This is a genomic window from Alloprevotella rava, from assembly GCF_014195585.1.
Classification (GTDB): domain Bacteria; phylum Bacteroidota; class Bacteroidia; order Bacteroidales; family Bacteroidaceae; genus Alloprevotella; species Alloprevotella rava.
Genome location: NZ_JACICA010000008.1, coordinates 57,672 through 110,415 on the forward strand (window position 1 = coordinate 57,672; position 52,744 = coordinate 110,415).

The 52,744-nt window shown below is 39.3% G+C and carries 37 protein-coding genes and 2 tRNA genes (1 of these 39 running past the window's edge); 14 read left to right on the forward strand and 25 right to left on the reverse strand.

All coding sequences use genetic code 11. From position 1 onward, the window contains the following. From FHS60_RS07605 to FHS60_RS07630, 6 genes are all read right to left on the reverse strand, one after another. Positions 1 to 1,692, reverse strand: the 5' portion of a protein-coding gene (locus FHS60_RS07605) for a TonB-dependent receptor (protein WP_183697230.1). The gene continues 723 nt to the left of window position 1, outside the view; only the first 1,692 of its 2,415 coding nucleotides appear in the window; it begins with the start codon at positions 1,690 to 1,692; its stop codon lies beyond the left edge, outside the window. A gap of 70 nt (positions 1,693 to 1,762) precedes the next feature. After that, complete coding sequence (locus tag FHS60_RS07610) at positions 1,763 to 3,205, reverse strand: RapZ C-terminal domain-containing protein (RefSeq protein ID WP_183697232.1); 1,443 nt, start codon at positions 3,203 to 3,205, stop codon at positions 1,763 to 1,765. A 7-nt stretch (positions 3,206 to 3,212) separates the two neighbouring features. Then, the gene (locus FHS60_RS07615) at positions 3,213 to 4,412 is read right to left on the reverse strand and encodes an ABC transporter permease (protein ID WP_183697236.1); all 1,200 of its coding nucleotides are present in this window, start codon (positions 4,410 to 4,412) and stop codon (positions 3,213 to 3,215) included. A 3-nt stretch (positions 4,413 to 4,415) separates the two neighbouring features. After that, on the reverse strand, positions 4,416 to 5,060 hold the full coding sequence (locus tag FHS60_RS07620) for an ATP-binding cassette domain-containing protein (RefSeq protein ID WP_009348275.1): 645 nt from the start codon (positions 5,058 to 5,060) through the stop codon (positions 4,416 to 4,418). Between the two features lie 11 nt (positions 5,061 to 5,071). Beyond that, complete coding sequence (locus FHS60_RS07625; protein ID WP_183697239.1) at positions 5,072 to 6,448, reverse strand: DUF4836 family protein; 1,377 nt, start codon at positions 6,446 to 6,448, stop codon at positions 5,072 to 5,074. Continuing rightward, positions 6,445 to 7,176: a 16S rRNA (uracil(1498)-N(3))-methyltransferase gene (locus FHS60_RS07630; RefSeq protein WP_183697242.1), complete on the reverse strand. Its 732-nt coding sequence runs from the start codon at positions 7,174 to 7,176 to the stop codon at positions 6,445 to 6,447. The genes FHS60_RS07625 and FHS60_RS07630 overlap by 4 nt, the downstream gene beginning before the upstream one ends. A gap of 157 nt (positions 7,177 to 7,333) precedes the next feature. On the opposite strand from FHS60_RS07630, the gene FHS60_RS07635 reads away from it, so the two are divergent. Both FHS60_RS07635 and FHS60_RS07640 read left to right on the forward strand, forming a co-directional pair. After that, a complete protein-coding gene (locus FHS60_RS07635) occupies positions 7,334 to 7,873 on the forward strand; it encodes a TlpA family protein disulfide reductase (protein WP_183697245.1) in 540 nt (179 codons plus the stop codon). 7 nt (positions 7,874 to 7,880) lie between these two features. After that, entirely contained in the window at positions 7,881 to 9,173 is a 1,293-nt protein-coding gene (locus FHS60_RS07640) for an MFS transporter (RefSeq protein WP_183697247.1), read from the forward strand. 108 nt (positions 9,174 to 9,281) lie between these two features. Here FHS60_RS07640 and FHS60_RS07645 read toward each other — a convergent pair. The 7 genes from FHS60_RS07645 to FHS60_RS07675 all read right to left on the reverse strand — a co-directional run bounded on the left by FHS60_RS07645 (position 9,282) and on the right by FHS60_RS07675 (position 22,669). Continuing rightward, positions 9,282 to 9,354: transfer RNA gene (locus FHS60_RS07645), tRNA-Lys, on the reverse strand. Between the two features lie 138 nt (positions 9,355 to 9,492). Continuing rightward, a tRNA-Lys gene (locus FHS60_RS07650) sits at positions 9,493 to 9,565 on the reverse strand. 156 nt (positions 9,566 to 9,721) lie between these two features. Beyond that, positions 9,722 to 10,660 carry an N-acetylmuramoyl-L-alanine amidase-like domain-containing protein gene (locus FHS60_RS07655; protein WP_244957469.1) on the reverse strand — a complete coding sequence of 313 codons (939 nt, stop codon included), beginning with the start codon at positions 10,658 to 10,660 and terminating at the stop codon, positions 9,722 to 9,724. Between the two features lie 249 nt (positions 10,661 to 10,909). After that, positions 10,910 to 12,964: a molecular chaperone HtpG gene (gene htpG / locus FHS60_RS07660; protein WP_183697250.1), complete on the reverse strand. Its 2,055-nt coding sequence runs from the start codon at positions 12,962 to 12,964 to the stop codon at positions 10,910 to 10,912. Between the two features lie 312 nt (positions 12,965 to 13,276). After that, a complete protein-coding gene (gene sov / locus FHS60_RS07665) occupies positions 13,277 to 20,707 on the reverse strand; it encodes a T9SS outer membrane translocon Sov/SprA (protein ID WP_183697253.1) in 7,431 nt (2,476 codons plus the stop codon). A 19-nt stretch (positions 20,708 to 20,726) separates the two neighbouring features. Continuing rightward, positions 20,727 to 21,314, reverse strand: a complete 588-nt coding sequence (gene ruvA, locus FHS60_RS07670; protein ID WP_183697256.1) for a Holliday junction branch migration protein RuvA — start codon at positions 21,312 to 21,314, stop codon at positions 20,727 to 20,729. A gap of 53 nt (positions 21,315 to 21,367) precedes the next feature. Continuing rightward, positions 21,368 to 22,669 carry an alpha-L-fucosidase gene (locus FHS60_RS07675; RefSeq protein WP_183697259.1) on the reverse strand — a complete coding sequence of 434 codons (1,302 nt, stop codon included), beginning with the start codon at positions 22,667 to 22,669 and terminating at the stop codon, positions 21,368 to 21,370. A 267-nt stretch (positions 22,670 to 22,936) separates the two neighbouring features. Here FHS60_RS07675 and FHS60_RS07680 point away from each other — a divergent pair, with 267 nt between their 5' ends. The 7 genes from FHS60_RS07680 to rplT all read left to right on the forward strand — a co-directional run bounded on the left by FHS60_RS07680 (position 22,937) and on the right by rplT (position 31,460). After that, on the forward strand, positions 22,937 to 24,145 hold the full coding sequence (locus tag FHS60_RS07680; RefSeq protein WP_183697262.1) for a pyridoxal phosphate-dependent aminotransferase: 1,209 nt from the start codon (positions 22,937 to 22,939) through the stop codon (positions 24,143 to 24,145). 2 nt (positions 24,146 to 24,147) lie between these two features. Beyond that, complete coding sequence (locus FHS60_RS07685; RefSeq protein WP_183697265.1) at positions 24,148 to 25,395, forward strand: ABC transporter permease; 1,248 nt, start codon at positions 24,148 to 24,150, stop codon at positions 25,393 to 25,395. A 572-nt stretch (positions 25,396 to 25,967) separates the two neighbouring features. Further along, positions 25,968 to 27,761 (forward strand): M6 family metalloprotease domain-containing protein, encoded by a 1,794-nt coding sequence (locus FHS60_RS07690; protein ID WP_183697268.1) that lies wholly within the window; start codon positions 25,968 to 25,970, stop codon positions 27,759 to 27,761. A 249-nt stretch (positions 27,762 to 28,010) separates the two neighbouring features. Beyond that, positions 28,011 to 29,960 carry a threonine--tRNA ligase gene (thrS, locus tag FHS60_RS07695; protein WP_183697271.1) on the forward strand — a complete coding sequence of 650 codons (1,950 nt, stop codon included), beginning with the start codon at positions 28,011 to 28,013 and terminating at the stop codon, positions 29,958 to 29,960. Positions 29,961 to 30,112: 152 nt separating this feature from the next. Beyond that, complete coding sequence (gene infC, locus FHS60_RS07700) at positions 30,113 to 30,751, forward strand: translation initiation factor IF-3 (RefSeq protein WP_183697275.1); 639 nt, start codon at positions 30,113 to 30,115, stop codon at positions 30,749 to 30,751. Positions 30,752 to 30,825: 74 nt separating this feature from the next. Beyond that, positions 30,826 to 31,023: a 50S ribosomal protein L35 gene (gene rpmI / locus FHS60_RS07705; RefSeq protein ID WP_009346414.1), complete on the forward strand. Its 198-nt coding sequence runs from the start codon at positions 30,826 to 30,828 to the stop codon at positions 31,021 to 31,023. Positions 31,024 to 31,115: 92 nt separating this feature from the next. After that, positions 31,116 to 31,460: a 50S ribosomal protein L20 gene (gene rplT, locus FHS60_RS07710; RefSeq protein WP_183697278.1), complete on the forward strand. Its 345-nt coding sequence runs from the start codon at positions 31,116 to 31,118 to the stop codon at positions 31,458 to 31,460. 84 nt (positions 31,461 to 31,544) lie between these two features. On the opposite strand, the gene FHS60_RS07715 is transcribed toward rplT, so the two are convergent. From FHS60_RS07715 to FHS60_RS07750, 8 genes are all read right to left on the reverse strand, one after another. Next, positions 31,545 to 32,312, reverse strand: a complete 768-nt coding sequence (locus FHS60_RS07715; protein WP_183697281.1) for an ABC transporter ATP-binding protein — start codon at positions 32,310 to 32,312, stop codon at positions 31,545 to 31,547. Then, positions 32,309 to 33,055: an MlaE family ABC transporter permease gene (locus FHS60_RS07720; RefSeq protein ID WP_009346417.1), complete on the reverse strand. Its 747-nt coding sequence runs from the start codon at positions 33,053 to 33,055 to the stop codon at positions 32,309 to 32,311. The genes FHS60_RS07715 and FHS60_RS07720 overlap by 4 nt, the downstream gene beginning before the upstream one ends. A 78-nt stretch (positions 33,056 to 33,133) precedes the next feature. Further along, positions 33,134 to 34,282, reverse strand: coding sequence for a diaminopimelate decarboxylase (gene lysA / locus FHS60_RS07725; RefSeq protein ID WP_183697284.1), 1,149 nt, complete (start codon positions 34,280 to 34,282; stop codon positions 33,134 to 33,136). A gap of 13 nt (positions 34,283 to 34,295) precedes the next feature. Further along, positions 34,296 to 35,606 (reverse strand): aspartate kinase, encoded by a 1,311-nt coding sequence (locus FHS60_RS07730; RefSeq protein ID WP_009346419.1) that lies wholly within the window; start codon positions 35,604 to 35,606, stop codon positions 34,296 to 34,298. Between the two features lie 9 nt (positions 35,607 to 35,615). Further along, positions 35,616 to 36,323 carry a cell division ATP-binding protein FtsE gene (locus FHS60_RS07735; protein ID WP_183697287.1) on the reverse strand — a complete coding sequence of 236 codons (708 nt, stop codon included), beginning with the start codon at positions 36,321 to 36,323 and terminating at the stop codon, positions 35,616 to 35,618. A gap of 101 nt (positions 36,324 to 36,424) precedes the next feature. Beyond that, positions 36,425 to 38,914, reverse strand: coding sequence for an alpha/beta hydrolase family protein (locus FHS60_RS07740; RefSeq protein WP_183697290.1), 2,490 nt, complete (start codon positions 38,912 to 38,914; stop codon positions 36,425 to 36,427). Beyond that, a complete protein-coding gene (gene lptB, locus FHS60_RS07745; protein WP_009346422.1) occupies positions 38,911 to 39,735 on the reverse strand; it encodes an LPS export ABC transporter ATP-binding protein in 825 nt (274 codons plus the stop codon). The genes FHS60_RS07740 and lptB overlap by 4 nt, the downstream gene beginning before the upstream one ends. Before the next feature lie 106 nt (positions 39,736 to 39,841). After that, positions 39,842 to 41,515, reverse strand: a complete 1,674-nt coding sequence (locus FHS60_RS07750; RefSeq protein WP_183697293.1) for an AMP-binding protein — start codon at positions 41,513 to 41,515, stop codon at positions 39,842 to 39,844. A gap of 324 nt (positions 41,516 to 41,839) precedes the next feature. Between FHS60_RS07750 and FHS60_RS07755 the strand changes: the two genes are divergently transcribed. The 3 genes from FHS60_RS07755 to FHS60_RS07765 all read left to right on the forward strand — a co-directional run bounded on the left by FHS60_RS07755 (position 41,840) and on the right by FHS60_RS07765 (position 45,585). Further along, positions 41,840 to 42,763 carry a glucosaminidase domain-containing protein gene (locus FHS60_RS07755; RefSeq protein ID WP_183697296.1) on the forward strand — a complete coding sequence of 308 codons (924 nt, stop codon included), beginning with the start codon at positions 41,840 to 41,842 and terminating at the stop codon, positions 42,761 to 42,763. A gap of 181 nt (positions 42,764 to 42,944) precedes the next feature. After that, on the forward strand, positions 42,945 to 43,898 hold the full coding sequence (locus FHS60_RS07760) for a hypothetical protein (RefSeq protein ID WP_183697299.1): 954 nt from the start codon (positions 42,945 to 42,947) through the stop codon (positions 43,896 to 43,898). A 49-nt stretch (positions 43,899 to 43,947) separates the two neighbouring features. After that, positions 43,948 to 45,585 carry a hypothetical protein gene (locus FHS60_RS07765; protein WP_183697301.1) on the forward strand — a complete coding sequence of 546 codons (1,638 nt, stop codon included), beginning with the start codon at positions 43,948 to 43,950 and terminating at the stop codon, positions 45,583 to 45,585. A 471-nt stretch (positions 45,586 to 46,056) separates the two neighbouring features. Here the strand turns inward: FHS60_RS07765 and dapA are convergent, their stop codons facing one another. Then, a complete protein-coding gene (gene dapA / locus FHS60_RS07770; RefSeq protein ID WP_009346429.1) occupies positions 46,057 to 46,953 on the reverse strand; it encodes a 4-hydroxy-tetrahydrodipicolinate synthase in 897 nt (298 codons plus the stop codon). Between the two features lie 58 nt (positions 46,954 to 47,011). Continuing rightward, positions 47,012 to 49,021 (reverse strand): NAD-dependent DNA ligase LigA, encoded by a 2,010-nt coding sequence (gene ligA / locus FHS60_RS07775; protein WP_183697304.1) that lies wholly within the window; start codon positions 49,019 to 49,021, stop codon positions 47,012 to 47,014. A 71-nt stretch (positions 49,022 to 49,092) separates the two neighbouring features. Between ligA and trmD the strand changes: the two genes are divergently transcribed. Further along, the gene (gene trmD, locus FHS60_RS07780) at positions 49,093 to 49,773 is read left to right on the forward strand and encodes a tRNA (guanosine(37)-N1)-methyltransferase TrmD (RefSeq protein ID WP_183697307.1); all 681 of its coding nucleotides are present in this window, start codon (positions 49,093 to 49,095) and stop codon (positions 49,771 to 49,773) included. Positions 49,774 to 49,865: 92 nt separating this feature from the next. Here trmD and FHS60_RS07785 read toward each other — a convergent pair whose 3' ends face one another. Next, a complete protein-coding gene (locus FHS60_RS07785) occupies positions 49,866 to 50,456 on the reverse strand; it encodes an OmpH/Skp family outer membrane protein (protein ID WP_183697310.1) in 591 nt (196 codons plus the stop codon). A 367-nt stretch (positions 50,457 to 50,823) separates the two neighbouring features. Between FHS60_RS07785 and FHS60_RS07790 the strand changes: the two genes are divergently transcribed. Next, positions 50,824 to 52,344, forward strand: coding sequence for an aminoacyl-histidine dipeptidase (locus tag FHS60_RS07790; protein WP_183697313.1), 1,521 nt, complete (start codon positions 50,824 to 50,826; stop codon positions 52,342 to 52,344). Positions 52,345 to 52,510: 166 nt separating this feature from the next. Here FHS60_RS07790 and FHS60_RS07795 read toward each other — a convergent pair. Further along, positions 52,511 to 52,744, reverse strand: a 234-nt coding sequence (locus FHS60_RS07795; protein WP_183697315.1) for a transposase, incomplete at its 5' end; no start/stop codon positions are given.

The window sequence follows — 52,744 nt, forward strand, 5'->3', positions numbered from 1 at the left end:
AATTCCATTTGTTAGCGTCGTATCGCGAAGTTCTTTGAAGAAGGGTGCTTGGTAGTAAAGGCCCGTGGCAAAGCGCAAGGTCCAATGATCGTTTGAGGCAGGAAGAAAACCAAGACTTGCACGTGGCGAGATGAGGGATTCTTTGTTCCAATCCCAATAGTTGAAGCGCACGCCATAGGTGAAGTTGAAAAGTCCAGCCTTTGTATTGAAGCGCCAGGAATCTTGTGCAAAAGTTTCGACCCTATTTGTATGAATTTTGTTTACAGATTTCAGACTATAGATGAGGCGTAGTGCTTTTTCATCATAGGGTAGGCTGTAGCCCATAGAGTCGCGCATTTCCCATTCGCGGCTGTTTTCTTTGATACGTTCGTTTAACCAGTTTAGCCCTACTTGTAAGGTGTGGCTATTCAAAGTGTTGCTCGCCTTAGTAGCCTTTGTGCGGAAGCGAAGTCCGACATTGTACACATTCGCTTTGAGACGGTTTCGAGCATGTTCCATGTATGTTCCCACACCTAGCTGCTCTTGCGAAGTGGCTTCTTGTAACCAGTATTCTCCTTGTATGTCGTAGTTCTCATGTTCCATGGTCGAGAAAGTAGACATTTGAAGTGCAAGGAAAGTTTCGGGAGAGAGATGGCGCGTAATGGTGGCCGCACCAAAGAACGTACGGAAACGATCCTTTTCTTGGCCATCGAAGTAGACAGTGAAGGTTTTGGGTGCGTTTAGTGTTCCAAAAGACGTCTCACGATTCTTGGGATAGAAATTATAATTGTTATCGGAGATATTTCCCAGTAAGTCAATAGTCCACTTCCTTGAGGGACGCCAAGAAAAAGCGCCTTGATAATCTAAGAAGTTTGGCTTATACTCACCTTGAGTATCCATAGATCCCAAAAGATAGCGGGTGGTTTTGTAGCGAACAGAAGTCATGAAGTCCATGTACTTATTCCCCCAACCAATATATGCTCCAGCTCCTAAAAGTGAAGCGTTGATTTTTGCTTCAAACTTTTCGGGATGCTTGTAGGTAATGTCAAGAACCGAAGACATCTTGTCTCCATAGCGCGCCTCAAAACCTCCACTACTAAAAGCTATGCGCTCCACCATGTCCGGATTAATAATTGATAAACCCTCTTGCTGTCCAGAGCGCACAAGTAAGGGGCGATAGACTTCTAAACCATTCAGGTAAACAACATTTTCGTCGAAAGAACCGCCTCGCACATTGTATTGCGAAGAGAGCTCGCTGTGGGTAGAAACTCCCGCTTGAGATTGTATGAGTTCCTCTACACCATTACCCGTTGTTGAAGGAGTATTGTTTAGTGCTTCTGTCGAAATGCGCTGTTCGGTAGTAGCTTCACGCTTTTGTCCTAGAACGGTTGCGCCTCCGAGTTCATAGTCCATGCTATTGTGAAGGACTATATCCAGACGCACTGAGTCTCCTGGATTACGCAATAGGCGGCGGCGACTACCATAACCTATTTGTGAGTATATAACTTCTACAGAATCAGTACTTTCACAATATATGGTGTAGAATCCCTTTAAGTCTGTCATGGTTAGAATGGGCAAACCTTTAATTCTAACATTGGCCATCTCTACAGGACTCCCGCTTTCATCCTTTACCGTACCGAAAATTTTGGTACGACGGGCAAAGGAGGGGAGAGCTATAAGGCAAAGGAGTAAAGCTATTACGAATCTTCTCATACGTCTAATAAACGCTCTCTTCTTTGTGTATATTGTTTCCTACTCGGAATTTTTGTGTTTTGGGGAATAATTATTTCAGTATTTGCGTGATGCCTTGTTCTCGGTGGCAGAGGCGTACTTCGACCCCAAACTTATTATGTATGTGTTCGGCAACGTGTTGTGCAGAGTAGACACTACGATGCTGTCCGCCCGTGCAACCAAAGCAGACCATAAGATGCGTAAAGTCGCGTTCGATATATCGGTTTACATGAAAGTCAACCAGTGCATACGCGTGTTCTAAGAAAGGTAGAATTTCTCCATCTTCTTCAAGAAATTGTATTACGGGGGCATCCAATCCTGTAAGTTGTTTGTAGCGTTCGTAGCGACCAGGATTGTGTGTGGATCTACAATCGAAGTAATAGCCTCCACCATTGCCACTCTCATCGGCTGGTAGCCCTTTTTTATAGCTAAAGCTCCATACACTTACGATAAGTTTGTTTTTAGAAACTTTTACCCTCTCGTTGGCTTTGTTATATGCTGGTAATTCTGTTAAACGACGTAAGATCTTATTGAGGAATTTATATTTTTTTGTGACATTATTGTCGAGCAATAAACGGAGATTCTTGAGAGCAGGAGGAATACTTTGCAGAAAGTGTTGTTTATGTTCGAAGAGTCCACGTAGCCCGTATGCTCCAAGCACTTGGAGTTGGCGGAAAAGTACAAAGTGTGGTAGTCGTTTTGTATAGTCTTTTGCAATTCCTGAAGAAATGTGCTGTAATTCTTCAAGATATGTTTTAATGGCATCTTGGCGAAGTTCGGCTCCGTATTTTGCAGAAGCTTGCCAAAGAAAGGAAGAAATGTCGTATTGTAAGGGGCCAGCTTTGCCTCCTTGGAAGTCGATAAAATAGGGCTTACCTTCTTTGAGCATTACATTGCGCGCTTGGAAATCACGATAGAGGAAAAAGTGTGGGGTATTGGTGCAGAGATCCGCTGCAAACTGTTCTAAATCGCGCTGTAGTAAAACTTCATCAAAATCTATATCTGTAGTTTTGAGAAAGCAATATTTGAAATAGTTTAAGTCAAACATCACCGACTCTATATTAAAGTGAGTAGGAGCAATGAGTTGAGTATAATCTAATCCTTCATTTCCTTCGATTTGGAAATGAGGAAGTATTTTAATTGTTCTCTTGATGAGTTCTATTTCTTCTTGATTATAATCTCCGTTAGCCTCTCGTCCTCTCCGCAGGGCAGAAAATAGAGACGTATTGCCTAAATCTTCCTGCAAATATCTGCTTTCATCTTCAGAAACCGCATAGATTTCTGGGACAGGAAGATTCTTTTCCTTAAAATGACGTGAGAGATATAAAAAACTGTGGTTCTCTCTTTGTGATGTACCAATAACTCCAATACAAGTAGTTCCATCGTCGGCTGTTAAACGGAAGTATTTGCGATTACTTCCAGCTTGTGCTAATGGTTCACATGAGGCGGGAGTTTTCCCAGAGTATTGTTTATAGAGTTGGATGAGTTGTTGCATATGGTGTTTAGTCTTTACGATACCAAATCTTCAGAATCTTTTTTCTGATGGCCAATGAGTTGATGATGCTTACCAAGGAGAAAATGGAGAGGCCAGAAAGAATGGCAGGAAGTAGTGTTTGAGTATGTACTTGGGGGAAGATGAGTTCTATCATTCCCAGATAATAATTGCGACATACAAGGAGCAAGATAAACGCAAAGATAAGGACCGCTGCGTTCATGCCCAAAGTGAGCATCTGATAAGGCTTGCTAACATGTTGTGGACTATAGCCGATGAGCAGTAGGTTCTCTAGTTTTGTACTATTCTTTTGAACTAGTAGATAAATACTAAGCATAAGGATGTAGAAACTCAAGATACTTACGAGCAGTCCAACGAGCATAACAAGGCTAATAATGACTTTCAAGAAATAGGTAGCTTTGCCTGCATCCAACTTGTTGTCTTCTACATCGTAGCCTTTCTTTTGCATATATTTAGCAATACCTTCGTCCGTCGGGGTATGGACTTCTACTATAACGCGGGAAGGATCTTCTGTTTTTCCTGGTTCAAATTTTTCATTGCTCCAGTCTATAAATGCTTTTGGAACAAGGATAGTGTTGATTCTGTTGGAGAAACCAAGTATCTTACCTTTGAATTGTGCGTGTTGGCCATTAGCGTTGATATATATCTGCATATTGATAAGCCCTACAAGCCCATCGCTCACTTTGGGTAAGCCACGACTCTGCGCGAAGCCAAAGTTGTACAGCGCAATGTAAGTACGCGGCATGATGATGGGGACTTCTGTTTCGCCAGGTTTATATGTCCATGCCTCTTTCGGAGTATCTACGAAACTGTCGGGAACAGCCTCGAAGAACATATCCGTTTGGAAAGGAGTAGCACCACTCATACTCATAGCTGCATTTACTTTGTATTGCGAAGTCGTGAAGGGAGCAGCACGTTTTGCAAAGGGTTGTTTCTCAATATCCTTTATTTCGTACTCGCTAAAGGAGTTCCCATGTCCGCTAAGTGTCCCTACCGTTGTGATATGCTTAGATAAGACAAGATAGTTTGCATTGATAAAGCTATCTTCTTGATTGAATACAGGAATAACGTCTTTATAGAATTGAATGCCAAGCATCACAACCCACATACCAAAGAGATTGGCAAAAAAGAAGCCTACTAATTGGCTGAGGCTAATATGCTGGCGAAGAAGTTTCCACACTAAATCCATAACTTACAGTCTAAATGTCTTGTCGTAGTTGAGTTGCATATGTTTACCTATGCTAGTAATGATGACTCCAGCCCCTTGTTTGTGTGCTTCTTTCATCATAATTTCTCCCATAATACTTGAGTTGTGATCGTCAAGGTGACTAATGGGCTCATCGGCAAAGAGAAAATCAAACGGCTGAACAAGAGCGCGGATTAAAGCTACGCGCTGTTGCTGGCCAAAACTCATTCTTCCAATTTTAGTGTTTGTTTTATCGGCAATATCAAGCATCTCAAACCATTCGTTGATTTGTTTTTCAGTTTTGAAGTCTGTTAGCCTATTTTTTATCTGTACGTTTTCCATTGCTGTCAGTTCGGAGAATAAACGTAGCTCTTGAAACAGATGGCTGATATGTTTTTTGCGAATATCTACCCAGTTGGATACGCTAAATTGCTGAGTGTCCTTATCGTCAAACGTAAGTTGTCCAGAAAAGTCCTGCCGATAACCCAAAATATAAGAGCAAAGTGTAGACTTTCCTGTACCCGACATTGCTTCTACAAGATAGAGCTGCCCTTTTTCAAAAGATAATTCATGTTTCCAAACTTCACTCTTGAGGTCTGTACGTTGAGAGAAAACATGCGGAAGGACATTGTTTAGTTTTATAGTGTTCATTTGTGAGAATCTTATTTAATCTCTAATGTTACTTTCCGGTTTGTCAGCACTTTGTAAGTTAATGTTGTATGGTTCTTAAAGATGGTTGCAAAGAAGTCTTTTGTGGTCCCTGTAACGCAGGGCTGCTGCAATAGCTCCTTAAGATTGACACGAAAATACTGCCGACAACCTATGGCTTCGTTTGCTACATCCTTTCCCTTATCTGTACTAATTGACTGATTGGACTTGAAGAATAATAGATTTTTATCTTGTCCGAAGAACAGTTCTTTTTCCTTTGATTTTAAGCAATAAGTGTTTCTGGCTTTTGTAAGTGTTACATCGCTTTGTTGTTTCGCCTTTTCAATCCAAGAAGCAGCATTAGACATTAAGTCCTTATTGCTGGTTTCCGCTTGTAAAGAGAAGGATGGTGTCATGTCTTTACTAAGATGCGTGATGAGTAAGGATGTATTGCCATTGATGTTTTGTAGCAAAGAATTTGCTTCGATTGTTCGATTTAACCCTTGTAATACTTGGTTGAATGTGGCATCTTGTCGTAAAAGTTCAAATAGCTGATTTCCTTTTGTCCGGGACGCGAGGAAGAAAAGGCTGTTTTCAGAAATATAGCTGGGATGTACTTGGGAAATAGGTGGGTTTTGGCACTCAAAAGCTTTATAGGCTGCTAATGTTTCTTCTGTATCGCTGGTTATCTCTCCAGCTAATTGTGTACTCTTTCCTAAATTTATGCCAGCAAAAAGGCTGAAAGCAGAAGGATCTATGTCCGAAGGAACATCAAGTCGGAATAGAAGGCTAAAAGGTGTGGGAAGCGCGTCAAGAGTTGAGAAGAGTTTGATATCGCCTTCCTGCTTTTCCATCACAGTGCACTTGTCGGTGCGAATAAAACTATCGCTGCGTCGAAAATCAAAGAGTTTCGAAATGGTTTGTGTAAGCATATCTTGTTCCTGAATGGTCCCAGGACCAAGTATCATTAAGGTCTGACTATTCCACGCCATTTGCCAGCCCGCGTTGAGCCATGTCCAGTTTAAGTTATTATTCTTTCTTGACGCCATGCACTTGTGTTCTTTGAATAAGCGCAGAATATTTGCTGCAATCTCCTGCTCATTTGTCACTTGTGCAACGAAGCCTATATATTCATTAGGTGTAATGAAAGCATACAAAGGCTTGGTGAGGTCTATACCACTTGCTTGTATCCCCCAATACTCTGCAAGAGAAGATACCACCTCTTGTGCTTTTTGAGTTTCTATTTGTACAACGGCTTTGGCCTCATCGGGAATACAATCTTTATAGGACTTTGGAGCAAAGAAGTAATAGTAGATTCCAATTACAACAATGGTTAACGCAATGAAAGGTAGAATAATGTGCGTAAAAAGTTCTTTAGATGGCTTTTTCATAATCTTTTTGCTAAATACATAAGGTGTACGGCAACAAGGGCGGCAGTTTCTGTTCGCAACCTACTTTCTCCCAACGAAATAGATTGGAAACCTGCATTAATGGCCTTTCTTACTTCGTCAATGCTAAAGTCGCCTTCAGGACCGATAAGGACTTGTGTGCCCTCCTCTGTTTTAACAATTTGCCCGAGGAAAGATTTTTCTGTCGATTCGCTTATATCTGATTCAAGATAGCAATGAGCAATAAAGCGTTGTCCTTGGAAAGGTTTTGCAATAAACTTATCAAAGTTCATCATTTCTTCGATTGTCGGTTTTGTTGCTTTATGGCTCTGTTTCATTGCAGCAATAACAATTTTTTCAATGCGTTCGGACTTGACGATATGTCGTTCTGAATTGTCGCAGTTTAGGAAAGAAATTTTGTCTACGCCTATTTCTGTTGCCTTTTCTACTAGCCATTCTATGCGGTCAATACTCTTGGTTGGAGCAACAACCAAATGTATGCTTCCTTTCCAGAGTTTTTTTTCTGGATAGGTGTTAATGATTTTGATTTTACAATGTTTTTGAGAAGCCAGCGAAAGCTCTGCATCGTAGAAAGTTCCTTTCCCATCAGTGATGAGTAGCTGTTGTCCTTCTTTTAGGCGAAGAACCCGAATGGCATGTATTGCCTCCTCAGTAGGAAGTTCTTGCGTCTGTTCGATATCTGGAGCATAAAATAAGTGTACTTCTTTCATTGAAATATTATCATTGTTACAAACACAAAAGTACAGTAAAGGCTAGAGATTACAAAGGAAATTCAGGGGTTTTGTTTTGTCCGTTACAGACTTTCCATTACATTTGCTACGAAATAATGCAGATGGATAGTATGAAAGTCCATATGTTTGAAACTTTATGTGTCGATTATTAACAGTATTCTTTATAGTAATTATGTCCTTTTCAGGCATTTCTCCCGCTTTTAGTGACTCTATAGAGCGTGATACTGGTGAAATTCTGAAAGAGGGGGACACGCTCCCTTCGTTTTCTTTATCTATGCTGAAAGACTATGTGATAAATTCTTTCGGAGATAAAGAGATACCTTTTGTTATTGTATTTTTTAACACGAAATGTTCTGACTGTAAGAAAGAATTGCCCGTCATCCAAAAGTTTTACGCTCGCCATTTGCGCGATCTTCAACTCGTGTGTGTCAGTCGTGACTTTAAAGGGGAATATCAGTCTGAAGAAGATATAAGCAACTACTGGAAAGCCAATCATTTTACTATGCCCTTTGTAGTACAAACTGACAGGACTCTTTATGATCAGTTTGCTCGCTTTGGTATTCCTCGTGTATATATAGCAGATTCAGAGCGTATCATACGAAAAACCTTTGTAACTAAAGTTTCGTATAGACAATTATGTAATGCGTTGAAATCTATCAATAGAAAAAATAACTAACATCATCATGAATAATAATTTAGCTTTGAAATCACGCTTTGTCGTGATGAATTTCTTGGAATTTGCCGTTTGGGGAGCTTATCTGACCTCCATGGGCAGTTATTTAGTTAATGTAGGTCTTGCGCGTGATATAGCGTGGTTCTATGCAGTGCAAGGCGTTGTTTCTATATTTATGCCAGGCCTCATGGGAATCATTGCAGACCGTTGGATTCCTGCTCAGCGTCTCCTTGGTTTGTGTCATTTGATTGCTGCTGTTTTTATGGGAGCAGCAGGTTTTTATGGTTTAGGAGCAGCTGAAAACGTGCAAATGCCGATATTATTTAGTCTCTATACTATAAGCGTTGCTTTCTATATGCCAACATTGGCATTGTCGAATAGTGTGGCTTTTACAGGTTTGACCAATGCAGGAATGGATACTATTCGTGATTTCCCGCCCATTCGTGTTTTTGGAACAATTGGTTTCATCTGTACGATGGTCAGTGTGGATTTATTAGGTTTCCAAAATACAAGCAATCAGTTCTTGGTTAGTGCTGGATTAAGTTTGCTTCTTGCTCTCTACGCTCAGTCTCTCCCAGCTTGTCCTACCAGTAAGGGCGAAGAGAAGAAGTCAATTGTTGAGGCTTTAGGCTTGAATGCTTTCTTTCTCTTCAAGCAGAAGCGAATGGCCATATTTTTTATTTTCTCAATGCTTTTAGGTGTTTCATTACAAATAACCAATGGTTTTGCAAATCCTTATATTCAGGCTTATGGTCATTTGCCTGAGTTTGCAGATACATTTGGAGCACAGCACGCAAATATTCTTATCTCTATTTCTCAAATCAGCGAGACGTGTTGCATTCTTCTGATACCATTTTTCATGAAGCGTTTTGGCATCAAAACTGTTATGCTGATAGCGATGGCTGCTTGGGTCTTCCGTTTTGGCCTTTTTGGCATAGGTAATCCAGGTGATGGAGTTTGGATGTTTATGCTTTCTATGCTTGTTTATGGTGTAGCTTTCGACTTCTTTAATATCAGTGGAGCTTTATTTGTTGATAGAAATACTAGTCCTAGTATTCGGAGTTCAGCACAGGGACTATTTATGATTATGACCAACGGACTAGGTGCCACTATTGGTACTCTCAGTGCTCAGCAGGTTATCAATCATTTTGTTTACGATCTTCCTCATACTGCGACTGGGCTAGAGGTCATTGCTGGCTGGAAGATGAGCTGGCTTATATTTGCAGGTTATAGTCTGTGTGTACTTCTTTTGTTTTGGCTTGCTTTTTCAGAGCATAAACAAGTGAAAGTAACGGATAACTAAAGGGTATGGTTTTATACGGCAAAGCCACTTTGCGTTGCAAGGTGGCTTTGTTTTTTTGTAGTGGTAGAAATAAAAAATAAGGAGAACAACTAAAGTTGCTCTCCTCTGTACACCGCCAGGGATTCGAACCCTGGACCCACTGATTAAGAGTCAGTTGCTCTACCAACTGAGCTAGCAGTGCATTTTGCAATCACTCTATTTCTGAATTGCGAATGCAAAGGTATAAGTTTCTTCCGAAGTGACCAAGAAAAGAGTAAAAAACTTATAATCTTATTTTAGAAATAAAAATAAGGAGAACAACTAAAGTTGCTCTCCTCTGTACACCGCCAGGGATTCGAACCCTGGACCCACTGATTAAGAGTCAGTTGCTCTACCAACTGAGCTAGCAGTGCATTTTGCAATCACTCTATTTCTGAATTGCGAATGCAAAGGTATAAGTTTCTGAGAAAACTACCAAGTGTTTTCTTGTCTTTTTGAAAAGATTTTTTGCTCTGTTTTTTCAAGGTGCTGATAATCTGTTGGTAGATGCCTTTACCTTTTTCTTCAAGTTATATCTGTTTATCTTTCTTCAAGCGCAAAACTCGAATGCCAATGCTGGAAGGGTGTTCTTTGAGGTATTGATAGAGTGTCTTAGGCTCTTCCACAACCTTGTGATGAATGCTAGAGGCATTAAGGAGATGAAGTTTGCCATCTTTTCCCCAAACTGCAAAGCCGAGATGAGAATAGTCTATTCCTTTTTTTGTTGTAACGATGGCTATGATGTCACCATCGTGGATAACACTTAGTTCTTTTTTTGACAGACAGGTATTTTTTTCGGGTAGATATAATCCATCTGGTCCATTTCCGGATTTTTCCATGGTGCGGATACTGTCGACCCATTCTGGGTGTGCTTTAAGAAACTTGTATTTTGAAGAGTTTTGGCTCATATAGTAGTTCTGCACATTGACATTTGCTGTGAAATACTTAGTGTCTGTAATATCTTTAATAATGCCTTTATTCATATTGTCGTGCATCCACCATGAAAAGTAATGATTTCTAGAGAGATAACCATCCATCTTACCCTTGTTATATCGGATGAGCTCAAGATTTTGGCAATAGTCTGTAAAATTTTTTTCGCTCTTTCTCTGAGTGATAGCGAGTGCTAATACGGTTTCCACAAGAGTTGTACAATCAAGTTGTGTCAGGTTGACAACTAATTGTTCGGGGTCAGCAATCTCCAGCGTAGAAGCAACGTATGGAATATTGATAAATTTTCTTGCGAACCAAAGAATGTCATTTCCCTTTGCAGGACTAGAGAGGAACTCTACAATTTTTATGGAATCCTGTGGTGAGAAGACGACCTTTGTTAGGTCGTATGTGTTGGAAGAACTTGTGATCTCCTTTATGTTTTTCTCTGTTTCTTCTTTTTTAATGTTGATGCTGTTTTTTGTTGTGCCGTTGCAGTTGATAGCTAAGAACGACAGAAGCATTAAAAGTATAAATTTCATATCTGTTTTTGAATCTAAATTTTCTACCTTGCAAAGGTACATTATTGTTGCCACAAAGTCTTCTTGTAGAATATCCTTATTCTATTTCTTAGCATCCTTATCCTATTTATTTATTTCCTTATTGTATTTATGAATAGAAGTATTCTATTTGAGGTAATTTGCAGCTAATTTTTATGGATAATATGGAGGAAAATAAAAGCAGGGAAGTCTACTAAAAACTTCCCTGCTTATTTGAATAAGTTGAATAGATTATTTTATCAGTTCAAGACTTCTCTTTAAGAACTTGCTTAAGGCTTCGCCTTTCAGTAGACCATTTTGTAAGAGAGCAAGGTCAATGAGTTGGGAGATCACAGGATTCATTTCTGCATAGGTTTTTAGAATATTGACTTTCTTGCCGTGTTGAGTAGAAATCTCTTCATTGCAAGTTTTCTTGTCGTTCTTCTGTTCCTCTGTTTGTTCCTCCGGTTTCACATCCTTAGTTTGTTGTTCAAGGATAGCTTTACGAGCCTCTAAACCTTTCAGTTCATTTGCAATCGGTTCTAACTCGGCTTTTGTCTGCTCTGCCATGTTACTGAGAACATTCTTGATGAGCTCGTGATCAGTATTGAGCACTAAGTTGAGCATATTGGGCATATCCTCTGCGAAGCTCATACCTGGCTGAAAGCGTGCAGATTCTTTCATGCGTCGCATATATTCGCTTTGCGTGATAACAACTGGCGAAGCATCTTCGCCCATAGCTTCTGTTGTAATTTGAATCTCTGTTTTTTCAATTTTAGGGAGTACAGCAGAGAAGGCCTCGCAGATGTTCTCTTTTTCATCTGCTGAAAGTTTTGTTGTTTCGGCATCTTCCTTCTGAATGAGCTTGTTGATGGTGTTTCCATCTACACGTAAGAAGCTGCTCTTCTCAAATTTTTGTTCGAGCATCTGTACGAGCGGAGTGTCCAACTGTCCGTCCATTAAGAGAACGCTGTAGCCTTTATTGCGCGCAGTTTCAATGTAGCTGTATTGTTCTTCTAGATTAGTAGCATACAGATAAATAAGCTGGCCGTTCTTATCGGTCTGATTCTCTGTTATGAGTTGCTTGTATTCCTCGTAGGTGAAATATTTTCCTTCTGTATCTTTTAGCAGCGCAAAATCCTTAGCTCGATCGTAGAAATCGGTTTCCGCTAGCATTCCATAATGAATGAAGAGTTTTAGATTGTCCCATTTTTCTTCAAAATCTTTACGGTCGTGCTTGAATATTTGATTCAAACGATCGGAGACTTTCTTCGTGATATAAGAAGAAATTTTCTTCACATTAGCATCACTCTGCAAATAGCTACGACTAACGTTAAGAGGAATATCTGGTGAATCGATAACACCGTGAAGTAGCGTCAAGAAGTCAGGAACGATATTTTCTACCTGATCTGTAACATACACTTGGTTGCAATAGAGCTGAATCTGATTGCGTCGAACGTCAAGGTTGCTCTTAATCTTTGGGAAATAAAGTACGCCTGTGAGGTGGAAAGGGAAATCTACATTTAAGTGAATCCAAAATAAAGGATCGTCATTAGTGGGGTAGAGGTCATGGTAAAACTTCTTATACTCCTCCTCTTTCAGAGAAGTTGGCTGTTTCATCCATAGAGGGTCTACAACATTAACTATGTTGTCTTCCTCTGTGTCAACTTGCTTGCCATCCTTCCATTCGGTCTTTTTGCCACAAGCTATAGGAATGGGCAAGAATCGACAGTATTTTCCTAACAATCGGAGTATTTCGCCCTTCTCGAGAAATTGTTTACAGTCGTCGTCAATATGCAGAATGATGTCAGTACCTCTTTCTTCTTTCTCAGTCTCTAAGATTTCGTAGCTTGGTGTACCATCGCAAGTCCAACGTACAGCTTGTGCGCCTTCTTTATAGCTTCGTGTAACGATTTCTACCTGCTTACTTACCATGAAAGTAGAGTAGAAGCCCAAGCCGAAATGGCCAATAATGGCATTTGCATCATCTTTATATTTATCCAAGAATTCTGTAGCACCAGAAAAAGCAATTTGATTGATATATTTGTCAATCTCTTCAGCATCCATTCCGATACCTCTATCTGAGATTGTCAGAGTTCCAGCTTCTTTGTCTAATTTAACGCGTACAGTTAAATCGCCTAATTCTCCTTTGAATTCGCCTTTTGCAGAAAGCGTCTTCAACTTTTGTGTAGCATCTACTGCGTTTGCAACGACTTCACGAAGGAAGATCTCATGATCTGAGTAAAGAAACTTTTTGATGACTGGGAAAATGTTCTCAGTAGTAATTCCAATATTTCCTTTTTGCATAATAGTTATAATTTGTTTGGTTCCTTCTTTTGCAAACATTATGCCAAAAGAGAAAGGTTTTAGTTTCGAGGTCATTTCTCTTGTTCTTATTCCCCTTTCGAACTATGTTTATCATGAAAAATACGTATGTACGATTCAATGATAGTTGATGTGTGATTCTTTTGTTTTATATTTGTGTAGTAAGCATTATTGCAAGTACAAAAGATTTTTGTATAGTTGAAAGAAACATTTAGTTTTGCCAGTCTTATTAGAAGAAGTCTCATAGTAAGGGGCTAATGAGACTTCTTTCCTTTGGAGTGTTGTAGCTATTTATCAATGGTTGAGTAAGAATTTAAAACTTAATCCGAAATCTTGAGTCGTTGTTGGGTAGGAACTTGACGTGAGCAATGGATTATTGGTTTGTCGGTTATAATATGCTGTTAGTGTGAGGAACTTCGAAAGGGTATAGTCTGCCGTGAAACTTATTTGCAATGATTTATTCCCACTGGTTGCTTGTGTTAATCCCGTAAGGATATTGCGATTAAGTGCTGCTTGGTTGCGGAATGAGAAATCGAAACGGAGGTTAAGATCGTTACTAAATCCTCCAGTGTTTGCTGTTCTTTGCTGAGTATTTTCCTCGTTTCCTGCAGTTTCGCGGCGTCGTTTACTCTTTACTGTTCGTTTCGGCTGGAAGAGATAAAGATTGTTTACCTTGTATCCCACACCTAAGACAATATCGTTTGAGCGTGATTCATTGATTTGTTGGTTGGTCATCGAGAGTGCCACAACGCGAGTCTTACGCAATTCTAGACGTGTCGAAAGATTGTTTAAGAAAGTCATATCAACACCGATAAGCGGAGAGAAGCTTTCGTTGAGGCTAACAACCGAAATATCGTATTGAGAACTTGGCGTTGGCTGTCCTGTTGTAACATCGTTGACGAAACCGAGTTGTCCCATATATTGCATCCATGATGTGTAGGAATTATAAGCTCCTACGCTAAAGATGCTCTTATAGGAATGGTTCAGATTGAAACTCCTGAAAATTTTCTTCATTGCGTTGAGACGTGATAGACCACCATAACTGATATTCCAATTAGGAAGAATCTTACGTAGCGTGGGGAAAAGTTGTAATCCATCAGATGAGGCTGTATAGGCCTTAAGAAAAGCCGGAATCATTACGTCTGCGGAGTAGGAACTTACTGTACCATTTGCAGAGTTAAAGGTTTGTCCGCTCAGTGAAGTACCATTGGGATATGTAGAACCTATATATTGAGCCTCTACTTGGTTTCTAAATGCTGGTAATGAGGCTATGAATTTGCGGAAAGTCTTACTACTATAGCTATTGCGCGCATTTCCAAAACTTTCAAAGGCGGAACTAATTGATATTGTGGTTTGTGTGAATGAGCCTGTTTGAATTGTTGGCATTCCACTGTACATATATTGTATGCTGCGTGCTCGGTTTGTATTGCGAGTAGCTGTAAGATCTATCTTGAAATCACGGAAAGGTTCAAGTGTTGCACGGAATTGCCAATCTTCAGTAAGGCTGGTAGTGGCTGGAGTAATAATAGAGTCGGACATAACTAGCCAATTTCGATCAGCAGCGCGACGAATATAGTCATCGCCTATTGTGCCAAATGCAAAATCAAGACCTGGATGCAATCTGTTATTAGATGCTTGGCCAAAGAAGTCTCCAATGTTTGGTAAGAATCCGGGTAAACTCATATTATACTTATTGCTATAGCTAGCACTGACGTTTCGAATCATCATTAAGCCACGTGCTACATATTGTCCTACATCGTAGAGAGCTTTGTCTTGAACTTTTTTCTTCGGTGTGACTGTCAACTTTATCTTCGTACTATCGCGTGTGAGGATTAAGATGCGATCGGCGTCGAGTATTCTGTACTGAAGTTTTATGCGTTTGCCGTCTTCCGACAGTGCCGTGAGAGTGAATTTCTTTGTTTTCTGATTGTGCAGAATTGTTACCGTGGTGTCTGTTTTCAATTGAACCTCACGTTCAAAGTTCTTCGGTTTATTTTCGCTTTTCTTTTTAGAAGCCTGGTTGGGACGAGAGTTTCCTGAAGCTGAGAATTTGCGGTTGGCATTCTTTAAGAATGGGATATGATTGTAGAGAGTCTCCATGTTGAATCGGGCATTTGCACTGATGTCGCGGCCCATATTGATAGTGTTGCCTAAAGATGTCCCATCTTCTAATTCTGTACCACGAACCCAAGCATAGCTTGATTTGTACGAAGCATCAACTGTAAGCCAATCAAAAATAGGAAAGAGATTGATGGGTAGACGCCAAGAGGCATCAAAATTCTGAGCATAGTTAAGCGGAGTGCCAAACTCTCTGAGGCTTTGCCATATAGAATCTTTCCAAGCTCGATAGCGATCAGGATATAGATCCTTATTAACTGCGGTATAGGGTTGTACGATTTCTGCATTAGTGCCTGAATTAAAATTCATATGTAAGTTCTTTGTGAGATCCCAACGGAGTTGGAAAGAGCGATTCCACAAGAAATCTGAATTCCAAGTGAGCGGGAGGGAATGATTATCGAGATTCTCTAAATCGCGCTCTTGCAATTCATAATATGCTCGTGTAATATCCGAGTTGAATCCTATATTTTGTGGAAGATAGTTTAGGCCAAATCGCTTTAAGATTTGCCACCACTGGCTTCGGCTTTTGATGAACTTTTTGAAGGGTTCAAAGGTTCGGTAGTTGGGCGAATAGTTATAATTGATATTCCATTTCCAATTTTGATCTTTTTCCCAAGTTGTAGTTTCTCCTGTAGTTTCTCTACTGGAATGTGCATAAGAGAAAGAGAAGTTTGCTGGGTCGTAAGGCATTGGGTGGTGACGTGTGGCGATATTAAACCGAACTCCAGTCAGTGAGAAGTTTCTATTTTTTACCACCTTGTCGGCAATAGCCTCTAATTCTTCTCTCTCCGTCTTAGTTGTTAAGCCTCGCAGAGCTTCGTCCATAGGCATATCCGAATCTAAAGGATTGTAGTGAGGCACAGTCTTTTCCTTTGAATACGAATAATACAAGGGGGCATTTAATTTTGTTTTCTCAGGGAGGAGTTTTCCGAGTTGAACATTGGTGGTTACATTGTATTCGTAGAGATTATTGTCACGGCGTTGGGAGACGCTTTCCTCAATACCTCCAAAGCCTTCTGTTTCTATGTGGCTACTAAGATCAATTGTGGCAAGGTCTGACAATTTAATGTTAAGTGCCGCTTGTGCGGCCCATCCTCCTTTATTGGTAAAGTTTTGCAAGCGTAATTCGTTGGCCCAAACTTCTATGTCTTGAACATCACGAGAATTATTTCGCACGCCTATCATGATTGTGCGAATATCTCCTAATGTTGGATTACCCATAACGCTAATTTTATTAGCAGGTTTATTTGTGTCATATTCTGAATAGAGTTGCCCATAAGACGCTAGGCCCAGAGCTTTCTGTTTGTTCCTGTTGCGTTTTGTTGTGGTGAGCGTTGTGAGGTCAATGTCTAGCATATTTTCAATGGGCCATACCTGAAGCGCACCAGCATTGGAGTTAGGATATTGTTTGGGCTGTGTAATGGTCAAAGGTATTTCGTATTCGTAGAAGTTGGACTTATAATCAGAACCTAACCTAATAAAAATACTAATTTGTCCGTTAGAAACAGGGTTTGAACCGGCAAGAGAATTTGCATGGCTAAACATTTGGATATGCTTATATTTGCGCAAATCCAAACTTGTATTTTTGTAGACTGCTTTGGCTGCCCCTGAGGAGAGAGAACGAACAGTAAGTGCCAAACTTTGTTCGTTATTTTGAAGCAGCTGATCATTTCCTGGATCTACAACGCGGCTTATACCAGGAGGAATGACATAGTTGACAGGCTGCTTCTCATTATTTTCTTCGAAGTTTACACTACTTGGTTCGAGAGTTCCACTTCCTGTTGCAGCCCCATGTGTGTAAAGAGGTTGTTCGTATGCTCTCCAATCGCCGCGCACTAAATTAAATGTACCTAATCTCAGAACAACAGGCTTTTCAAAACCTGTGAGGAACATTCGCATAAATCGGATACTAGAAAAGTCACTGATTCCTCCAACGTTGCGCTCGTAGCTTTCTACTGGAATTCGGAAAAGATACCATGTTATTTCAGGGCTGCTTCCATCTCGCAGTTTTGAATTTGTTACACGAGAATCTACGATGAAGTTTTTACCTACAACCATATCGTTAGGAGAGATACTTACATGATATTGGTAATACTTTTCGTATTCATTCATTGTATAATCTGCATTGATATCCTCCGCATCTGGGGTTGTCTTATACGCTGTAGAATATGACTCTGGTGAGTTGTCAGTATCTGCTGAGTTACCATTAGGATTATTAATGTATTTATATCTTTCTAGAATCGTTTTCCGCTCTTTATCGTAGTCGGAGCCGCGGAAATAATGATACCTATCAGCAGAAGGAGCAGCTGCAATACTTTCATAGGCACTTGCTGATACACGTGTTTTGATGGCATCTAAGAATTGACGGTATACAGGAAATGTAGCTTCTTCTGCAGAAGTAAGTCCATTGTAACCAACATCTTGCTTTTCACGTGCACCACTTGCAGTGTTGAATGCGTAGGTCACACTTGTTTGTGAGGGGACACGTCCCCAGGTTGTTTCGGTATAGAGTGAGCTATTACCATCTATAGGCATACCACTCTCATAGAATTTTTTGCCATCTTTCAGAATATCTTCTGAAATCTCACCTAAATTGAAATAGAGATCACCACTAAACGTTGTTCCTGATTGGCGGGCTTTGATAAAAGGATCTTGCATCCAAAACTCAATATATTCAATATTAGATGTTTCAAAATCTGTTTGATCCAAAGAACGCATCAGTCCTCCCCAACGTTTCTGGGGGTTGAGTAGGTGCCCATTAGTGTCCAAGTTTGGATCTAAATTATAAGGTCCACGCTCAGAAGGATAATAGGCTATGTTGAAAATATTCAAATAGCTACTTTCACGTGTATCAACAGATTTGTTTGGGAAAAGATCTGATTTGGGAACTTCACGAACATCTGGATCGGAGAGCTGTGCTAGGTCTCCTTTGATGTAGCTAGGTGTAAGTGAACTATTGCGGCGAGTGAAAAGAGGGTCAATGTAATACCATGCAATTAGTGCACGATTATAGCCATAGCGAATATCATTGTTTAACTGCGATTCGCTAAACATGGAAGGCGTACTGGAAATAACCCAATCTTTAGGATTAGAAATATCAATATTGCTGCTGGTGTTCTCAAAGTCATCAATATAGGAGGCATTACCTTGTGTTCCTTTATTTTTGCCAGCTATAAGCTGTGCAAATTCAGCAGAGAAGTTGATAGAGCTTGGCTCAGTCAGATGTATAAGAGGTAATTTGTCAATGATATTTGTTAACCATTGACTCTGACTCTTGTAGTCCATGTTTAATCCCCAGATAGTATTGTTGAGAGCTTCTGAGCCCATTGAAACTTTTGTTGTCAACGGCTTTTCACTGAGGTGCATCACTGTACCTCCTAGCATAAAATTTCTTGAGAAATCATACTGCCAATTAAGCCCCCATAGTGTCTTGCGTTGTAGGCCATATTCTGTATCACTTTCCAAAGAAATATTGATGGGAGTTCCTGCGTCTAATAGTGATTTATTTAGAATTTTTACCGTACCAGAATAATAATCCACGGTATAGTCTGATCCTTCAACAAGGCGAGCGCCACCAGCTGTAACGACAACAGAACCTCTGGGAACATTGATAGCTCCAAGAGAGATTTCATCTTCGCGTGATGCTTTATATTGGCCTGTAATTAAGAATTTATCTTTTTCTGCAATTTGCTTTGCTACCGTCTTTGTTGAATCGTAGAGCTCTTGAAATACAAATTTTTCAGCAATAGACGTATTATCTATGGCTTTTCCTAGATTTGAACCAAACGGTTCTACAGAGGTGAAAAATACACGTCCGTTTTCAGAGTCGATTGTGTAGCCTTCAATAAAGTCGAAATAAGCATTAGGGTTTCGCTTGTTGTTATTGTCTAGGCGGTCTAAACCAATGAGTTGAATAATCTTCTTATCTTTTAGCTCGTTAACAGGGAGATAATTTAGGTATATCCCGGTGGTATCAGAAAGATATTTAATGTCAAGTCTGAATTTGTCTTTCTGTACATTACTAGCTCCTAGCGCATAAACATTCTTCATCATTAAATCCCAGTTGCCTTGTTCAGGGGTGTTGGCCGTATTTTTTAAAGACTTTACGAAGAGACAATTGGATGAGTTTTTCATGTCAGTTGAAAATTCACCCACTTGATAACTAGTGCCTCGAAAAGTGTACTCAAAGGCAATTGCGAGAACTTGATCTGTTTGTAGAGTACTTTTTAATGAAATGTAACCAAGAGTTTTATTGAGGTTGTATTCTGAAGAACTAAGCAATCGAGCTGATTCTAATTTCTCATAATCAGAACCTCCGCTTAATCCATACCCATCTAGAGTGGCTGTAACAGTGGCAATGTCTCGTGCACCAGATAAACTACTTGTAAGTGTAGAGTATAGAGAATTTGAGTTGTTTGAAGGGTTGGCAATGCTACCTCTGTTCCACAGTGAGTTTTTAGTGTGAGTGTTTTCACCCAAATCTGTGAAAGCAATAATATTTCGTGTGTTTGTTGTCTGCCCTGTTTTGTTGGTTACCCAAATTTCTACTCGATTGATAGTGACACCACTCAAGATATTAGGTAGTTGTGCCATATTCTTGTCATAGTTGTCACGGAAGAAATGCCCTAAAAAGAAGTGACGGCGTTCATCATAATCGTCTGCACTAAATTCATAGTTGCTGAGTTGTACGCCACCATTGGATTTTACGCTTTGTGTAGAACTTTTCTTTTGTGCAAGTATTGTTTGAAGCTTTAATTTCCCAAATTGCAAATCAGTGCGCACACCAAAAAGAGAGGTTGCACCACGCACAAGAGAATTATTTGTGGGCATCGAAACATTTCCTGCTTCGATGAGTTTGATTATTTCGTCTTCTTTTCCTTCATATTGTAGCTTTAATCTTTGGGCATCGAAGTTAAATGTAGCATCAGAGTTATAATTGAAGTCCATGCCCATTTTATCTCCAATTTTTCCATTGACGCTAAGGTTTATCTTTTCGTCAAAGTCGAAGCCAAAGACTTTTCTGTTTCTTTCAGAAAGAGAAGGGTTATCAACGGCGCGAGTGTTAGCACCCAGTTTTAATTCCGCAGTTCCTTGTATTTTTATTCGGACTCCACCAGGACCAAATATTTTGCTTGCTGGGCCTAAATCAAACTTCATGTCAGTGAAGTCGAACTTCTCTTTTCCTTTGCTTTGTGCTTCTTCAGCATTTTTCTTACGAAAAAAATCCCGAAACGATTGGCGAATGAAAGAAGAGTTGGCATCTTCCTCTGTCATCATAAGTGGAGTAGATATCCAGTTCTCTCCCAGTTTTGTTCCAAACTGATAAGTTCCAGTATTCTCATTGTAGAATACACCTGTTGTTAAGTTTTCAGGATCTTTTAGATCTATGGAGGATGAAGTTTTAGGCTTTAAACCCTGTTGAACCGTTTGTTTTACAGGAAAACGAACAGTGTCTGCAGGAGAATTATAAGAGCTGTGCTCTATATTACCTGCTTTTTGAATATTCGTTTTAGCCTCAAAGTAAAGAGGAATAGCATTTCTTGCTGTTATAGAAGTTGTTACTATTACAAGCGATATAATGATTATTTTAGAGATCGGATTTTTCAATGTAGAATGTCCTTATATTTTAAAGCATCTTTAGTGCTAGTTTAATGATACCTTCAATAGTTATGCTGGGATTTTGTTTTGTGATTTCAAGAACAACTTTTTTAGCTGGGGCAGGTGGAAATCCTAGCGTTTGAAGTGCTCCTATAGCTTCTTCAATATCTGCAGAGATGTTAGTTTGTCTTGTTGCAGATGGAGACTGTCCTTCAAACTTCATTACTTTATCTTTCAATTCCACGATAATTCGTTGTGCAGCTTTTGGTCCTATTCCCTTCACACTTTTTAGACTTCTAACATCCTCGTTTTGAATAATTCCAACGAGGTCTTTAGGAGAAAATGCTGAGAGAATCATACGTGCTGTTTGCCCTCCAATTCCACTAATTCCAATTAAGAGACGAAAAAGATTTCGTTCAAAGATGGAATAAAAGCCAAAAAGATTGTGAGCATCTTCTCGAATATCTTCATGTACATATAGCACTCCATCTTCCTTTCCTTGGAGTGCAGAGTATGTGTTGAGAGAAATAAATAACAAGTAGCCTATACCTATGGTTTCTATAATAGCTTCGGCTGGGGTCAGGTTTGTTATTTTTCCTTTTATGTATTCAATCATTTCTACTTCTTTAATTTAATATACAAAAAACGGCTCAAAGGCCGTTTTATTGTTTATTCAATGCGGAGAATGTAATCTGTATTATCTTTCGGGATTGTTATTTCAAAATCTAATATTCCTTTTTTCTGTTTGAAGGGGATTTTAGAATGATCTTTTAAAGTAGTAATTTTCTTTACTTTCTTTGAGAACGGAATAGATATCTTTTGTCTATTTTCCTTTTCACTTAAGAAGTGAAGATAAAGAATGTTCTCTTTCTGAGTTGAAATAATACTATCTCCTTGTATGATATTGCCTGCTGTTGTTCCGTAAATACTCTCCCCGTTCTCTTTGAGCCAACGTCCCATTTGAACTAATCTAGCTAGTGCTGTTTCTGGTAAGTTTCCATCAGGTTGCGGTCCAATATTAAGAAGAAGATTCGCTCCCTTTCCGCTTGTCTTAACAAGTAGTTGAATTAGTTTCTTTGGAGTTTTATAGTTTTGGTCTTTTACTTTATATCCCCACATTCCATTCATTGTTTGGCAAGTTTCGAGGGGTAATCTTCCAATTGTTTGTCCGGATAATCCTGCCTTATTCTCTCCTGGTACATCTCTTTCGAAGATTTGAATATCCTCTCCTTCGAAAGGGTGCTGATGATGATTGTTTCCAATCAAGCATTGCGGTTGCAGGCGGTGTATGTTATCATAAAGTTTATTGAACTGCCAATCAAAAGGAATCGAATCTTCATCATGATCCCACCATCCGTCAAACCAAATAGCTCTGATGTTGCCATAATTGCTAAGGAGTTCTGTTAATTGATTATTCATGAATTGTAGATAACTAGGCCAGTTTCCTGTCTTTGAAGCTTTTTTTCTTTTAGTGCCAAGTCCTGTTCTCCCTAGGGGGTAGTCTTCTCGTGTCCAATCAAGCAGTGAATAGTACAGATGTAAGGCAATACCTTGTTTATGACATTCGTCAGCTAATTCCTTTACAATGTCTTTGCCGTAAGGAGTATTCATTATGTTATAATCACTCTGCTTTGTATTCCATAGGGAAAAGCCATCGTGGTGTCGAGTTGTAAATGTTATGTATTTTGCTCCACTTGCTTTTATCGCCTCTACCCATTTCTTTGCGCTAAAGTTATGAGGGTAGAACGCTTGTGCTGATTTTGCATATTCATGACAATCTATATTTTCATTTGTCATATACCACTCGCCTTGTCCGAAGATGGAATACAAGCCCCAATGAAGGAAAATACCGAACTTCTCATTAGCGAAATCATTTCTAGATTGAATGTTTTCTTGTGTCGGCTTATAGTAGGTCTGCGCAAAAGAGGAAAGGGTGGAAAATAAGAGAATTGCTGTAATAATCTTTTTCATAAGCATCTGACAATTTATCTTTTAAGTGTGAAAAATGAATAGGCTTAATTTCCTACGGGATTAACGAAGAAGACATCTTTGAGTAGAATTTCAATTGTTTCTTTTGCAATATTCTTAAAAAATATTCATAATAGCAAGTGTTTTTTTGATAAATCCCTTTCCGCAGGCATCTTGGCCACAAAGAGTGGTGGACTAAAATGGTTTGTGAAATTTGTATCATAAGGCAATAGTTCGTACATTTGCCTAAACAAAACAAATATTTAAATTATGCTAACAATTTCACAACGTGCAAAGATGATGCCGATGTCGCCCATACGCAAATTGGCACCTTTGGCAGAGCAAGCGAAAGCTCGTGGAATCAAAGTATATCATCTAAATATAGGTCAGCCAGATCTACCTACTCCTAAAGAAGGCTTAGAGGCTTTGAAGCACATCACTCGTACGACATTAGAATACAGTCCTAGTGAAGGCTTTTTTTCTTATAGAGAGAAACTAACTCATTATTATGATAAGTATAATATATCTCTTTCTCCAGAAGAGATTATAATAACTACAGGGGGCTCAGAGGCCGTTCTCTTTGCTTTTATGACTTGTTTGAATCCAGGAGATGAGATTATAATGCCAGAGCCTGGGTATGCAAATTATAAATCATTTGCAATAGCGGCAGGAGCAAAGATTAAAACTATTGCAACCACCATAGAGGAGGGATTTGCTTTACCTAAGGTAGAAGAATTTGAAAAGCTAATCAATCGGCACACTAAGGCTATAATGATTTGCAATCCTAACAATCCAACGGGGTATTTGTACACGCGTCGTGAAATGAATCAGATCCGAGATTTGGTTAGTAAGTATAATCTGTATTTATTTAGTGATGAAGTTTATAGAGAGTTCATATATACTGGCTCGCCCTATATTAGTGCTTTTCACCTTGAAGGGGTAGAACAAAATGTCATATTGATTGATTCTGTTTCTAAGCGTTATAGTGAATGTGGTATTCGTATTGGAGCGTTGATTACAAAGAACGAAAAGGTACGCGAAGCTATAATGAAGTTTTGTCAAGCACGTTTGAGTCCTCCTCTCTTAGGACAGATTGTTGCAGAGGCTTCTATGGATGCAGGGCCAGAATATAGTATGGCTTGTTATGAAGATTATGTGGAGCGGCGTAAGTGTTTGATTGATGGGCTTAATAGGATTCCTGGAGTATATTCTCCAATACCAATGGGAGCTTTCTATACGGTTGCTAAGCTACCAGTAGATGATGCTGAGAAGTTTTGCGCTTGGTGCTTGACAGATTTTGAATATGAAGGAGAAACGATAATGCTGGCACCAGCTGCAGGATTCTATGTTACGCCAAATGCAGGGCACGATGAGGTCCGAATTGCCTATGTTTTGAAAAATGCAGATTTGCATCGCGCGCTGCTGATACTCCGTAAGGCTTTGGAAAGTTATAATCAAAAAAATAAAGCGTCTATTTAAATATGAATCTTTTTTTAGCCAGTCGTTTCTTTAGAAATAATTCGCAAAAGAAACGGAAGGCATCTGTTCCAGCCATTCATATTGCAACTTTAGGTGTTGCTTTAGGTTTGGTCGTGATGATTTTGAGTGTATGTGTTGTTCGTGGCTTCAAGTTTGAAATCACAAAGAAACTCACGGGGTTTGCTTCGCATATAGAGGTCTTGGATATGAATTCTTTTAGTTCTCCAGAAAGCTATCCTATATCTGTTAATTCGCAGTTGATTTCTAAAATTTCTCATCTTCCAAATGTTGAGAAAGTTCAATATTTCTCTGAGAAAATGGGGATACTCAAGACTGAAAATGATTTCCAAGTAGTAAGTATCAAAGGGCTAGGAGAAAACTATGACACCTCTTTCATTGCTCAAAGTATCATTTCGGGAAAATTACCTCAAATTAGTGATAATACTCTCTCGAATGATGTCGTCATTTCAAAAATAATGAGTGATGCTCTAAACCTACACGTGGGTGACAGAGTTTTTGCTTACTTTTTTGAGAATACTGTGAAGATGCGTCGTTTTAGAGTTGCGGCAATATACCAGACAAATTTGAAGCAGTTTGACAAAGCTTTTGTTTTGACAAATCAGGTTTCCGTAAATCAACTGAATGGATGGAAAACAGCCCAAACCAGTTGTTTAGAAATTCGACTGAATAATATGGGAGCTATGGCTAATGCTACATTCCAAATAAGATCCTTGCTAAAGAATCTTCCTGATAATCAAGCAGAGTCTTATTATGTGCTACCTTTGACTGAAAATCCACGAACAGCTAGCGTACTGAACTGGTTGGGACTTTTGGATATGAATATCTGGGTTATCTTAATCCTTGTAGCTCTTGTTGCAGCTTTCTCAATGATTAGTGGACTTTTGATATTGATTTTAGAGCGGACCAATACAATTGGTGTGTTGAAAGCTATGGGGGCAACTAATGCTCGAGTTCGGCATATCTTTTTGTTGTATGCTTTAATGATAGTAGGGCGTGGCCTTCTTATTGGTAATGCAGTGGCACTAATTTTAGTTTGGATTCAATCTCAGTTTGGAATAATTAAGTTGGATCCCGCAACATACTATGTATCCACAGTTCCTGTAGATGTAAATATTTGGATAATACTATTGCTAAATGTTGCAACCTTATTGATAACATTGTTGGCTATGTTAGGTCCAAGTTTTATGATAAGTAGAATTCAGCCTGCCAAGGCTATTCGAACAGAATAAAGCATAAAGTCCATATCACAATGAGGATATGGACTTTATTATTTGTTTCTAGCAAATATTTATCCTAGACTTTAGAGATGAATAAACCTTTATAGTTATTTCCTATAAGTTAGTTTGTGAATACTCTTATAGCGTTTGGAAATATCCTTATTGTGTCAGCTGAAGCAATAAAGCTGTCAGTTGATAGTCTTATTGTGTTGTTTCCTTTTAATTCTGAGGGTAAGTAGATAGGAGAGGGGAGGATTTGAAAAAATTAAAGGTGTATTTGTTATTTTAGACTCAATACAATAAAGATTTAAACTAAATAGCCCCTTTTGTTGATTCTAATAATTGTGCGGAATGTTTTTTGAAGAAAAAACATATACATAATGTTCGAAAATGCTGAGTATTATGTTCTGATTTAAGATCTTGCTAATGTCCTTTCGAGTGGCTGTTTTATGGAATTTCAGTCTGTTCAAAACTATCATTTAGATACATTTGTGCCCCTTCTGTATAAATATTTTGCTTTATGAAATGAAATTCATAATTTTGGCATCAGTAAGTCTTTTGAAAATGTTAATAGTAGAATAAAAATGAATAAGTTTTTTTGTCTTTTTATTGTCTCTTTTCTTTTTGCAATAACATCTTTGGCCGATACTCCTGCTCGCCCTGCATTTTTGTATCAACAAGCGGATGGCAGTGAGATTTCAGTTACATCGATATCTAAGGAGTCTTTTATTTATTATCTTACCCAGGATGCTAAAGTCTTGTTTTATAATTCGCAAAACAATAGTCTTTGCTATGCCATCTCTTCAGAAGATGGCTTTAAGTCGTCTCTCGTTGTGGCTCATTCAGTAAACAATCGAAATGAGGAGGAAACGCAATTTGTGACGAAATCTGCACTGAGTGAAGAGGTTTTGTCAAATCAATTTGTACCAAAGAGAATAGGGAAGAAATCATTTGCCACTATAAACTCTAATGGCTTAGGAACTTATGGCGTTTCAGGGAAAGGCTCGGTTAAAAGCATTGGCTCTCCGAAGATACCTATAATTATGGTGGAGTTTTCGGATACAAAATTCCAACCAACAACAACAAAAGAAAAGCTTACTCGCTTCTTTAATGAGTCTGGGTATAAAGATGAAAAGTATTGTAAAGGCAGCGTTCGTGACTATTTCATTTCTCAGAGTAATGGTCTTTTTTCTCCGAATTATGTGATTGTAGCAAAAGTAGAAGTTAGCTCCGGCTATGCTCATTATGGGGCCGATGAAAATGGGCGTCGAGATGTAAGATGTTTAGAGCTTGTTCAAGAAGCTTTGACAAAGGCTGATGCAGCAGGTGTTGATTTTTCTCAGTTTCTTGTTGATGGGAAAATTCCAATGGTTGGAATTTATTTTGCAGGAATGGGAGAACATAATACAGAACGCATAAGTGGTTACCAAAATTATCTTTGGCCGCACTTTCGGACTCTTGACACTCAGGATATAAAGGTAAAAGGATATAAGGTGGCTTCTTATTACGTGGGTAATGAAACAAATCCACAGTATGTTTCTAAGGTCTATTCTGGTAAGCAAGTTTTTGCAGGAATGGGCATTATGGTGCATGAATTTGGGCATGCTCTTGGTTTACCCGACTTTTACAATACTCGAGGAAAAGTTGTTGATGAGAAAGGTGATACCATTAAGAATATGGATTATTGGAGCGTGATGGATTATGGACAATATGCGTATAATGGCTATAGGCCTATTGGTTACAATGCCTATGAGCGTTCTGTATTGGGATGGCAACGCGTTGTGGATCTTAAAGATTCTCTTCAGTACAAACTTTATAGTTTTGCAAACGAATCTGTTGATAGCGTTTCATGTTATCGTATTGTAAATCCTGCTAATGACAAGGAATATTTCTTATTGGAGAATCGTCAAGTAGACACCTGGTATCCTTCTTTTATGGGAACAGGGTTGCTGATCACACATGTTGATTATAATCAGTCTGCGTGGGTGGCTAATATCTTGAATAATATCACAGATCATCCGCGTTTCACTTATGTTCCAGCTGATGGTAATAAGGCAGGGATTTATCTTGCATCTTGGGCTGGCTATCAAAATGATCTTTTTCCAGGAACTACAAACTCGTCTGAGTTCTCTGATGATAATCTGCTGTATTCTCGTTGGGCATCTGCTTATATAGGAAGATTTAAAACTCATTTATATAATATTGTAGTAAATAATGGTGTTGTGAGTTTCGACTATGGAAAAGTTCAGACAGGGCTTGGCTCTAGTGAGCAATTCCAAGCGAATTCAGAGGGAGTATATGACCTCCAAGGTCGCAAAGTTCAGCGTCCAGCTCATGGCTTATATATTCAGAATGGACGGAAAGTGTATATTAAGTAGACAGATATAGAGAATATATAACATAATCTACTAGGCAATTAGATTTTAGTTTGAATCTGATTGCCTAGTTTGTATGTAGAAACTGTGTGTTATGGAGAGTTTAGAAAAAATATATTTATTAGTTGGTATACGCTTTTGATGGAAACAAATTCTAGATGGAATGCAGAAAATATGCTGATTTATGGAAGCTAAATTTTGTACTTTTGTGCATTTGACCTAATTTTGCAGAAATGAATAAAAATGCGTAATATGATTAAGATTACTTTTCCGGATGGTTCTATCCGTGAATATGAAAGTGGCGTAACGGGACTTCAGATTGCCGAAAGCATTTCTCCCGCATTAGCACGCGATGTTGTTAGTTGCAGTGTGAATGGAGAAACTGTTGAATTGAATCGTCCAATCTTGAAGAATGCTACGATTGCGCTTTATAAGTTTAGCGACGAAGAGGGAAAATATACTTTTTGGCATACATCAGCCCACTTGTTGGCAGAAGCTTTGCAGGAATTATATCCTGGTATTCAGTTTGGTTTTGGTCCTGCTGTAGAAAATGGTTTCTTCTATGACGTAATGCCTGCAGACGGACAGACAATTTCTGAAAATGATTTCAGCAAGATTGAAGCTAAGATGTTGGAATTGGCGAAGAAGAATGAGCCTGTTGTGCGTAAAGAAGTGTCCAAGGAAAACGCATTGACAGAGTTTAAGGCTGATGGCCAAGTTTATAAATGTGAACACATTGATCAAGACTTGGAGGATGGAACTATTACAACTTATACTCAAGGTAAGTTTACAGATCTTTGTCGTGGTCCACACCTTGTATCAACAGGCTTAATTAAAGCTGTTAAGATAATGAGCGTTGCTGGTGCTTTTTGGCGTGGTGATGCGAAACGCGAGCAGATGATTCGTATTTATGGTATCACTTTCCCCAAGAAAAAGATGCTTGAAGAGTATCTAACTCTTTTGGAAGAGGCAAAAAAGCGTGACCATAGAAAGATTGGTAAAGAGATGGAACTCTTCATGTTCTCTGAGCGCGTAGGAAAAGGTTTACCTATTTGGTTGCCGAAAGGTACCCAGCTGCGTTTGGGCTTGCAAGAAATGTTACGAGGCCTATTGAAACCATACGACTATCAAGAAGTAATAACTCCAGGTATTGGCGGAAAGAATCTCTATGTTACTTCTGGTCACTATGATCATTATGGGAAAGATGCTTTCCAACCCATTCATACTCCAGAAGAAGATGAGGAATATATGCTTAAGCCGATGAACTGTCCTCATCATTGCGAAATCTATTCTCGCAAGCCACGTTCCTATAAAGATCTGCCTCTTCGCGTTGCAGAGTTTGGTACCGTATTTCGTTATGAGAAGAGCGGTGAGCTCCATGGCCTAACGCGTGTGCGTACTTTTACTCAAGATGATGCTCACATCTTTGTGCGTCCTGATCAGGTAAAGGCAGAGTTTAAAGCAGTCATTGATATAATCTTGAAGGTCTTCAAAACATTCAATTTTGAAAATTATGAAGCTCAGATTTCGCTGCGTGATCCAAAAGATACAGAGAAGTATATTGGTTCTGATGAAATTTGGGAAGAAAGTGAGAATGCCATTCGAGAAGCTTGTCAGGAAATGGGCCTTAATGCGCATGAAGAAATAGGTGAGGCTGCTTTCTATGGACCTAAGCTTGACTTTATGGTGAAAGATGCCTTAGGACGTCGTTGGCAGTTGGGTACAATCCAAGTTGACTATAATCTTCCTGAGCGTTTTGAACTAGAGTATACAGGTGAGGATAATAAAAAGCATCGTCCTGTGATGATCCACCGTGCTCCGTTTGGTTCTTTAGAGCGTTTCGTTGCTGTTCTTATAGAACATACAGCAGGCAAGTTTCCTCTGTGGTTAACTCCTGAGCAATGTGTGGTTCTCCCTATTTCGGATAAGTTCAATGGCTATGCTGAGAATGTGCGTCATGAGTTGCAGATTTTAGGTATTCGTTGTGAAACTGATTCTCGTAGCGAAAAAATTGGTAGAAAGATTCGTGATAATGAAATGAAGCATACCCCGTACTTGTTGATTGTTGGTGAGAAGGAGGCTGCTGAAGGAAAAGTCAGTGTGCGCCGCCAAGGAGAAGGTGACAAGGGAGTTATGTCTATTTCAGAATTTGGTCAGTTTATTCTTGCAGAGGTAGCCAAAGAAAAGGCGAATCTGTTATAAGTATCTATCCGCTGAGCAGAAATAGCTATATACGAGAAGGATAAAGCAAAAATTCAAAGAAATGCTTTGTCCTTCTCTTTTTCTTTCATAAATTTGCAACCGCTTTTGGGAAATAGTACCCTGAGTTCAATATTAACATCAATATTAGTAAATTGAAGAACGACAAGAATAAGTTGCAGTACCGCATTAACAGACAGATTAGAGTCCCTGAGGTACGCATTGTTGGTGATGAGGTGGATAGTCAGGTTATCTCAACTCGTCAAGCGTTGCAACTTGCGGAGCAAAAAGGTTTAGATTTAGTTGAAATTTCGCCCAATGCTGCGCCTCCAGTATGCCGTATTATTGATTATAGCAAGTTCCTTTATCAGCAAAAGAAGCACCAAAAGGAATTAAAAGCTAAGCAGGTGCGGATGGAAGTGAAAGAGATTCGATTCGGTCCACAAACGGATGATCACGATTACAACTTTAAGTTGAAGCATGCTAAAGGCTTTCTTGAAGAAGGTAACAAGGTTAAAGCTTATGTGTTCTTTCGTGGACGTTCCATCTTGTTTAAAGAGCAAGGAGAAGTTCTTCTTCTTCGATTTGCCAATGACTTGGAAGAATTTGGGAAGGTAGAACAAATGCCTGTTTTGGAAGGGAAAAGAATGACTATTTTTATTTCTCCCAAGAAAACGCTAGTTAAAAAAAGTATAAAGGCTGAAGACTCACTTGATAAGGAGGAACGTAAGGCTCCACAGCAAAAGGCTAAGAAGGAGTATACGGGCCCTAAAATTGAGGGTGAAGATTTCTAAGTAAAAGAAAGTGCGCGCTGTGTTTGGTATATCACTCAGCCGCCTATTAATTCATACATTTAATATTAAAAGCAATGCCAAAAGTTAAGACTAATTCCAGTGCAAAGAAAAGATTTGCTCTTACTGGAACGGGCAAAGTGGTACGCCGTCACGCTTATCACAGTCATATTCTGACAAAGAAGACAAAGAAACAAAAGCGTAACCTTGTTCATGTAGCAATCGCCGACAAGACGAATGTGAAGCAAGTTCGAGAACTTCTTTGTCTCCGTTAAAATTAGTTCATTTAAAAGTTTAACCGGTTGTTTAGCTCCAAAGACCGATAACGACAGTTATGCGGCGCTAAGCTCCAAAAAGAATTAAAAAAATGCCAAGATCAGTAAATCACGTTGCATCTAGAGCAAAACGTAAAAGAATTCTGAAACTCACTCGCGGTTACTATGGTGCTCGCAAGAATGTTTGGACTGTAGCCAAGAATACTTGGGAAAAAGGTCTTACATACGCCTTCCGTGACCGTCGTTCTAAGAAGCGTAATTTCCGCGCTCTCTGGATTCAGCGAATCAATGCTGCAGCACGTCTTGAGGGACTTTCTTATTCTCAGTTGATGGGAAATCTTCACAAGGCTGGTATCGAAATTAATCGCAAAGTTTTAGCTGACCTTGCAGTTAATAATCCTGCTGCTTTCAACGCAATTGTTGCTAAAGTAAAGTAAGAATAGCAATAAATAGAAAAAGGTACAACCTCTTTTGAGGTTGTACCTTTTTCTATTTAATCTTCTCTTTAATATATAGTGAATTTATTTGTTTGACTCAGTCATTTCATTACGTACTTTTCTGAAGAGATCAGATGCAAAGACAAAAGAATTTAGACGCTCGTTGTCTGAATTTATAATTTCGTCCTTAGTTCCTTCCCATTCTTTATGCCCTTTATAAATATATAGGATGTGTTCGCCAATACCCATCACTGAGTTCATATCGTGTGTGTTGATAATTGTCGTCATGCCACTCTCTTGTGTAATACTATGAATCAATTCATCAATGACCAAAGAGGTTTTTGGATCTAAACCAGAATTTGGTTCATCACAAAATAGATATTTAGGGTTCATAGCAATTGCGCGTGCAATTGCTACACGTTTCTGCATACCTCCAGAAATTTCCTCTGGATATTTAGCCTTTGAATCTAGCAATTTTACTAGATCAAGGCAGTATTCTGCTCGTTTTTTTCGCCGAGCATAATTTTCATCTGAGAACATGTCAAGCGGAAACATTACATTTTCTAAAACGGGCATTGAGTCGAATAATGCTGCACTTTGGAAGATCATTCCCATTTCTCGACGAAGTAAAGCACGTTCCTTCTTCTTCATATTTACAAAAGATCGTCCATCATATATGATGTCTCCCTTTGTAGGGGCAAAGAGGCCTACTGTACACTTTATCAGAACAGTTTTTCCTGAGCCACTTTGTCCGATTATTAAATTGGTTTTACCATTTTCAAAGGTCGTAGAAATGTCTTTTAATACGTTTTTATCCTCAAATGATTTGTGTAGATGTTGTAGTTCTATCATGACAGAAGTCGCGTTAAGAAGAGATCCGAAAAAAGAATTAACATACTGCTGGACACTACAGCATTAGTAGAAGCTTTACCTACATCAATAGAACCTCCCTCTACTGTATAGCCGAAGAAAGATGAGACACTTGAAATAATAAATGCAAAGAACAGAGACTTAATGACTCCCATCCAAAAGAACCAACTTTCAAAGTCGTGTTGTAAACCTGCTGTAAGGTCAGATGCTGTAATTACATGACCAATCCAAGCTGTGCAGTAGGCACCTAAAATACCGCTTCCAGTGCTGAAGATTACCAAGAATGGCATCATAGTTAAGAGGCCTATAATCTTAGGTAATATTAAGTAGTTTGCAGAATTAACGCCCATGATATCGAGTGCATCTATCTGTTGAGTTGTTCTCATTGTACCTAGCTCAGAAGCAATATTGGAACCTACTTTCCCCGAGAGGATAAGACACATAATACTACTTGAGAACTCCAGTAGCATAATCTCACGTGTTACATACCCAGATACCCATAACGGCATCCAAGCACTTTGTATATTCAGTTTGATTTGAATACATATGACCGCACCTATAAAGAATGAGATTAGCAAGACAATGCCAATGGAATCTACTCCGAGTTGAGCCATCTCTTTTAGGTATTGTTTTCCGAACATTATCCAATTATCTGGGCGTCCAAATGTTCGTCCCATCAATTCTATGTATCTTCCAAATCGAGTTAGAAATTTTTGTATGAGCATAATAGGTCAATTATTTTAGCAAAAGTACGAATAAATATATTGTCTTTTGGCTGAATGCAGCCCGAAAGTTTCTGAATATTACTCTGAAATAATACTATTAGGTAGTGGACGACAATTATATTGACTGGCCATAATTTCCCCATAGGCACCAGCAGAACGAAAGGCAATCAAATCTCCACGTTTTCCTTCTGGCATATTGAAGTCTTTTATAAATACGTCACTGCTTTCACAAATAGGCCCTACGATATCATATTTTTCCACCTTTTGTGCAGTTGTTGTAAGATTTTGTACAAGATGAAATGCATCATACATAGCTGGGCGTATGAGGTCAGTAAAACCTGCATCAAGTATTATAAATTTTTTGTGGTGTCCTCCTTTAATATATAGGATTCTACTGATCAAAGTTCCACATTGTGCAACTATGCTACGGCCTAATTCAAAATGTACCTGTTGTCCTGATCGTAATTTGAGATGTTGACGAAATGTATTTACGTATTTTTTGAAGTCTGGAATAAGGTGCTCATCAGGATGTTCGTAGTCAACCCCTAATCCTCCTCCAACATTTATACTTGAAGTTTTTATACTCTCCGCATCTAATTGGTCTTGAAGTTCGTTAATGCGTTCTGATAAAACAGCAAAGGAGGAGCAGTCAAGAATTTGGCTGCCAATATGAAAATGTAGCCCCATATAATTTATATAGGGAAGGGATTTGGCCTCTTTTACAGCAGAGACCATATCTTCCATCGCTATTCCAAATTTGTTTTCGTTGAGTCCTGTTGTAATTTTTGCGTTAGTATGTGCATCTATATTAGGAGTAATTCTGAATGCAATATTTGCTCTTACTCTTAGCTCTGCAGCTAAGTCATTAATGACATATAACTCAGGAATACTTTCTACATTAAAACAGCTAATTTGTGCTTCTAAAGCAAGCTTTATTTCCCAATCGGCCTTCCCAACTCCTGCAAAGACAATGCTGGAAGCTGGAAAACCTGCAGCTAGAGCTGCTTTAATTTCTCCACCACTTACACAATCAGCTCCAAGTCCAGATAGGCTAATCTGTTTTAGAATTTTGGGATTAGTATTGGCTTTAATAGCATAATGTAGGTGGTAGTTATCATATTCCTCTACCGCTCTTTTAGCTGCCTCTAAAGTGTTTTGGAGAATCCTTAAATCGTAGTAGTAGAAAGGAGTTGTTTGTTGCTGAAACCGATCTATAGGGAATTGCATATCTTATGGCTTGTCAATTAAAGAGTTTAGCACTAAGAGCAATCAGTGCATTTTTCTTATCTTGCTCACGCACAAGGAAAGATATATTGTGATTGGAGCCGCCATAACTGATCATACGTACAGGAATATTAGCCATTGCTTCAGAAACACGGGATTCAAAACCAATGTTCCCCCAGCGTAGATCACCAACTATACAAATAATGCACATATCTTCATCCACTTCGACAGTTCCGTATTTCTTAAGTTCTTCAATAATTTGCGTCAGTTGGCTTTTGTTGTCAATACTCAAAGAGACGCCAACTTCAGATGTTGTAATCATATCGATGCTAGTCTTATGGATTTCAAAGATTTCAAAAACTTTTGAAAGGAAACCAGTAGCGAGTAACATGCGTGAGCTGACAATCTTGATAGCGGTAATGTTATCTTTTGCAGCGACTGCCTTAATTTTATTAGGCATCATATCATTATTGATGACTGTTCCTGGAGCCTTGGGATTCATTGTGTTCAGCAATTTTACAGGAACACCTGCATAGCGAGCAGGTTGAATACATGTGGGATGGAGAATTTTTGCCCCAAAATATGCTAATTCGGCTGCTTCTTCAAAATTGAGTTGGCGGACAGCTTCGGTCTTTTCTACAACTCGAGGGTCATTGTTGTGCATACCATCGATGTCTGTCCAAATCTGAATTTCTTCAGCTTTCAGTCCTGCACCAATGAGGCACGCAGTATAGTCTGAACCGCCACGCAGCAAGTTATCTATCTCACCTATTGCATTGCGAGCAATGAATCCTTGAGTAATGTAAAGGTCCGCAGGATTTGCTTGGAGGAGTTCGCTCAAATGCTCTTTAATATAAGGAAGGTCTGGCTCACCATTTTCACTAAGTCGCATATAAGATAGTGCAGGGAGAAGTTTTACTTTAACTCCTTGTTCAGCAAGGTAGTTAGTAACCATATTGGTACTAATAATTTCACCTTGTGCAACAATTGTTTTTTCTACGGTATCAGAGAAAGAAACGCTTGCAAACGAATGAAGAAGGGTAAATTCCTCATCAAGAAAACTCAGAGTTCGTTGTTTCCATTCTCCAGAAGAGTAGAGATCTTCTATATGCTGTGCATATTTGGAGCGCAGTTGGTTGATGACTCCACTAGCTGCTTCTGGATTTCCTTTTTTGAAATAATCGGCAATTTCAACCAAGCTATTTGTTGTTCCAGACATTGCTGATAATACTATAATATTTCCTTTCTCTTGCGTAATGAGGCTGCATACTTCTTTCATTCGCTGCGGGGTTCCTACTGAGGTGCCGCCAAATTTCTGTATTTTCATAATTCTGTTTTAATCTAATTCAATGGGAGTATTGTATTCGTTACTCACGTCTTTAATTGAAGTTCCTTCTATCCGGTATACAATACCAGGAAAGCGTCCGAGGTAGTTAAGATTGTGGGTAACCATTAAGACAGTGGTTCCTTGTTCACGGACGTCTCTCAGAAGTTGTACAATTCTATAGCCTGTATCTTGGTCAAGGTTACCTGTTGGCTCGTCAGCTAGGATGATACGCGGCTTATTAAGAAGTGCACGAGCTATACTAATACGTTGCTGTTCACCACCAGATAGTTCATGTGGAAATTTATCTTTCTTATCAATGAGTTTTACTAGATTAAGAACTTCTCCTATGCGTTGGAGACGTTCGTCTTTTTTCTTCCATCCAGTGGCCCGAAGTACAAAATCAAGATTGTCGCCAACTGTTCTATCATGTAAGAGTTGGAAATCTTGAAAGACAATTCCTAATTGCCGACGTAGTTCAGGCAAGTGACTACTTTTTATGGTTGATAGATCAATATCTAAGATGTTGGAGATAACTTCTTCTGTGCTTGATTTAGTAATCGGAAGCTCACCATAAAGCGTTTTTAGCAAGGAACTTTTTCCTGAACCAACGCTGCCGGTGATATAGACAAACTCGCCTTCTTCTACATAGAATTCTACGTTTTTTATGAGTATTTTATCTCTGTGGGCAATATCTATATTTTTTAGTTCGATGAGCATAATATAGTTGTTTTTTGTTGTCTTATTTTTTAAGAATGTCTTTATTAGCCCTTCTCTAAGACGTATTGTTACTATTTATATGAGATATGATTGTAACTCCCTCATTTATTAATGATGCTTTTTTTCTCGTTTTTGTCAAAGCAGTCTCCGGGATAGAGAGAATTCCACCACTGGGGCTCATCTTTCAGCCACATGGCAAACCATGCGTTGATAATTTCCTGCCATGCCATTCGGCTCTTGAACTTACTGATGACATGATTTTCTCCATCAAAAGTGACATAAGCTGTTGGACGATTCAAAATTCGTAGAGCAGTATATAATGCTTGACTTTGATTAGTAGGAACATTTGTGTCATCTGTTCCATGTAATAATAATAATGGAGTATGAATTTTGTCAGCATTATAGAGAGGACTGTGTTTTACGAATAGGTCTGGATTAGACCAAGGGAAACTTCCATATTCAGCTGTCTCTCCGTAGGTGTACCCCCAGTAGCCACCGCCCCAATATGCCGTAATATCACTGATTCCGGCATGACTAATGGCTGTCGCAAATATATCCGTTTTTGTTTGTAAGTATTGTGTCATAAATCCTCCGTAAGATGCTCCCATACAACCTATTTTCTTTGGGTTAACGAAAGAATGTTCAGTGCAGAATTTTTTTACACCTTCAATAATGTCATCACTGCTCTCATCGCCCCACGTATTCACATGGCGAGCTGCAAACTCTTGACCGAATCCAGTTGCACCACTGGGCTCAAGAATAAGTACGATATAACCCTGACTTGTTAGAGCAGAGAGAGGCCAAAAACCTTCAAGATTCTTACTAGTTGGAGAGCACCCTCCGTAATAATAAACAATCATTGGATACTTCTTTGACGCATCAAAATTTGCGGGGAGATAGTAGAAGTTATGAATAGTATCTCCACGCGAGGCTTTGAAGTTCCAATCGATGCATTTAGGTAGTGCTACATCTTTCATCTCTTTTTCGAAGTTGATCTCACCAATTTTATTCATCTTTTGTCCTGCAATACCAAGGTACATTTGGCGCGCAATCTCTCCGCTTTGCCCCGTGACAAGTAGCAAAGGTTTACTACTATTTTCAGCAAAAGAGTATTGTTGAACGTTTGTGATGGGGAGATTTAGTCGTTCTACTTTTTGTGTTTTTGGATTGAGACAAAAAAGTGAAACATTAAATCCATCTTCTGTATTAAAATAAATCTTTCCATCGCCTCTTAACCATTGGTAGTTCTTTACGTTGGGTTTGAAGTTTTTTAGTAGAGGAGTTACTTTTCGGCTTGCAATATCATAAAGATAAAGACGATAGTCAAAAGAGTTTGGGATTTGATCGGGTTTTACTTCACATCCTATCTTGTTAAAGGACCAAGGAGAGGCTTTGACAAGAAGTTGTTGACCATCTGGAGAATAACTAGCAGAAGAGATAAAAGGTTGTTCGCTGATAAGGGTGTCGACTTTTAATGTTTGAACCTCCATCTCCAGAATTGTCTTCGTATCAAAAGGCCTCTTACTGGGCGTCATTTTGTTCCACGCAAAGAGAATTTTCTTACCATCTGATGAGATGTTGTAAAGATTTACACTGCGATCACCAAACGTAAGACGTTGCATTTGTTTTGTCTTTAGGTTGTACATAAATAGGTCTGATCGATCGCGCCAGCCTGGTATGCGGTCATCGGGATCTATGATGCGTTTAGTTCCTTCTAGATCAGTACTACCTTTTTGTTCTTTGTTATAGATGAGGTAGTCCATTGTTGGACTCAAGGTAAAATTGCCTTCTGGAATATTAGTGGCAATAAGTATTTCTTCAGAAGTTTCCAAATTGATACTAAAAAGATTTGTATTCCCTTTCTCATCTTTTCTTGTGGTGTATAGTTTATCTGTCGCTGGAATCCATTGCGGCATCACGAAATCATTGTATTGACGGATGATTTTCTGTGTCTTAGCTTCTTTTATGTAAGTCTTATAGGTGGCACTTCCGTCTTTGCGTGTATGATATATAGAGTAGGAGATATAGTGTCCATTTGGAGAAACAGATGCTCCCCAGTAGTGTGGTCCCAAGAGTATATCTTCTTGACTCCACAGATGTTTTCCTGGAGCGTTTACTTGTAATCCTTTTAGATCTTTACCCTCAATTTGTACAAAGAAAGAGTCTTTATTCGTCTTATTGGTAAGGCACAATAATTCAATAGTTGTATCTCCAGGCTTAAGTCGTAGAGAATTATTCGCTTCTTGACCATTAACATACGTTGTATGGTAAGCGAGAGTTCTGACGTTTAGCTTTGCGGAAATAAATCTGTCTGTTCTTAATTTAAAGCGCAGGACACGCATTGTAGGAGCTTCAGCAGCAAGCGCAGCACCTCTATGGATTGTTCCCATAGATTTCTCTTGTAAGAGGGCTGTGTTGTTATTGAAGAACTCTTGTTGATTGAAAGTCTGACCTTTTTGGTTCTTTTCCGATACGATATAAGGAGAGGAAAATGTTACTGGCCCAACCATTTCTGCCTGCTTCACTTCAATGGTGTCTGCAAAGGATGTAAGGGGAGTAGCCAGTAGGAGAGTTGCAAGAAAATGTTTCATATCTTTTGTTCCTTTTGTTCTCGCTGTTCTTCCATTAGTTGGAAGTCTTTTTTGCGTAATTTGAATGAATTGGTAAGATATTTGTCGCGAACTGTTTGATTGCTCGCTAATTCTTCAGGAGTACCGTGGAAGAGAATACGTCCCTCGAATAGCAAATACGCTCTATCTGTGATGCAGAGAGTTTCTTCTACGTTGTGGTCTGTAATAAGAATACCGATATGTTTATCCTTCAGTTTCCAAACAATATACTGAATGTCTTCAACAGCAATTGGATCGACGCCAGCAAAAGGTTCATCAAGCATAATGAATTTTGGGTCGATGGCCAGACAGCGAGCAATCTCTGTTCTGCGCCGCTCACCTCCCGATAATTGATTACCATGATTCTTTCGAACTTTTTGGAGGCGGAATTCAGAAATAAGACTTTCCAATTTTTCTTTTCTGTATTCTAGAGGCTGACCTGTCATTTCCAAAACTGACATGATATTGTCTTCAACGCTCATAGTGCGAAACACACTAGCTTCTTGGGCCAAATAACCAATACCATAACGTGCTCGTTTATAGACAGGATATGTTGTGATATCGTGCTTGTTTAGGTAAATATGCCCTGCGTTCGGAACAACCAATCCCGTAGTCATGTAGAACGATGTCGTTTTACCTGCTCCATTCGGGCCAAGAAGACCTACAATTTCGCCTTGGTGTACTTCAAAAGAGACACCATTAACGACCGTTCGTTTTCCATATTTCTTCACCAAGTGTTCAGAGCGAAGAATCATGCTGTCGTTTTGTGCTAGTTGGTCAAGATCTTTTTGAATATCATTCATATAAAGAAAATTTGTTGCGAAGTTAAAGAAAAATCCCCGTCTTCAGAAAGAAAACGGGGATAATAACATTATAATTTGTGGGTATTTATTCTTCGAAAGATGCTTTTTAGATTTCTGCATCTGCATAGAGGAAACGTTTGATACTACGTTTGGGCGTTTTTTCAAATTCCTCTTGATAAATTTTTATGCCGGAAAGTTGCTCGTAATTATTTACAATGGAGTTCAATTCCTTTCTGTTTTGTTCCATTTGTGCTGCAAGCATTTCATCGTCCAAACCATCTTTTTGCGCTTCTTCGAAATCAGGATAGACTAAACCGTAGAGTTTGTCACCTTTTTGAATTACGATGGATTCGCTTATATAGGGCAGTGTGTTTAGTTTATCCTCAATCTCTTCAGGATAGATGTTTTGTCCGCTTGAGCCAAGTAGCATATTTTTAGAGCGACCGCGGATGTATAAGAAACCATCTGCGTCAAGCACTCCTAAATCACCCGTATGGAACCAACCTTCACTGTCAATGACTGCTTCTGTAGCTTCTTGGTTCTTATAATAGCCCAACATGACGTTAGCACCACGTACCATGATTTCGCCAACAACATTTTCTGAATCAGGACTATCAATCTTTATTTCCATGTGGGGGACAATGCGGCCACAAGACCCTAGTGGTAACTCCTTCCAATCTGCATATGAAATAATAGGGGCGCATTCGGTTGCACCATATCCCACAGTGTAATTAAAACCGATCTTATGGAGTAATTGTTCGATTTCGCTGTTAAAAGCAGCACCACCAATAATAATTTCATAGAAGTTTCCACCGAATGCATTGTATAGCTTTTCGCGGATCCTTTGACGAATCTTATCGCTGATAACAGGCAAGCGAAGTAGCAGTTTCATGCTAGGTGTTTGCAATTGTGGAAGTACAGCTTTACGGATAATCTTTTCGATGATAAGCGGAACACTGATGATTAAATCTGGCTTTACTTCTGCAAAAGCTTGGAAAATAATTTTGGGGGACGGTAGGCGCGTAAGGAAATATATATGTGTGCCACTCAATACTTCATAGAAGAATTCGAAAGACATACCATACATATGTGCCATCGGCAGGATACTAATGATTTTTGAACCTGGTTTAATGATGTGTCCTAAGGCTTTTTCTGCAAAGTCCATATTAGACCACAATGCACGATAGGGAATCAATACACCTTTTGAATTACTAGTTGTTCCGCTAGTGTAATTCAAAATAGCAAGTCGGTTGAGGTCATCGGCAGCTTTATATTTGACGTGTTCTGCACGGAAGTATTTGGGGTATTTTTCACCAAACATCTTGTTGAGCGTTTCACGTGCTTCAGTTAGTGATTCGCTGCGACTTACCAAAAGGCTATAGTCAGGGATATTGATTATACCTTCCAATTTGGGCATCTCGTCTGCATTGATAGTTGGCCATACTTGATCGCCAACAAAGAGCAGTCTAGCATCAGAATGGTTAACTATATCATGAACCTGTGGCGCCTTAAATTCGTGAAGAATGGGGACGGCAACAGCTCCGTATGTTAGAACTGCTAGAAAAGCGCTAGCCCAAGCTGAACTATTGCGTCCGCAAAGAGCTATGTTGTCGCCTGGCTTAATGCCCGCATTTTCAAAAAGGATGTGGAGTTTCTCAATTTTTCTAGCAACATCGTGATATTGTAATGTGCTGCCTTGATAGTCGGTGAAAGCATCTCGATTCCAGTTGTCCTTAATGCTTTTCTCAATAAGTCCAACAAAGTCTTGATATTCAGTCATAGCTGTTTTGTAGAATTAAAACTATTTTTTTTGCTCATTGTGGTAATTTGTGTGCAAAAGTAGTGCTTTTTCTTTATTTATCAATAAAATATGTGGAATAATATAATTTTTAGCTTCTCGAGTCGTTGTTTTTTCTGGCTACAATGAACTTTCAGCAATTTTTATATGAATAAACTTCGGGATTACCTGAAGCATTTAGTCGTTTTGAGAGAAAATTCGATAAAACATTTAATTTATATGAAAAAAGAATAGGAGAATGAGGGAATAATGAAATAATCGATAGAAAAATTTGTTTTGTATACTACATCTTGTAATTTTGCATTCATGAGAAGAATTGTGTTTTTATTATTATTTTGCTTAGCTGCTTTCTATGCAAAGGCTCAAAATGAGGCTTATAGGCAATATATCAATACATTTAAGGGAGTTGCCATTGAGCAGATGCGGCGCTATGGTATTCCTGCTAGTATTACTTTGGCTCAAGGTTTGTTGGAGAGCGGAGCTGGAACTAGTTTTTTAGCAATAACGGCTAACAATCATTTTGGCATCAAGACAGGTGGCACATGGGACGGAGCTTTTGTATTTAAAGATGATGATAAACAAGGAGAACGTTTTAGAAAATATGAGAGTCCGCTACAGAGTTATGAGGATCATTCTTTGTTTTTATCTACGCGAAGTAGATATGCATCTCTTTTTCAGCTTGACAAACTTGATTATCAAGGTTGGGCGAGAGGCTTAAAGACTGCAGGGTATGCTACAAACCCGAAGTATGCTGATAAGTTGATAGGGTTGATTGATTTATACGATTTAACTCAATATGATCGTATGTCTTTTTCTGAACCACCTGTAGTTGTTGCAGATGAAGGCCCCCGTATATTCCCAACTGTAATAACTACAAATTCAACTGTAAGGATTATCCGCCAATGTAATGGGCTTCGCTATGTTGTGGCTAATGCTGATGATAGATTAGAACTCATTTCACAACAAACAGGCGTATCAGAACACCAACTTAAAAAGTTTAATGAATTACCAGGACACTATGTGTTAAAAGCTGGCGATATAATTTTTCTTGATAAGAAAGGCAAGCGTGCTGCAAGTGTATACAAAAATCGTCAGCACAAAGTACAAGCAGGAGAAAGTCTATATTCAATAGCCCAGCGTTATGGGGTTCAGCTGAAGTATCTCTATAAAATGAATAATTTTCCCTATTCTTATCAAGCAAGGGTGGGAGATGAAATTCGTGTGTATTAAGGTGGATTTTTTATGGAGTAATTCTTGTAGATTAAAATGTACTCAGAATACTACTCTCTCAAGGTCTACGGATTAGTAAATACATTGGAAATAAAAGATAATTTAACAAGACGGAGTGTAACTTTTATATAGTTCTCGCGTCTCCTTTTTAGATAAGAAAAGAATAAATAATAGCAAAATTATGAAGAAGTCGCTTCTATTTTTATCATTTGCCTGCATAGGTGTCATAGGCGGCTATGCACAAGACGATGTCTACTTTGTGCCTAATGGGCAAGAAACAAATGAGAATGAGTCGAACTCTTCCTACCAAAGAATAGAGAAAGACAATAATTCTACATGGTATGAAGGCCGTAGAAGTAAGCGTAGTGTGGACGAATATAATCGCCGTGGACCTAGATCTAAATCTTCCGACTCGGCTTATTATGGTAGTGAAGACTACGATCCAGATGGAGAGTATACAGCACGTATAGTTCGTTTCCATTCACCACGCATGGTAATAGTGGCAAGTCCTTACTATTGGGATTTCTATGATAGCTATCTATACGATCCTTGGTTCTCTTCTTCTTGGTATTGGAACTCGCGCTGGGGATGGAGTGGCCGTTATGGTTGGTATGATCCTTGGTCTTCTTGGACTTGGGGTGGTTACTATAATCCTTATAATCCGTATTGGGGTTGGAGCTATTCCTACTGGGGCTGGGGGAATCCTTATTGGAACTACTACACCTGGAATTCTGGTCTACGAGGCTGGCGCGACACAAATCGCGGAGGCTGGGGGGGGCGTCGAGATTTTGATGCTCGCAAAACATCTGCTTCTGTGAGTGGCTCGCGTGGTAGTTTTGCAGGACGCCGAACAGGTTTCGAGGGAACTACGATGAGCAACAATCGCAGTTTTGGAAATCGTTCTAATGCCTCTTCCAATAATCGTTCCTTTGGTAATCGTTCATTCGAAAGTCAGCAGCAACCACAGCGCCAGTCTGTTCCACGTATGGAAACTTCTCCCAATCGAAGCTTTGGACAACCAGCAGGTGGATCCTTTGGTGGCGGTCGCAGTTTTGGGAATAGCAGTGGCGGTTTCTCTACTGGTGGCGGAGGTAGCGTAGGTGGTAGTGGCGGAGGCCGTACTTTTGGCCGCTAATGAGTTTAGGTAACAATCAATGTTGCTTAGTTTACTAAAAAGATAATTAATGATGAAAAGAACACATTTGCTTTTGGTAGCGCTTGTTTTAGTGCTTCCGTTGAGCGCGCAGGATATCTACAAGGTTGAGAGCTTCTCTAGTGAAGATCTTAATGGAACAGCACGTTATGTTGGTATGGGTGGAGCTATGAATGCTCTGGGAGCAGAAATTTCTACTATGAGTGTGAACCCTGCAGGTATAGGTCTTTATCGTCGTAGTGATTTCTCTATGACAGGAAGTCTGTTGATGGAAAAAGACGCAAAACGTTTCAACGATATAGGTAGAAGTCGAGCAAGTTTTGACCAGATAGGTTTTGTTTGGTCTACTCCAACTCGAGGCAATAGCTTGAAGTTTATGAATTTTGGTTTCAACTATCGTAAGAGCCGGAATCTGAAAAATTATATCGGAATCGAGAATATTTCTACAAATGGTGCTTCGCAAGCTATAAGTGCTGCTAATCTCGGATATATGTATGGAGGGGACTATTATACGCAAAATACTAACGGTTCTCTTTCTTTCAAAATGCCATTGACGGATGCGGCTTATAATTCCTATATGTTGGAACCTACTTTTAAAGCAGGGTCAACAACAGCTGTAGATTCCTGGAATCCGACAAATGCTAATGTATATAATTACTATCGTGAGCAACACGGCGGTATTCATGAATTCGATTTCAATCTAAGCTTTAATTTCAATAATAGCTTATATGCAGGTCTCACTATGGGAGTGTACGATGTAGATTGGAATAGTCATCTTTTTTACAACGAAGGTATTGCTGACGGGGCTGGTAAGATGCATGATTATTTCATGAGTAATGATGAAACAATTAATGGCAATGGTTTCGATTTGAAACTGGGTGTTATATTCCGCCCTATAAAGAATTCTCCGTTCCGTATAGGTATGGCATTCTCTACTCCTACATGGTATAACTTGACAGGTAATAACATCGTATTGATGAACTCTCCTTTTGTTGCAGTGGGAAGTACTAAGACGGAGACACAGGCAGGATACCGCACAGGTGACTTTGACTATAAGATTCGCACCCCATGGAAGTTGAATGTGAGTATGGCAACAACTATTGCCAATCGTTTGGCTTTGGATGCAGAATATGAATATAAGCATTTACCTGCTGCAAGTGTACGCTTTGCTAGTTATAATCCCGATATTTACGGAGGTTCTTGGAGCAGTAGTTATCGTGATGCAGCGATCGACAATCAGATTGACACATGGTTGCGTGGACAACACACGTTGCGCTTAGGTGCAGAACTGTGCTTAGATGCTAATTTTTCAACTCGCGTAGGTTATAACTATGTTAGTAGTCCTTTCAATGATGGCGCATTCTTAAATCTTTACCCTAATGCAGGTACTTCCTATAAGGATAGCGAGTCCTTGCTCAATGCTACGGGTACGGACTATGTGAATATAGGAGGGACAAATCGTTTTACTTTGGGGGTTGGATACCATAAGAAGAATTTCTATGCAGATCTTGCTTATCAATATCAGCAGCGCAATATGACAGTTTATCCGTTCCACGATACAATGGAATATACCTCTGACTCGCAGATTGCAGCAGACCATGGTGTTCAAGGTCAGAAATTGAAGAATGTTCAAAATCGCTTAATGCTTACTGTTGGATGGAAGTTCTAAACAAATAAGAAGAAACATCTTTCTGGAGTTTCTCTTATTTCAAATAAGTTGGTAGTCACAATTCTTTTAAAGAAATGTGGCTACTTTTTTTGATTTGTATCTCCTGTTGATACGACTGCTTATTGTTTATAATGCATTGAAATATAGAACGATATATGAGTAAAAATATCTTTATTGTAGTTCAGAATATCCTTATTAAGTCAGTAGATACAATAAGGCTATCCGCTGACTCCCTTATCTATTTGTATCAAGGACATAAGGTGTATCGTCCTTTAGGACAATAATTCCACAGTGAATAAGAGGGGTTGCCTGTAGCCATTGAAAATAGAGGTGATTGCTGGGATATAGAGACGTGGAGGATTACTTCACCTTCTTGCACTTTGAGATGCTATATTAAGGTATAAATATCTACAATAGCAGTAAAGTTCCCATAAACAAGAAAAAACTGTTTATACTGTTATTTTCATGACTTTAAAGTTGTTCAACCTTAAAATTCGCAGCAAGGAGTTTAATGCGTTTCTCTGTCTCTTCAGTTACAGGAACGAGTGGTAGCCGGAGTATATTTTCTGCCTTATCTAGAGTTTTTAGGAGGCATTTAATTCCTGAAGGATTTCCATTTATACTCATTAGTTTATAAAATTCGTTGAACTTGCGGTGAAGTTTCAAAGCCTCCGTATATTCCCCTTTTTGTGTATGGTGAATCATATCGCCAAACTCTTTTGGGTAGGCATTGCCTATAACAGAGATGACACCTTTCGCTCCAACAGTCATTAGCTCGAAGGTTATAGAATCGTCGCCACTTAGTACGTCGAATCCTTCTGGAGCATTGTCAACGATGTCTTCAATCTGATCAATCTTTCCACTTGCTTCCTTGATGGCAACAACATTTTCACAATCTTGTGCAATACGAAGTGTGGTTTGCGCGGTAAGATTAACACCCGTTCTGCCAGGAACGTTGTATAGAACAATGGGGAGCGGACTTGCTTCACTTATGGCTTTGAAATGCTGATAAAGTCCTTCTTGTGTTGGCTTATTATAGAACGGACAGACAACAAGAATACCATCAAATCCAGAAAGTTCTTCAGTCTTTAAGAAGTGGCAAACTTCAGCTGTATTATTGGTACCACATCCAAGGAGAAGGGGTATGTCTTTTCCTGCAGTTCCTTGCACAGTTTTTCTAATAGCAATTTTTTCTGTGTCACTAAGAGTTGGTGTTTCGGCTGTTGTTCCTAGTACGCAGAGGAAGTCTGCGCCCGATGCAAGTTGATCAAGCACAAGAGTGCGAAGTGTGTTCAACTCAACATGACCTTCTTTGTCGAATGGTGTAGCAACGGCTATGCCAAAGCCGCGGAAGGGATTATGTCTCATAATATGGCTCTTTCTATGAATTTATGTATTTGCAAAAGTGTGATGTGTATGAAGCTCTTTATGGATTTTTCCTAATGATTTTTAAGAATTCTTCTTCTGTAATTAGTGGTATATTAAGAGTTTCTGCCTTCTGGCGTTTACTGGCTCCCATTTTTTCTCCCATTAGTACAAAAGCTGTGTTTTTTGAAATGCTGCTAGCGTTTTTACCGCCATGATTTTCGATAATCGTTTTGTATTCTTCTCGCGAATGAGTGCTAAATGTGCCGCTTATCACAATGGTTTTGCCTTTAAGCTCTTCGCCCAACGACTCTCTCTTCTTAATAGCCATTTGGACGCCATTGCTTTGGAGTCGTTCTATTGTTTCTTTATTGCGTGATTCTTTGAACCATGCAACAACACTTTGAGCTATCACTGGTCCTATTCCTTCTACTTGTAGCATATCCTCCAATGTGGCAGATTCTATAGAATTGATGTTGTTAAAATGCCGAGCGATGGTTTGGGCAACTACTTTTCCGACGAAACGGATACCTAAAGCAAAAAGAACTCGCTCAAAGGGTTGTTGTTTGCTTTTTTCAATAGCTCCAATAATTTTTTGTGCGGAAATAAGTCGACCTTTATCTGCGCCTGCAAGGTCACTAATTGTGAGTTTATATAAGTCTGCCACAGTTCTAATAAGACCTCGTTCAAAATAGTCATCAATAGTTTCTGGTCCCAATGAATCTATGTTCATTGCATCGCGACTTATGTAATGCTCAATCTTACCTTTTAGTTGTGGAGGACAAGCCGTATCGTTGGGACAATAGTAGGCTGCTTCACCTTCATAGCGAACGAGTGTCGTACCACACTCTGGGCAGGTGGCAGCAAAGCAAACTTTCTGTCCAAGGTCTGAAGTGCGTACTGATTTATCCACATCAACAATTTGGGGGATAATTTCACCAGCTTTTTCAACATACACATAGTCGCCTATGTGTAGGTCAAGTTTAGAAATAATATCTGCATTATGAAGAGAGGCCCTTTTAACTATTGTTCCTGCTAATTGGACAGGCTCCATAACAGCCACGGGAGTGACAGCTCCTGTTCGGCCTACTTGGTAGGTTACTTCTGTGAGTTTTGTGCGTGCTTTTTCTGCTCTAAACTTATAGGCTATAGCCCACCTTGGTGATTTGGCCGTGAATCCTAATTGTTGTTGTTGCTTGAGAGAATCAACTTTTAGGACAATACCATCTGTTGCTACTGGAAGGTTTTTACGTTCAATATCCCAATAGTCTATGAAGTCATAGATTTCTTCTAAAGAATGCGCAAGTTTTGTATGCTTCGAAACTTTAAATCCCCATTCTGCCGCCATTTTCATATTAGCATAATGGCTTGTTGTTGGAATTTCTGGGCCTAATAGATAATAAAGATAGGCGTCAAGTTTGCGTTTAGCTACCGTTCTAGAGTTTTTACTTTTGAGTGTTCCAGAGGCAGCATTACGTGGATTTGCAAAAAGTGGTTCTTCATTTTTTGCACGCTCTTCATTGAGTGCTTCAAAGCTCATCCAAGGCATGAGAATTTCCCCTCTAATTTCAAATTCTTCGGGATAGTTTACATCATGGGAGAGTTGAAGGGGGATACTTTGTATTGTGCGCACGTTGTCGGTGACATCATCTCCTTGAATTCCATCGCCGCGGGTAACACCTCGGATCAGTTGTCCTTTTTCATACCATAGAGAGATGCTAAGCCCATCAAACTTTAGTTCGCAACAGATTTCAAAGGGTTCTCCATTAAGGCTAGTACTTACTCTGTTATAGAACTCGGCCACTTCTCCACGATTGTACGTGTTTCCTAGGGAAAGCATAGGGTAGCGGTGAGCCACTTGCTTGAAATCGTGGTTTAGGTCAGAGCCTACGCGCTGAGTAGGGGAGTTAGCATCAAACAAGTCTGTATGCCGAGCCTCTAATTCTTGAAGCTCATGCATAAAACGATCGAATGTCTCATCGTCAATCTCAGGAGAGTTTTTGACGTAGTATAAATAATTATGTCGATGCAGCTCCTTACGGAGGAAAGCAATTCTTTCTTCTTCACTCATAACAAAGGCAAAAATACGGAAAACTGGGAAAAAAGAAGTACTTTTGCAAGTAAAATAATAAGAAGAGGAAGATGCGTATAGATATTATTACGGTATTACCAGAGATGCTTTCAGGATTTGTTAATACCTCCATCTTAGCTCGTGCTCAGAAGAAGGGCTTGGCAGAGATTTATATACATGATTTGCGTGATTATACAAAGGATAAGCATCGCCGTGTAGATGATTATCCTTATGGAGGGTTTGCCGGCATGGTAATGCAGTGTCAGCCTATAGATGATTGTATTTCTGCGCTGAAAAAAGAGCGTGGTTACGATGAGGTTATTTTTACTACGCCCGATGGTGAGACTTTTGACCAGCCCATGGCCAATAAACTTAGTCTTCACCAGAATCTCATCGTATTGTGTGGACATTATAAAGGAATAGACCACCGCATTCGTGAGCATCTTATTACAAAAGAAATTTCTATTGGTGACTACGTATTAACAGGTGGAGAGATAGCTGCGGCTGCCATTGTAGATGCTGTCGTACGTCTTATTCCAGGGAGTATCTCAGACGAACAAAGTGCATTGAGCGATTCTTTTCAAGATAACCTTCTCTCTGCTCCTGTTTACACGCGCCCAAGTAACTATAAAGGCTGGGAAGTTCCTGAAATTCTTTTGAGTGGTAATGACGCTAAAATTAAGGAATGGGAAATGCAGCAAAGTTATGAACGAACGCTCAAACTTCGTCCTGATTTATTGCATAAAGATTGAATTCATATAAATAGTAAAGGCGCACATTTTTCTTATGTGCGCCTTTACTATTTATATAAACTTATCGGGATTCGATAAGTGGTTTTTATTGATTACTTCTTATATTGCTTGTTAAGACCTTCAATAACTTCGTCTGTAATATTCAGTGAAGGCTCAGCATAGAGAATATTGGATGTTGCTGCACTGTTTGTGAGAATCATAGCGTAGCGGCCGTCTTTATTATACTCTTTCAAGTACTCTTTCACGCGGCGGTGGAATTCTTCGTAGTACTCACTTGTTGCTTTCTCCATTGCCGCAGAGTATTGCTGTTGGTGCTGCATGTACGTTTGTTGCTTCTGCTGACCACTAGCCATTGCACGCTTGTATTCCTCTTCGCTTTTGTAAACACCTTTCTGTGCATTACGCTGGACTGTAGAAGCTAAATTTGTAAGCGCGTTTTCTTCTGACTGAAGCTTCTGCTGGTAAGAAGTCTGCTTTTGCTTTAGAGCTTCTGTTTGGTCAATACAATATTGGTATTTCGTAGCAAAGCTATCCAATTCCACATAGGCAATGTTGCCTCCTTTTGTTTCTTGAGTCGAAACCTTTGCGAGACCATTTTCTTTGGGCTGGGTACTTTTGTTTTTGTTGTTACAGCTGGTTGCCATCAGTGTGAGAGCAGCCAACATTAAAGTTGCATATTTCATTACTGTTATTATTTTGATTTCTCTGATACTGCGAATCTGTTATGACTACGCTCTTTCTTTTCCATATCTCGGTAGCAAGTGATACCTTGGTCGTTCATTGCCTTGTTTCCTTCTATATGTGTGTGAACAAATTGCTTACCAAGCAATAATCTGACACCAAGAAGTAAGATACTAATGGCTACTATCAATATCAATATCAATAGTGTTTTTATCATCTGGTACTCTTTTTATTTAAGCCGCAAAGTTACGCTAAAAGTGGAATAATCTCTAATATTTAATGATTTTTTATTATTTCTCTGCGTCAGAAGTCTTGAACATTTGAAATAGTTCCTAAATTTGCATTATACTCAATTTATAAAAACAACTTATGGAAAATAAAGATTTACAACCGAGAGTGGTCTTCGATTGTTTTGCGATGGTGAATAAAGTACCTCGTCCTTCTAAGCACGAAGAAAAAATGGCTGAATTCCTTTTGAATTTTGGTAAGGAATTGGGTTTAGAAACAAAAATAGATGAGACAGGGAATGTTTCTATCTTTAAGCCTGCCACTCCAGGGTATGAGAATCGCGCTACTGTTGTACTGCAAAGCCATATGGATATGGTTTGCGAGAAAAATGCAGATGTAGATTTTGACTTTAAGAATGATGCCATTCAAACTTATGTTGATGGAGAATGGCTGAAGGCTAAAGGAACTACGCTGGGCGCTGATGATGGTATTGGCGTTGCTATGGAAATGGCGCTACTACAATCCTCGGAAATAGAGCATGGTCCTATCCAGTGTATATTTACACGTGATGAAGAGACTGGTCTTTCTGGTGCTTTTGGTATGAAGTCCGACTTTATGGAAGGCGACTACCTTATCAATCTTGACTCTGAGGACGAAGGACAAATCTTTGTGAGTTGTGCTGGTGGTGCCAATACTATTGCTGCTTTCCCCTTCACTAAGGAAGCTCTTCCCGCGGGCTTTGATACGTTCCGTGTCCTAGTTAAGGGACTGATGGGGGGGCACTCTGGTGACGATATCAATAAGAAGCGTGCAAATGCTAATAAATTGTTGCTGCGTTTCCTTTGCGATGAAATGGAGAAAACAGATCTCCGTCTTGTAGATATTCAAGCTGGTGGTCTTCATAATGCCATCCCACGTGAGGCTGAAGCCATTTGCGCTGTTCCCTCTTCTTTTAGCAAACAGTTGCAAGAGGATTTGGCGGTGTTCCAAGATGAGATAAAACATGAATTCTCTGAGACGGAAAAAACGATAATGGCTGCTATCACTTCTGAAGCTGCTGCTGAAATGGCTCAAGCTCCAGCCGAAAGTCGCAAGATGTTATTGGCATTACGTGCTGTTCACAACGGAGTTTTTGCAATGAGCCAAACCATTGACAACTTTGTAGAGACAAGTTCAAACCTTGCCAGCATCCGCTTGATGACTCCTGAACAAATTGCTGCAAATCCTGAATTGGCTTTCTTTGCAGCATCGCAGAAAGAACCTGCTGTAGTGGTCATCACAAGCCAGCGTTCTAGCATTGAGAGCAATCGTCGCAATATGAGCGCTATGGTTCGTGCTGCTTTCGAGTTGGGAGGTGCACAAAATATCAAGACTGGTGACGGCTATCCAGGCTGGACAACTAATCCGAGCAGTATTCTCGTGAAGATGGCTGTTGAAGCCTATAAAGAACTCTTCAACAAAGAACCTCAAGTATTAGGTATCCATGCTGGTTTAGAGTGTGGCTTGTTCAGCGTGAAGTATCCTCACATGGATATGATAAGCTTTGGCCCAACTCTTCGCGGTGTGCATAGTCCCGATGAACGCTTGCTCATTCCTACTGTTCTTATGGTTTGGGATCACCTTTGTTTACTTTTGAAGCGAATCCCAGAAGCTAGTAAGTAAGCTCTTTATATAAGCAGATTTTTAGTTCAGAAATTAACTAAAAATCTGTTTTTTGTAATTCTACAGTTTCTTATATACTTTTATACAATTTTCTCTCTTAAGTTATGATGTTTAATACTTCTAAGAGTGTTGTATGGAATATCTCTAATTCAGGATTATTCTTGGTTCATCCCCGAATTGCGTTGGTGTTATCCTTAAGTCCCATTAAAAGCAGCTTAAAATAGAGTTGATCTCTATATCCATATGCTCTTCTTTTCATCACCTTGATTTTATTATTGATTCCCTCCAGCATTGCATTAGTAACCGGTGCATCGTACCACGCCAAAATTCCACTACGTTTAGCCTTTATTGTATTGGCAACTTTTATGAAAGGAGTTAGTTTAGTTTCTTTCGCTCTTTC

Bases quoted from the DNA above. Each gene is read 5' to 3' on its own strand.
- FHS60_RS07640 (WP_183697247.1), top strand. From the start codon at position 7,881: ATGAATAATAATTTAGCTTTGAAATCACGCTTTGTCGTGATGAATTTC.
- lptB (WP_009346422.1), bottom strand. From the start codon at position 39,735: ATGAATGATATTCAAAAAGATCTTGACCAACTAGCACAAAACGACAGC.
- ruvA (WP_183697256.1), bottom strand. From the start codon at position 21,314: ATGATTGAATACATAAAAGGAAAAATAACAAACCTGACCCCAGCCGAA.
- lysA (WP_183697284.1), bottom strand. From the start codon at position 34,282: ATGCAATTCCCTATAGATCGGTTTCAGCAACAAACAACTCCTTTCTAC.
- FHS60_RS07765 (WP_183697301.1), top strand. From the start codon at position 43,948: ATGATGAAAAGAACACATTTGCTTTTGGTAGCGCTTGTTTTAGTGCTT.
- rplT (WP_183697278.1), top strand. From the start codon at position 31,116: ATGCCAAGATCAGTAAATCACGTTGCATCTAGAGCAAAACGTAAAAGA.
- FHS60_RS07680 (WP_183697262.1), top strand. From the start codon at position 22,937: ATGCTAACAATTTCACAACGTGCAAAGATGATGCCGATGTCGCCCATA.
- trmD (WP_183697307.1), top strand. From the start codon at position 49,093: ATGCGTATAGATATTATTACGGTATTACCAGAGATGCTTTCAGGATTT.
- FHS60_RS07610 (WP_183697232.1), bottom strand. From the start codon at position 3,205: ATGCAACAACTCATCCAACTCTATAAACAATACTCTGGGAAAACTCCC.
- htpG (WP_183697250.1), bottom strand. From the start codon at position 12,964: ATGCAAAAAGGAAATATTGGAATTACTACTGAGAACATTTTCCCAGTC.
- FHS60_RS07760 (WP_183697299.1), top strand. From the start codon at position 42,945: ATGAAGAAGTCGCTTCTATTTTTATCATTTGCCTGCATAGGTGTCATA.
- FHS60_RS07785 (WP_183697310.1), bottom strand. From the start codon at position 50,456: ATGAAATATGCAACTTTAATGTTGGCTGCTCTCACACTGATGGCAACC.
- FHS60_RS07715 (WP_183697281.1), bottom strand. From the start codon at position 32,312: ATGATAGAACTACAACATCTACACAAATCATTTGAGGATAAAAACGTA.
- FHS60_RS07675 (WP_183697259.1), bottom strand. From the start codon at position 22,669: ATGAAAAAGATTATTACAGCAATTCTCTTATTTTCCACCCTTTCCTCT.
- FHS60_RS07685 (WP_183697265.1), top strand. From the start codon at position 24,148: ATGAATCTTTTTTTAGCCAGTCGTTTCTTTAGAAATAATTCGCAAAAG.
- FHS60_RS07735 (WP_183697287.1), bottom strand. From the start codon at position 36,323: ATGCTCATCGAACTAAAAAATATAGATATTGCCCACAGAGATAAAATA.
- FHS60_RS07625 (WP_183697239.1), bottom strand. From the start codon at position 6,448: ATGAAAAAGCCATCTAAAGAACTTTTTACGCACATTATTCTACCTTTC.
- FHS60_RS07790 (WP_183697313.1), top strand. From the start codon at position 50,824: ATGGAAAATAAAGATTTACAACCGAGAGTGGTCTTCGATTGTTTTGCG.
- FHS60_RS07635 (WP_183697245.1), top strand. From the start codon at position 7,334: ATGTGTCGATTATTAACAGTATTCTTTATAGTAATTATGTCCTTTTCA.
- thrS (WP_183697271.1), top strand. From the start codon at position 28,011: ATGATTAAGATTACTTTTCCGGATGGTTCTATCCGTGAATATGAAAGT.
- FHS60_RS07690 (WP_183697268.1), top strand. From the start codon at position 25,968: ATGAATAAGTTTTTTTGTCTTTTTATTGTCTCTTTTCTTTTTGCAATA.
- FHS60_RS07615 (WP_183697236.1), bottom strand. From the start codon at position 4,412: ATGGATTTAGTGTGGAAACTTCTTCGCCAGCATATTAGCCTCAGCCAA.
- FHS60_RS07755 (WP_183697296.1), top strand. From the start codon at position 41,840: ATGAGAAGAATTGTGTTTTTATTATTATTTTGCTTAGCTGCTTTCTAT.
- FHS60_RS07720 (WP_009346417.1), bottom strand. From the start codon at position 33,055: ATGCTCATACAAAAATTTCTAACTCGATTTGGAAGATACATAGAATTG.
- FHS60_RS07620 (WP_009348275.1), bottom strand. From the start codon at position 5,060: ATGAACACTATAAAACTAAACAATGTCCTTCCGCATGTTTTCTCTCAA.
- dapA (WP_009346429.1), bottom strand. From the start codon at position 46,953: ATGAGACATAATCCCTTCCGCGGCTTTGGCATAGCCGTTGCTACACCA.
- FHS60_RS07730 (WP_009346419.1), bottom strand. From the start codon at position 35,606: ATGAAAATACAGAAATTTGGCGGCACCTCAGTAGGAACCCCGCAGCGA.
- FHS60_RS07655 (WP_244957469.1), bottom strand. From the start codon at position 10,660: ATGAAATTTATACTTTTAATGCTTCTGTCGTTCTTAGCTATCAACTGC.
- FHS60_RS07750 (WP_183697293.1), bottom strand. From the start codon at position 41,515: ATGACTGAATATCAAGACTTTGTTGGACTTATTGAGAAAAGCATTAAG.
- FHS60_RS07630 (WP_183697242.1), bottom strand. From the start codon at position 7,176: ATGAAAGAAGTACACTTATTTTATGCTCCAGATATCGAACAGACGCAA.
- rpmI (WP_009346414.1), top strand. From the start codon at position 30,826: ATGCCAAAAGTTAAGACTAATTCCAGTGCAAAGAAAAGATTTGCTCTT.
- FHS60_RS07740 (WP_183697290.1), bottom strand. From the start codon at position 38,914: ATGAAACATTTTCTTGCAACTCTCCTACTGGCTACTCCCCTTACATCC.
- ligA (WP_183697304.1), bottom strand. From the start codon at position 49,021: ATGAGTGAAGAAGAAAGAATTGCTTTCCTCCGTAAGGAGCTGCATCGA.